The sequence below is a fragment of the Nocardioides euryhalodurans genome (assembly GCF_004564375.1).
GTDB classification, from domain to species: Bacteria; Actinomycetota; Actinomycetes; order Propionibacteriales; family Nocardioidaceae; genus Nocardioides; species Nocardioides euryhalodurans.
This window is the reverse complement of the sequence record NZ_CP038267.1, coordinates 2,897,016-2,953,033: the sequence shown is the minus strand read 5'-3', so window position 1 is coordinate 2,953,033 and position 56,018 is coordinate 2,897,016. Positions and strand designations below refer to the sequence as shown.

53 protein-coding genes, 4 tRNA genes and 1 pseudogene (1 of these 58 only partly in view) are annotated in these 56,018 nt (G+C 72.5%); 25 read left to right on the top strand and 33 right to left on the bottom strand.

Features of this window, described 5'->3' with window-relative positions; translation table 11 throughout:
* Both EXE57_RS14135 and EXE57_RS14130 read left to right on the top strand, forming a co-directional pair.
* On the top strand, nt 1-556 hold the 3' portion of the coding sequence (locus EXE57_RS14135) for a response regulator (RefSeq protein ID WP_135078532.1). It extends 119 nt beyond the left edge of the window; only the last 556 of its 675 coding nucleotides appear in the window; the start codon falls outside the window, past its left edge; its stop codon occupies nt 554-556.
* A 200-nt stretch (nt 557-756) separates the two neighbouring features.
* Entirely contained in the window at nt 757-1,143 is a 387-nt protein-coding gene (locus EXE57_RS14130; protein WP_135078530.1) for a hypothetical protein, read from the top strand.
* Nucleotides 1,144-1,237: 94 nt separating this feature from the next.
* Here the strand turns inward: EXE57_RS14130 and EXE57_RS14125 are convergent, their stop codons facing one another.
* A complete protein-coding gene (locus EXE57_RS14125; protein ID WP_135078528.1) occupies nt 1,238-1,759 on the bottom strand; it encodes a GNAT family N-acetyltransferase in 522 nt (173 codons plus the stop codon).
* Between the two features lie 51 nt (nt 1,760-1,810).
* The gene (locus EXE57_RS14120; RefSeq protein ID WP_135078526.1) at nt 1,811-3,292 is read right to left on the bottom strand and encodes an NAD(P)/FAD-dependent oxidoreductase; all 1,482 of its coding nucleotides are present in this window, start codon (nt 3,290-3,292) and stop codon (nt 1,811-1,813) included.
* A gap of 154 nt (nt 3,293-3,446) precedes the next feature.
* On the opposite strand from EXE57_RS14120, the gene EXE57_RS14115 reads away from it, so the two are divergent.
* On the top strand, nt 3,447-4,370 hold the full coding sequence (locus tag EXE57_RS14115; protein ID WP_135078524.1) for an ATP-binding protein: 924 nt from the start codon (nt 3,447-3,449) through the stop codon (nt 4,368-4,370).
* Here the strand turns inward: EXE57_RS14115 and EXE57_RS14110 are convergent.
* From EXE57_RS14110 to EXE57_RS14100, 4 genes are all read right to left on the bottom strand, one after another.
* Complete coding sequence (locus tag EXE57_RS14110) at nt 4,361-4,714, bottom strand: metallopeptidase family protein (RefSeq protein ID WP_135078522.1); 354 nt, start codon at nt 4,712-4,714, stop codon at nt 4,361-4,363. The genes EXE57_RS14115 and EXE57_RS14110 overlap by 10 nt on opposite strands.
* A 70-nt stretch (nt 4,715-4,784) precedes the next feature.
* Nucleotides 4,785-4,861: transfer RNA gene (locus EXE57_RS14105), tRNA-Asp, on the bottom strand.
* Between the two features lie 77 nt (nt 4,862-4,938).
* Nucleotides 4,939-5,016, bottom strand: a tRNA-Glu gene (locus EXE57_RS19810).
* Between the two features lie 23 nt (nt 5,017-5,039).
* A tRNA-Glu gene (locus EXE57_RS14100) sits at nt 5,040-5,115 on the bottom strand.
* 132 nt (nt 5,116-5,247) lie between these two features.
* Between EXE57_RS14100 and EXE57_RS14095 the strand changes: the two genes are divergently transcribed.
* From EXE57_RS14095 to EXE57_RS14085, 3 genes are all read left to right on the top strand, one after another.
* Nucleotides 5,248-5,324, top strand: a tRNA-Phe gene (locus EXE57_RS14095).
* Between the two features lie 96 nt (nt 5,325-5,420).
* On the top strand, nt 5,421-8,222 hold the full coding sequence (locus EXE57_RS14090) for an ATP-binding protein (protein WP_167305913.1): 2,802 nt from the start codon (nt 5,421-5,423) through the stop codon (nt 8,220-8,222).
* 121 nt (nt 8,223-8,343) lie between these two features.
* Nucleotides 8,344-9,426: a Glu/Leu/Phe/Val family dehydrogenase gene (locus EXE57_RS14085; RefSeq protein WP_135078518.1), complete on the top strand. Its 1,083-nt coding sequence runs from the start codon at nt 8,344-8,346 to the stop codon at nt 9,424-9,426.
* Between the two features lie 128 nt (nt 9,427-9,554).
* Here EXE57_RS14085 and EXE57_RS14080 read toward each other — a convergent pair whose 3' ends face one another.
* From EXE57_RS14080 to purF, 3 genes are all read right to left on the bottom strand, one after another.
* Nucleotides 9,555-9,743, bottom strand: coding sequence for a DUF3073 domain-containing protein (locus EXE57_RS14080; protein WP_135078516.1), 189 nt, complete (start codon nt 9,741-9,743; stop codon nt 9,555-9,557).
* Nucleotides 9,744-9,913: 170 nt separating this feature from the next.
* Complete coding sequence (purM, locus tag EXE57_RS14075) at nt 9,914-10,978, bottom strand: phosphoribosylformylglycinamidine cyclo-ligase (RefSeq protein WP_135078514.1); 1,065 nt, start codon at nt 10,976-10,978, stop codon at nt 9,914-9,916.
* A gap of 13 nt (nt 10,979-10,991) precedes the next feature.
* On the bottom strand, nt 10,992-12,521 hold the full coding sequence (gene purF / locus EXE57_RS14070) for an amidophosphoribosyltransferase (protein WP_135078512.1): 1,530 nt from the start codon (nt 12,519-12,521) through the stop codon (nt 10,992-10,994).
* 127 nt (nt 12,522-12,648) lie between these two features.
* Between purF and EXE57_RS14065 the strand changes: the two genes are divergently transcribed.
* On the top strand, nt 12,649-14,445 hold the full coding sequence (locus EXE57_RS14065) for a sensor histidine kinase (RefSeq protein ID WP_167305912.1): 1,797 nt from the start codon (nt 12,649-12,651) through the stop codon (nt 14,443-14,445).
* A gap of 30 nt (nt 14,446-14,475) precedes the next feature.
* Here the strand turns inward: EXE57_RS14065 and EXE57_RS14060 are convergent, their stop codons facing one another.
* Complete coding sequence (locus EXE57_RS14060; protein WP_135078508.1) at nt 14,476-15,837, bottom strand: dipeptidase; 1,362 nt, start codon at nt 15,835-15,837, stop codon at nt 14,476-14,478.
* Nucleotides 15,838-15,942: 105 nt separating this feature from the next.
* On the opposite strand from EXE57_RS14060, the gene rocD reads away from it, so the two are divergent.
* Complete coding sequence (gene rocD / locus EXE57_RS14055) at nt 15,943-17,172, top strand: ornithine--oxo-acid transaminase (protein ID WP_135078506.1); 1,230 nt, start codon at nt 15,943-15,945, stop codon at nt 17,170-17,172.
* Between the two features lie 72 nt (nt 17,173-17,244).
* Here the strand turns inward: rocD and EXE57_RS14050 are convergent, their stop codons facing one another.
* Complete coding sequence (locus EXE57_RS14050; RefSeq protein WP_135078504.1) at nt 17,245-18,156, bottom strand: 2-hydroxyacid dehydrogenase; 912 nt, start codon at nt 18,154-18,156, stop codon at nt 17,245-17,247.
* On the bottom strand, nt 18,153-18,506 hold the full coding sequence (locus tag EXE57_RS14045; RefSeq protein WP_135078502.1) for a sterol carrier family protein: 354 nt from the start codon (nt 18,504-18,506) through the stop codon (nt 18,153-18,155). The genes EXE57_RS14050 and EXE57_RS14045 overlap by 4 nt, the downstream gene beginning before the upstream one ends.
* 157 nt (nt 18,507-18,663) lie before the next feature.
* Between EXE57_RS14045 and EXE57_RS14040 the strand changes: the two genes are divergently transcribed.
* Nucleotides 18,664-20,214, top strand: a complete 1,551-nt coding sequence (locus tag EXE57_RS14040; protein WP_135078500.1) for a M20/M25/M40 family metallo-hydrolase — start codon at nt 18,664-18,666, stop codon at nt 20,212-20,214.
* Between the two features lie 67 nt (nt 20,215-20,281).
* Here EXE57_RS14040 and EXE57_RS14035 read toward each other — a convergent pair whose 3' ends face one another.
* Nucleotides 20,282-20,848, bottom strand: a complete 567-nt coding sequence (locus EXE57_RS14035; protein WP_135078498.1) for a helix-turn-helix domain-containing protein — start codon at nt 20,846-20,848, stop codon at nt 20,282-20,284.
* Between the two features lie 77 nt (nt 20,849-20,925).
* Between EXE57_RS14035 and EXE57_RS14030 the strand changes: the two genes are divergently transcribed.
* Nucleotides 20,926-22,293 (top strand): MFS transporter, encoded by a 1,368-nt coding sequence (locus tag EXE57_RS14030; protein WP_208542858.1) that lies wholly within the window; start codon nt 20,926-20,928, stop codon nt 22,291-22,293.
* On the opposite strand, the pseudogene EXE57_RS20230 reads toward EXE57_RS14030, so the two are convergent.
* Both EXE57_RS20230 and purL read right to left on the bottom strand, forming a co-directional pair.
* A pseudogene (locus EXE57_RS20230) lies at nt 22,282-22,878 on the bottom strand (alpha/beta hydrolase family protein); the annotation flags it as partial. The gene EXE57_RS14030 and the pseudogene EXE57_RS20230 sit on opposite strands and share 12 nt — an antisense overlap.
* A gap of 90 nt (nt 22,879-22,968) precedes the next feature.
* Nucleotides 22,969-25,218: a phosphoribosylformylglycinamidine synthase subunit PurL gene (gene purL, locus EXE57_RS14020; protein ID WP_135078494.1), complete on the bottom strand. Its 2,250-nt coding sequence runs from the start codon at nt 25,216-25,218 to the stop codon at nt 22,969-22,971.
* A 175-nt stretch (nt 25,219-25,393) separates the two neighbouring features.
* Here purL and EXE57_RS14015 point away from each other — a divergent pair, with 175 nt between their 5' ends.
* On the top strand, nt 25,394-26,743 hold the full coding sequence (locus EXE57_RS14015; RefSeq protein ID WP_135078492.1) for a glycoside hydrolase domain-containing protein: 1,350 nt from the start codon (nt 25,394-25,396) through the stop codon (nt 26,741-26,743).
* A 112-nt stretch (nt 26,744-26,855) separates the two neighbouring features.
* On the opposite strand, the gene purQ is transcribed toward EXE57_RS14015, so the two are convergent.
* The 6 genes from purQ to EXE57_RS13985 form a co-directional block, all read right to left on the bottom strand.
* Nucleotides 26,856-27,524 (bottom strand): phosphoribosylformylglycinamidine synthase subunit PurQ, encoded by a 669-nt coding sequence (gene purQ, locus EXE57_RS14010; RefSeq protein WP_135078490.1) that lies wholly within the window; start codon nt 27,522-27,524, stop codon nt 26,856-26,858.
* Complete coding sequence (gene purS, locus EXE57_RS14005; RefSeq protein WP_135078488.1) at nt 27,521-27,772, bottom strand: phosphoribosylformylglycinamidine synthase subunit PurS; 252 nt, start codon at nt 27,770-27,772, stop codon at nt 27,521-27,523. Before purS ends, purQ begins: the two co-directional genes overlap by 4 nt.
* A 204-nt stretch (nt 27,773-27,976) precedes the next feature.
* Nucleotides 27,977-28,165: a hypothetical protein gene (locus EXE57_RS14000; protein WP_135078486.1), complete on the bottom strand. Its 189-nt coding sequence runs from the start codon at nt 28,163-28,165 to the stop codon at nt 27,977-27,979.
* Nucleotides 28,165-29,739, bottom strand: coding sequence for a long-chain-fatty-acid--CoA ligase (locus tag EXE57_RS13995; RefSeq protein ID WP_135078484.1), 1,575 nt, complete (start codon nt 29,737-29,739; stop codon nt 28,165-28,167). Before EXE57_RS13995 ends, EXE57_RS14000 begins: the two co-directional genes overlap by 1 nt.
* Before the next feature lie 46 nt (nt 29,740-29,785).
* On the bottom strand, nt 29,786-30,343 hold the full coding sequence (locus tag EXE57_RS13990; protein WP_135078482.1) for an SRPBCC family protein: 558 nt from the start codon (nt 30,341-30,343) through the stop codon (nt 29,786-29,788).
* Nucleotides 30,232-31,086 carry a phosphoribosylaminoimidazolesuccinocarboxamide synthase gene (locus EXE57_RS13985; protein ID WP_244246843.1) on the bottom strand — a complete coding sequence of 285 codons (855 nt, stop codon included), beginning with the start codon at nt 31,084-31,086 and terminating at the stop codon, nt 30,232-30,234. The genes EXE57_RS13990 and EXE57_RS13985 overlap by 112 nt, the downstream gene beginning before the upstream one ends.
* Before the next feature lie 70 nt (nt 31,087-31,156).
* Between EXE57_RS13985 and EXE57_RS13980 the strand changes: the two genes are divergently transcribed.
* Nucleotides 31,157-32,146: a sulfotransferase family protein gene (locus EXE57_RS13980; RefSeq protein WP_244246842.1), complete on the top strand. Its 990-nt coding sequence runs from the start codon at nt 31,157-31,159 to the stop codon at nt 32,144-32,146.
* Here EXE57_RS13980 and EXE57_RS13975 read toward each other — a convergent pair.
* Complete coding sequence (locus EXE57_RS13975; protein ID WP_135078478.1) at nt 32,089-32,979, bottom strand: hypothetical protein; 891 nt, start codon at nt 32,977-32,979, stop codon at nt 32,089-32,091. The two genes, EXE57_RS13980 and EXE57_RS13975, sit on opposite strands and share 58 nt — an antisense overlap.
* A 23-nt stretch (nt 32,980-33,002) precedes the next feature.
* Nucleotides 33,003-33,455 carry an SRPBCC family protein gene (locus EXE57_RS13970; protein WP_135078476.1) on the bottom strand — a complete coding sequence of 151 codons (453 nt, stop codon included), beginning with the start codon at nt 33,453-33,455 and terminating at the stop codon, nt 33,003-33,005.
* Between the two features lie 29 nt (nt 33,456-33,484).
* Here EXE57_RS13970 and EXE57_RS13965 point away from each other — a divergent pair, with 29 nt between their 5' ends.
* The 3 genes from EXE57_RS13965 (at nt 33,485) to EXE57_RS13955 (ending at nt 35,995) form a co-directional block, all read left to right on the top strand.
* Nucleotides 33,485-34,891 (top strand): MFS transporter, encoded by a 1,407-nt coding sequence (locus EXE57_RS13965; RefSeq protein WP_135078474.1) that lies wholly within the window; start codon nt 33,485-33,487, stop codon nt 34,889-34,891.
* Between the two features lie 335 nt (nt 34,892-35,226).
* Nucleotides 35,227-35,763, top strand: coding sequence for a hypothetical protein (locus EXE57_RS13960; protein WP_135078472.1), 537 nt, complete (start codon nt 35,227-35,229; stop codon nt 35,761-35,763).
* Between the two features lie 10 nt (nt 35,764-35,773).
* Nucleotides 35,774-35,995 (top strand): hypothetical protein, encoded by a 222-nt coding sequence (locus EXE57_RS13955; protein WP_135078470.1) that lies wholly within the window; start codon nt 35,774-35,776, stop codon nt 35,993-35,995.
* Here EXE57_RS13955 and purB read toward each other — a convergent pair.
* Complete coding sequence (gene purB, locus EXE57_RS13950) at nt 35,992-37,410, bottom strand: adenylosuccinate lyase (protein ID WP_135078468.1); 1,419 nt, start codon at nt 37,408-37,410, stop codon at nt 35,992-35,994. The two genes, EXE57_RS13955 and purB, sit on opposite strands and share 4 nt — an antisense overlap.
* The gene (purD, locus tag EXE57_RS13945; RefSeq protein ID WP_135078466.1) at nt 37,407-38,660 is read right to left on the bottom strand and encodes a phosphoribosylamine--glycine ligase; all 1,254 of its coding nucleotides are present in this window, start codon (nt 38,658-38,660) and stop codon (nt 37,407-37,409) included. Before purD ends, purB begins: the two co-directional genes overlap by 4 nt.
* Before the next feature lie 256 nt (nt 38,661-38,916).
* Here purD and EXE57_RS13940 point away from each other — a divergent pair, with 256 nt between their 5' ends.
* The 5 genes from EXE57_RS13940 to EXE57_RS13920 all read left to right on the top strand — a co-directional run bounded on the left by EXE57_RS13940 (nt 38,917) and on the right by EXE57_RS13920 (nt 44,497).
* Complete coding sequence (locus EXE57_RS13940) at nt 38,917-40,185, top strand: ABC transporter substrate-binding protein (RefSeq protein WP_244246841.1); 1,269 nt, start codon at nt 38,917-38,919, stop codon at nt 40,183-40,185.
* 61 nt (nt 40,186-40,246) lie between these two features.
* Complete coding sequence (locus tag EXE57_RS13935) at nt 40,247-41,224, top strand: carbohydrate ABC transporter permease (RefSeq protein WP_244246840.1); 978 nt, start codon at nt 40,247-40,249, stop codon at nt 41,222-41,224.
* A complete protein-coding gene (locus EXE57_RS13930) occupies nt 41,221-42,039 on the top strand; it encodes a carbohydrate ABC transporter permease (protein WP_135078462.1) in 819 nt (272 codons plus the stop codon). The genes EXE57_RS13935 and EXE57_RS13930 overlap by 4 nt, the downstream gene beginning before the upstream one ends.
* Complete coding sequence (locus tag EXE57_RS13925) at nt 42,036-43,460, top strand: GH1 family beta-glucosidase (RefSeq protein ID WP_135078460.1); 1,425 nt, start codon at nt 42,036-42,038, stop codon at nt 43,458-43,460. The genes EXE57_RS13930 and EXE57_RS13925 overlap by 4 nt, the downstream gene beginning before the upstream one ends.
* A gap of 5 nt (nt 43,461-43,465) precedes the next feature.
* Nucleotides 43,466-44,497, top strand: coding sequence for a LacI family DNA-binding transcriptional regulator (locus tag EXE57_RS13920; protein ID WP_208542857.1), 1,032 nt, complete (start codon nt 43,466-43,468; stop codon nt 44,495-44,497).
* Between the two features lie 27 nt (nt 44,498-44,524).
* Here EXE57_RS13920 and EXE57_RS13915 read toward each other — a convergent pair whose 3' ends face one another.
* Nucleotides 44,525-45,817 (bottom strand): adenylosuccinate synthase, encoded by a 1,293-nt coding sequence (locus EXE57_RS13915; RefSeq protein WP_135078456.1) that lies wholly within the window; start codon nt 45,815-45,817, stop codon nt 44,525-44,527.
* A 148-nt stretch (nt 45,818-45,965) separates the two neighbouring features.
* Between EXE57_RS13915 and EXE57_RS13910 the strand changes: the two genes are divergently transcribed.
* Complete coding sequence (locus tag EXE57_RS13910; RefSeq protein WP_135078454.1) at nt 45,966-46,889, top strand: diacylglycerol/lipid kinase family protein; 924 nt, start codon at nt 45,966-45,968, stop codon at nt 46,887-46,889.
* On the opposite strand, the gene EXE57_RS13905 is transcribed toward EXE57_RS13910, so the two are convergent.
* On the bottom strand, nt 46,886-47,854 hold the full coding sequence (locus EXE57_RS13905; protein WP_135078452.1) for a helix-turn-helix transcriptional regulator: 969 nt from the start codon (nt 47,852-47,854) through the stop codon (nt 46,886-46,888). The two genes, EXE57_RS13910 and EXE57_RS13905, sit on opposite strands and share 4 nt — an antisense overlap.
* Before the next feature lie 269 nt (nt 47,855-48,123).
* Between EXE57_RS13905 and lysS the strand changes: the two genes are divergently transcribed.
* A complete protein-coding gene (lysS, locus tag EXE57_RS13900; RefSeq protein WP_135078450.1) occupies nt 48,124-49,815 on the top strand; it encodes a lysine--tRNA ligase in 1,692 nt (563 codons plus the stop codon).
* Nucleotides 49,816-49,943: 128 nt separating this feature from the next.
* On the opposite strand, the gene EXE57_RS13895 is transcribed toward lysS, so the two are convergent.
* Nucleotides 49,944-50,972, bottom strand: coding sequence for a type IV toxin-antitoxin system AbiEi family antitoxin domain-containing protein (locus tag EXE57_RS13895; protein ID WP_135078448.1), 1,029 nt, complete (start codon nt 50,970-50,972; stop codon nt 49,944-49,946).
* 190 nt (nt 50,973-51,162) lie between these two features.
* Nucleotides 51,163-51,579: a DUF3151 domain-containing protein gene (locus EXE57_RS13890; protein ID WP_135078446.1), complete on the bottom strand. Its 417-nt coding sequence runs from the start codon at nt 51,577-51,579 to the stop codon at nt 51,163-51,165.
* A gap of 29 nt (nt 51,580-51,608) precedes the next feature.
* On the opposite strand from EXE57_RS13890, the gene pyrE reads away from it, so the two are divergent.
* Nucleotides 51,609-52,136 (top strand): orotate phosphoribosyltransferase, encoded by a 528-nt coding sequence (pyrE, locus tag EXE57_RS13885; RefSeq protein ID WP_135078444.1) that lies wholly within the window; start codon nt 51,609-51,611, stop codon nt 52,134-52,136.
* 3 nt (nt 52,137-52,139) lie between these two features.
* On the opposite strand, the gene EXE57_RS13880 is transcribed toward pyrE, so the two are convergent.
* A complete protein-coding gene (locus tag EXE57_RS13880; RefSeq protein ID WP_244246839.1) occupies nt 52,140-52,889 on the bottom strand; it encodes a DedA family protein in 750 nt (249 codons plus the stop codon).
* A 37-nt stretch (nt 52,890-52,926) separates the two neighbouring features.
* Between EXE57_RS13880 and EXE57_RS13875 the strand changes: the two genes are divergently transcribed.
* Nucleotides 52,927-53,574 carry a maleylpyruvate isomerase N-terminal domain-containing protein gene (locus EXE57_RS13875; protein WP_135078442.1) on the top strand — a complete coding sequence of 216 codons (648 nt, stop codon included), beginning with the start codon at nt 52,927-52,929 and terminating at the stop codon, nt 53,572-53,574.
* A gap of 1 nt (nt 53,575) precedes the next feature.
* Nucleotides 53,576-54,271 (top strand): RNA methyltransferase, encoded by a 696-nt coding sequence (locus tag EXE57_RS13870; protein ID WP_167305910.1) that lies wholly within the window; start codon nt 53,576-53,578, stop codon nt 54,269-54,271.
* A 6-nt stretch (nt 54,272-54,277) separates the two neighbouring features.
* Here the strand turns inward: EXE57_RS13870 and EXE57_RS13865 are convergent, their stop codons facing one another.
* The 3 genes from EXE57_RS13865 to EXE57_RS13855 are packed head-to-tail and all read right to left on the bottom strand — an operon-like array spanning nt 54,278 to nt 55,993.
* Nucleotides 54,278-54,640, bottom strand: coding sequence for a hypothetical protein (locus tag EXE57_RS13865; RefSeq protein WP_135078440.1), 363 nt, complete (start codon nt 54,638-54,640; stop codon nt 54,278-54,280).
* 34 nt (nt 54,641-54,674) lie between these two features.
* Nucleotides 54,675-55,172 (bottom strand): SigE family RNA polymerase sigma factor, encoded by a 498-nt coding sequence (locus EXE57_RS13860; RefSeq protein ID WP_135078438.1) that lies wholly within the window; start codon nt 55,170-55,172, stop codon nt 54,675-54,677.
* The gene (locus EXE57_RS13855) at nt 55,169-55,993 is read right to left on the bottom strand and encodes a hypothetical protein (protein ID WP_135078436.1); all 825 of its coding nucleotides are present in this window, start codon (nt 55,991-55,993) and stop codon (nt 55,169-55,171) included. Before EXE57_RS13855 ends, EXE57_RS13860 begins: the two co-directional genes overlap by 4 nt.
* Between the last annotated feature and the right edge of the window lie 25 nt (nt 55,994-56,018).

Sequence of the window (56,018 nt, the reverse complement as noted above, 5' to 3'; positions counted from 1 at the left end):
GGTCGGCGACGGCTCCGAGCTCCTCTCCGTCACGCGCGAACTCGAGCCCGACCTCGTGGTCGTGGACATCCGGATGCCACCGGACCACGGGACCGAGGGCCTGGAGGCCGCTCGCACCATCCGCGAGGAGCTTCCCGACGTCGCGATCTTGGTGCTGTCCGCCCACGTGGAGGTCGAGCACGCCATGACCTTGCTGGCCTCCGGTCGCGGGATCGGCTACCTGCTCAAGAGCCGCGTCCTCGACGTCGACGAGTTCCTCGACAATGTCGGTCGGGTCGCGCTCGGAGGCTCGGTCGTCGACCCGGCGCTCGTGCAGGAGCTCGTCGGCGCCCAGCGACGGAACGATCCCCTGGCGGTGCTGAGCGAGCGTGAGCGCGAGGTCCTGGCGCTGATGGCCGAGGGCCGCTCGAACGGTGGGATCGCGCAGCAGCTGTGGGTCGCGGAAGGAACCGTCGAGAAGCACGTCGGGAGCATCCTGACGAAGCTGGACCTCCCCGGCTCCAGCAGCGACCACCGCCGCGTCCTGGCCGTGATCACGTTCCTCGAGGCCCGCTGAAGCGCTGCCCGGGAGGAACTGCGGCGTGTCGACACGCCCTGGAATGGTCCCGGCCCGCGGGTTACACGGCTGCCGCAGGTAGGGCTAGCCGGGGGTCGAGTGGGGCGCCTGCCGGGACGCGACACGCCGAGGGCCTCACGAGAATCGATGACACGGCACACCGACCGGCGGCCGCTCTCACGATGACACAGGAGAACCTCATGTTTTCAGCAAACAGAAGCTCCACCACTCGGCGGAGCCTGGGTCGCGAAGGCCACATCCTCTGGCTGATCGTCCTCGTCTCGTTCCTGCTGTCCACCTTCTCGGCGTGCGCACCTACTGACACCTCATCCGAGGAGCGTCGACCGGAGCGCACGTCCCTCGTCGAGCTCGACGCGAACGAGACCGACGAGCGGGAGAACCAGCGCGAGGATCGGGAGCGGGACGAGAACGAGCGGGACGAGCGGGAGAACCAGCGCGACGAGCGGGAGCGGGACGAGCGGGAGAACGAGCGCGACGAGCGGGAGCGGGACGAGGACGAGCGGGGCGAGCACGAGGCCGATGAGCACGAGGCCGACGAGCTCGAGGCCGACGAGAACGGGGCGTAGACGGTGCCGACAACGGTGGTCACGCCGCCGGAGGACCGGCAGGCCACCGCCCTGCGCGGGGCGACCGGGCAGCCCTCGTCCACGCGCTCGACCCTCAGTCGAGGTCGAACCAGTAGCGACGCTTGACGTCGCGGGTGTCCTCGTAGCTTGCGCCGGCGCTCTCGATGGTGCGGCGGGAGGCGAGGTTGTCCTCGTCGCAGGTGATCAGGACCCGGTGGAGGCCGATGGCGCGAGCCTGGTCGAGGCCGAGCGCGAGGGCGCGGCCGGCATGGCCCTCGCCGCGTCGGGAGGGGCGCACGCTGTAGCCGAGGTGACCGCCGTAGTCGTGGAGCCAGTCGTTGAGCGCGTGGCGGACGGCGAGGTAGCCGAGGAACTCCTCGCCCTCGACGATCCAGTAGTAGCTGCACGGGACGATCCCGTCGGGCAGCTCGGTGGCGGGGTCGGACTGCGCCAGCAACCGCTCGACCTCGGTCGCCAGCGCGTCCCGACCCAGATCACGGGTGTCGAGGTCCCAGAGCCCTCCGCCGTGCATCGTGGTGCCGTCCTCCCCGAACTCGCGCACCGCGCTCGCCCACGAGGGGTGGTGGCGGAGGTCGGGTCGCACGAGCCCGGTCATGGGCTCATCGTGCTGTGGACGCGGCGACCCCGCCACCGAGTTTCGTGCTGGTCAGCGCTGCTCGGCCGGCACCCCGCGCACGCCCTCGTCGGTGAGCCGCGACTCCTCGGCGGCCTGCGCCTCGAGCTCGGCCCGACGGGTCTTCTCGATCATGTCCCGCGCCTCGTCGTAGGCACCCGGACGAGAGACGAGGTCGGCGGCGCCGCCCTGCAGCCGCGCGAGCGCGGACCTGCCGAAGATCTGCTGCTCGGTGCTCGTGCGCTCCGACCGGCCGCGGCCGAGGAACGAGACGAACCAGTGGAGCAGTGCGGTGATCCGGTTCTTGAAGCCGGTGATGTACACGAGGTGGACCGCCAGCCACATCAGCCACGCGATGACGCCGGTCAGCCGCAGCCTGCCCACCATGGCGACGGCGCGGAAGCGGCTGATGATCGCCATCGAGCCCTTGTCGAAGTACTTGAACGGCGGCTGCGGGGCCTTGCCGCTGAGCCGGCCGTCGATCTCCTTGGCGGCGTACTTGGCGCCCTGGATCGCCACCTGAGCGACCCCCGGCAGGTTGTCGAGCGAGATCATGTCGCCGACCACGAACACCTCGGGGTGACCCGGCAGCGTCAGGTCGGGGTTGACCGCGATCCGGCCGGCACGGTCCAGCGGCGCGCCGGTCTGCTCGGACAGCGTCCGGCCCAGCGGGCTGGCCTGCACGCCCGCGGCCCAGATCTTGGTGACGGCATGGATCGTCTCGACCCGTCCGTCCTTGAACTTCATCTGGATGCCGCGCTCGTCGACGTCGGTCACCATCGCCCCGAGGATCACCTCGACGCCGAGCTTCTCGAGCTCCTGCTTGGTCTTCTCGCCGAGCCGGTGCCCGAAGGGCGGCAGCACCTGCGGCGCGGCGTCGAGCAGGATCACCCTGGCGTGGTGGGTCTGGATCGCCCGGAAGTCCTTGCGGAGCGTACGGCGCGAGAGCTCGGCGATCTGGCCGGCCATCTCGACGCCGGTCGGCCCGGCGCCCACCACGACGAAGGTCAGGTTGTGGTCGACGTCGTCGCCGCGGCTGGCACCGAGCTCGGCCATCTCGAAGGCGCCGAAGATCCGCCCCCGCAGCTCGAGGGCGTCGTCGATGCTCTTCATGCCGGGCGCGAACTCGGAGAAGTGGTCGTTGCCGAAGTAGGACTGGGTGGCGCCCGCGGCCACGAGCAGCGAGTCGTACGGCGTGACCGTGGGCCGGCCGAGGACGGTGGAGGTGACCTCGCGCCTCTCCAGGTCGATCGCGGTGACCTCGCCGAGCAGCACCTGGGCGTTCTTCTGACCACTCAGGATCTCGCGCGTCGGGGGCGCGATCTCGCCCTCGGACAGGATGCCGGTCGCGACCTGGTAGAGCAGGGGCTGGAAGAGGTGGTGGGTCGTCTTGGCGATCATGGTCACCTCGACGTCGGAGCGGCGCAGCGCCTTCGCGCCGAACAGCCCCCCGAAGCCGGAGCCGATCACCACGACCCGGTGCGGCCGGGTTCCGGTGTCCTTCGTGGTCTCCATGACTCCATTGTCCCGCGTCGGGCGCCGGAGCCGGAATCCTGCCCACATGGCCTTCCTCACCCTCCGGGACGCCAACGTGTCGTAGGTTTGGCCCATGTCGCGCACACGGACGGGTCCCGGCGTCCCCACCGAGGAGTGACGTGAGGGGGAGACTGTGTCGCTGAACAGGCCCGCGCTCTCCGTGGTCCCCGTGCCCCACAGCGTGCACCGGGCCCGGCGGTGGGTGATCGAGACGATCACCGACATCGGTCGCCCCGAGCTCGTCGAGACCGCCGAGCTGGGCGTCTCCGAGCTGGTCACCAACGCGGTGCTGCACGCCACCGACCCGATCTCCGTCCGCGTGCGTGGCACGCTGGCGCACCCGCGCGTCGAGGTCCGCGACGGCTCGACCGACCCGCCGGTGATGCCCCACCTGCTGGCCGACCAGGCCCTGCCGCCCGACGACGAGACGCTGCTGCTCACCTTCGGCCGGGGCCTGGACATCGTCGCCCGCTGCGCGGAGGCGTGGGGGGCCGACATCGAGGACAGCGGGAAGGTCATGTGGTTCGTCCCCGCGACCAACGCGCGCGAGCAGGGGGTCACCGGGGCGGTGACCGGGCTGCCCGAGCCGCCCAAGCGGTCCGAGCGCGACACCATCCACGTCCGGTTGCTCGGCGCGCCGATCCGGGCCCTGGCGGAGTTCGAGACCCACTACCGCGAGCTGCGTCGGGAGGTACGCCTCCTCGCGCTCGCCCACGAGGACAAGTACCCCCTCGCCAAGTCCCTGGCCGACCTCTTCGGCTCGCTGCAGCGCGAGGTCCAGGACGGGCTCGACGCCGACGAGGTCCGCCGGGCCCGCGCCGAGGGTCGCGAGGCCGTCGACCTGGACGTGCCGGTCTCCGCGGACGAGGCCGAGACGATGGGCCGCTTCGTGGAGCTGCTCGACTTCGCCGACGAGTTCTGCCGGCAGCAGCAGCTGCTCTCGCTGGCGCGGACCGAGTCGCAAGTCCACTTCCAGACCTGGTTCTTCAGCGAGTTCACCCGGCAGGGGTCGGGTCACGCCCCCCGTCGGTGGGGCGGGGCGGTCGCTCAGGCGTAGCCGAGCGCGTGGAGCCGGTCGTCGTCGATGCCGAAGTGGTGGGCCACCTCGTGCACCAGGGTGATCCGGACCTCCTCGGCCAGCTGCGCCTCGTCGTCGCAGAAGTCGAGCAGCGGGTGCCGGAAGACGAAGATGCGGTCGGGCAGCACCATGCCGGGCTCGCCGCCGCGCTCGGTGAGCGCGACCCCGTCGTAGAGGCCGAGCAGGTCGGGGTCGTCGGCCGGCGGGTCGTCCTCCACCAGCACCACGACGTTGCGGATGAGCGAGGCGAGCTCGTCGGGGATCTCGTCGAGCGCGGCGTCGACCAGCCGCTCGAACTCCTCGCGACCCATCTCGACCGGCATGGGGCCAGCCTAGGAGCCGGCGGAAATGCACTCCGCCTGCAGACCGGTCGATCTGCAGGCGGTGTGGTGGTGGCGACCCCGACGGGACTCGAACCCGCGGCCTCCGCCGTGACAGGGCGGCGCGCTAACCAACTGCGCTACGGGGCCTTGCATTGGTGAAGCGGTGGAACTCTAACCCACGTCCGGCACCGGTTCCCAATCGGGGAGGTGGTGCGGAGCGGGAGCACCCCCAACGGGATTCGAACCCGTGCTACCGCCGTGAAAGGGCGGGGTCCCGGACAGCCCGCCCGCTAGGCGATGGCCCCATCGTCCGACCGCGCATTGTTGGCACCCCCAACGGGATTCGAACCCGTGCTACCGCCGTGAAAGGGCGGGGTCCTGGGCCGCTAGACGATGGGGGCAGGACTGCCCGCACAGCATAGGGCGAGCGCTCCGGGGCCGACCAATCCCGCCCCTCCCGAATAGGAGCCCCCACGACGTCTCCGGTATGGTCTCCCTCGCTGTCGGCGGCACCCTCGGGCGCCCCAACGCACGGCCAGGTAGCTCAGTTGGTACGAGCGATCGACTGAAAATCGATAGGTCGGCGGTTCGACCCCGCCCCTGGCCACCACGCACGTCGGGCCGCACCCCTCGGGTGCGGCCCTTCGTCGTCCGCTTGCCCCCCAGAACGCTGCGACATCCGCCCCGGCACGCCATGATGGAGCCCATGATCTCGGACCCGAAGCTGTTCCGGTACCTGGTGGAAGCCAGCACCGACGGCATCTGGTTGCTCGACGGCGAGGGCCGCACGCTCTGGTCGAACACCTGCATGGCCGACCTGCTGGGGCGCACGCCCGAGGAGATGGCCACGCTCACGGCCTACGACGTCCACGACGAGGTCGGCAAGGTGCAGTTCGCCGAGCACATGGCGCGCGCCCGCGCGGGCGACCCCGGGCACGACGACATGGAGACGATGTACCTCCGCCCGGACGGGGAGCCGATCTGGCTGCTCGCCAGCTGGCGACCGGTCCACGACGACGCCGGCGATCTGGTCGGCTACCTCCACCGCTACACCGACTTCACCGAGCGCCGCGAGCTGATCGACGCGCTGCGCGACCGCGAGAAGCGGCTCGCGGAGGCGCAGGCGATCGCCCAGATCGGCAGCTGGGAGTGGGACGTGGTCACCGACACGGTGACGTGGTCCGACGAGCTCTACCGCATCTACCGGTTGACGCCGGAGCAGTTCGCCTCGACCTACGAGGGGTTCCTCGACTACATCCACCCCGAGGACCGCCACGCGGTGCAGACCGCGGTGGACAGCATCTTCGACGGTGCCGACGAGTTCGAGTGGCACGCCCGGATCGTCCGGACCGACGGCGCCGTGCGCTGGCTGCGCGGGCTAGGCCGTGCCGAGCGCGACGCCTCCGGCAAGGCGGTCCGGATGGCCGGGACCGACCAGGACATCACCGAGAAGGTCGTCGCCGACCACGAGCTCGCCGAGGCCACCCGGCGTACGGCACTGCTGCGGCAGGTCGCCGTCGTGGCGAACCAGTCGATGAGCCTGGTCGAGACGCTCCTCCGCACCGCCGAGGCGGTGAGCAGCACCCCGGGGTGGGACGCCCTGGTCGCCTACCTGCCCGAGCACGACGACAGCGCCCTGGTGCCGCTGGTCCTCGTCCCCGGCGAGCCGCCGCTCGGCATCGAGCCCGACCCCGGCCTGGCCGCCGTCTGCTACCGCCGCGGCGAGATCACCGTCCGGCAGGTCCGCGGCCACGAGGACACCCACAGCCTGGTCGCGATCCCGGTCCGGCACGCCGAGGGCGTGGCGTGCGTGGTGGAGGTGCTGGCCGACGAGGCGCCGCCCGACATGCACTCCCAGGACCTCCTCGACCAGATCTCCACGATGCTCGGCCGCGTCGCCGAGCGCGAGCGCGCGGCTGCGGAGCTCGCGGAGGCCCGCGACCAGGCGATGGAGGCGTCGCGGATGAAGTCGCGATTCCTCGCCACCATGAGCCACGAGATCCGTACGCCGATGAACGGCGTCATCGGGCTCACCGACCTGCTGCTGCGGACCGACCTCGACGAGGACCAGCGGTCGCTGACCGACGCTCTCCACGGGGCCGGCCTGACGCTGCGCGCGATCATCAACGACATCCTCGACCTGTCCAAGATCGAGGCCGGCAAGCTCGAGCTCGAGCACGTCGACTTCAGCGTCCGGGCGACCCTCGACCAGACCGTCCGGCTGCTGGCCGGACCGGCCGCCGACAAGGGCCTCGCGCTGGTCGTCGAGGTGGCGCCGGAGGTGCCGGACTACCTGCGGGGCGACTCGACCCGGCTCGGCCAGGTCATCGCCAACCTCGGCTCCAACGCGGTCAAGTTCACCGACTCCGGCGAGGTCCGGATCGAGGTCGGGCTCGCCTCCCACCACGCCGACGCGATCGAGCTCGAGGTCGCTGTGAGCGACACCGGACCCGGCATCGCCCCCGACGCGCAGCAGCGGCTCTTCGACGCCTTCACCCAGGCCGACCCCTCCACGACGAGGCGGCACGGCGGCACCGGTCTGGGTCTCACCATCGCCCGGCAGCTGGTGGGTGCCCTCGGGGGGCGGCTCACCCTGGAGAGCCAGCTGGGCCGCGGCAGCACCTTCCGCTTCACCGCCGACCTCGACCCCGCCATCGGCACCGTCCACGACCCGCAGCGGCCCACCGAGGGCCGCCGTCCGGCCGACGCGCCCCGCGCGCGGGTGCTCGTGGTCGAGGACAACCAGGTCAACCAGATGGTCGCCGTCGGCATGCTCGAGAACGGCGGCTTCGACGCCGCGGTGGCGGGTGACGGGGTCGAGGCGGTCGCCGCGCTCGCGGGCGACCACGGCTTCGCCGCGGTGTTGATGGACTGCCGGATGCCGCGGATGGACGGCTTCGCCGCCACCCGGGCGATCCGGACGCAGGAGCGGCCCGGGCACCGGATCCCGATCATCGCCATGACCGCGTCCGCCCTGGAGGGCGAGCGGGAGCGCTGCCTGGACGCCGGCATGGACGACTTCCTCACCAAGCCCGTCGACTTGGCCCGGCTCGAGCGGGTGCTCCACCAGTGGATCAGCGGCCACGGCGAGTCGCCGGCGACCGACGTACGACGCGAGGGGACCGGCGTGGACGAGGGACCCGAGCTGGCCGGACCCGACGTCGTCGACGTCGAGCGGATCGAGATGCTCCACGAGATGGTCAAGGACGGCGAGAGCCTCTTCCAGCGCAGCTCGGGCAACTTCATCGCCCACGCGCGCGACCACCTCGGCGCGATCAGGGCGGCCGTCCACGAGCGCGACGCCGAGGCGCTGCTCGCCTCGGCCCACAAGCTCAAGGGCAGCGCGCTCAACCTCGGCCTGCCGCGCGTCGGTGCGGCCGCCTACGACCTCGAGGAGCGGGGGCGCCTGGACAAGCTCGAGGGCTCCGACGCGGCGTACGCCACGCTCGTGCAGGAGATGGAGATCGCGCTGATGGCGCTGGCCGACGCCCGCGCCGCGCGGGCCTGAGCCGACTTCTGACCACGCGGCGACGCGACTACGCTGGCCGCACCGGCTCGCGCCACCCCTGCGGCCCGGCAGCCGGCCACCCACCCGCGTGGCTCCGTGACACAGAAAGTGGTCTCCCCAGATGCCCAGCACCCCCGTCGACGTCTTCGAGGTCGGGTCCGCCCACGAACAGGTGGTCTTCGCCAACGACCCCGCCTCCGGACTGCGCGCGATCATCGCGATCCACTCCACGGCCCTCGGCCCGGCCCTCGGCGGCACCCGCTTCTACCCGTACGCCTCCACCGACGACGCCGTCCGCGACGTGCTCAACCTCTCGCGCGGCATGACCTACAAGGCGGCGCTGGCCGGGCTCGACCTCGGCGGCGGCAAGGCCGTCATCATCGGCGACCCGGCCACGCTGAAGTCCGAGGCGCTGCTGCGCGCGTACGGCCGCTTCGTGCAGTCGCTCAACGGCCGCTACTTCACGGCCTGCGACGTGGGGACCTACTCCGAGGACATGGACCACGTCGCCCGCGAGTGCGACTTCGTCACCGGGCGCACCGTCGCCCACGGCGGGGCCGGCGACAGCTCGGTGCTCACCGCGTACGGCGTCTTCCAGGGGATGCGCGCGGCCTCGGAGACGCTGTGGGGCGAGCCCACGCTGGCCGGCCGGACCGTCGGCGTGGCCGGGGTCGGCAAGGTCGGCCACCACCTCGTCCGCCACCTGATCGAGGACGGCGCGGCCGTGGTCGTCACGGACCCGCACCAGCCGTCGGTCGAGCGCGTGACCACCGAGTTCCCGCAGGTGCGCGTCGTGGCCGACACCGACGCCCTGGTGGCGACCGAGCTCGACGTGTACGCCCCGTGCGCGCTCGGCAGCGCCCTCACCGACGAGGTCGTGGAGACCCTGTCGGCGCGGATCGTCTGCGGCGCCGCCAACAACCAGCTCGCCCACCCGGGCATCGAGAAGGTGCTCGAGGAGCAGGGAATCCTCTACGCGCCCGACTACTGCGTCAACAGCGGCGGGCTGATCCAGGTGGCCGACGAGCTCGAGGGCTTCTCCTTCGAGCGCGCCCAGCAGCGCGCGAGCGGCATCTTCGACACCACCCGCGCCGTCTTCGCGCTGGCCCGACGCGAGCAGGTCCCTCCGGCGGTCGCCGCCGACCGGCTCGCGGAGCAGCGGATGCGCGACGTGGACCGGCTGCGCGGCATCCACCTGCGCTGAGGCGACCCACGAGGCAGGACCTCGGGAGAGGTCCTGCCCACGGTTCCGGGGTCTCGAGGCTGGGCGCCGGCGCGCCTCGCACCTCGACCTCCGAGGGTGGCGCTACGCGTCGGCCTCAGAGAGGGGAGCTAGTCCCGATCGCCCTCGGCGTAGCCCGACCACTGGTCGGGCTCGTCGGGCTCCTCGGCCCGCTCCGGCGGACGATCCTCCTCGCCGTGGAGCTCACGCGCCAGCGCACCGAAGTCCGTCTCGTGAGTGCGGTACTTCAGGTCGCGTGCGACCTTCGTCTGCTTAGCCTTCGCTCGGCCGCGCCCCATAGGGTCAGCCCCCTCGCACACTGGGCCGGGTCGCCGGTGGGCCTCACCGTGACTCCGGTCTGATCGGTCTGGTTTGTCGTGGCCCTAACGCTACCCGGTGGGTGGGTGTTCCCGCACACCCACGCCGGAGACAGTGACGCGTTCGACACGATTCGGCCCCGGCCGGGCGGTCACCAGCCCGCGTGGGCGCCCGTCAGCCGGACCTCGCCGGACCCGTCGCCGACGACCTCGCCGGCCGCCCAGGCCCGGACGCCGTGGCCGGCGAGCACCGCCACGGCCCGGTCGGCATCCTCCGGAGCGACCAGCGCGACCATGCCGACACCGCAGTTGAGGGTCTGCTCGAGGTCGGCGTCCGGCACGTGCCCGACCCGGCGGACCAGGTCGAAGACCGGCTGCGGCGTCCAGGTGGTGCGGTCGATCCTGGCGTCGAGCTCGACCGGCATCACGCGGGCCAGGTTGGCGGCCAGTCCACCGCCGGTGATGTGCGACATGGCGTGGGTGGCGGTCTCCGCGGCCAGCGCCAGGCAGGCCTTGGCGTAGATCCGGGTCGGCTCGAGCAGCTCCTCGCCGAGGGTGCGGCCGAGCTCGTCGACGTGGCGGTCCAGCGACCAGCCCGCCTGCTCGAGCAGCACGTGGCGGACGAGGGAGTAACCGTTGGAGTGCAGGCCGCTCGCCTCCATCGCGACCACGACGTCGCCGGGGCGGACGCGTCCCGGGCCGAGCAGCCGGTCGGCCTCGACCACACCCGTGGTCGAGCCCGCGAGGTCGTACTCGTCGGGACCGAGCAGGCCCGGGTGCTCCGCGGTCTCGCCGCCGATCAGCGCGCATCCGGCCGCGACGCAGGCCTCGGCGATGCCCTTGACGATCGCGGCGATCCGCTCGGGGACCACCCGGCCGGTGGCGATGTAGTCGGTGAGGAAGAGCGGCTCTGCGCCGCAGACGACCAGGTCGTCGACGAGCATCCCGACCAGGTCGAAGCCGATCGTGTCGTGCCGGTCGAGCGCCTGGGCGATGGCGACCTTGGTACCGACGCCGTCGGCCGAGGAGGCGAGCAGCGGCCGGTCGTACGCCTTGAGCGCCGAGGCGTCGAAGAGCCCGGCGAAGCCGCCGATCCCGCCGATCATCTCCGGGCGTCGGGCCTTCTCGACCCAGCCCTTCATCAGCTCGACCGCCTTGTCGCCGGCCTCGATCGAGACTCCGGCCGCGGCGTAGGCGTTCCCCGACTGGTCGGTCACGGGCTCTCCTCCATCAGGGGTTGTTGAGGACCGGCAGCGACTCCGAGGAGATCGACGCCTCGAGCAGGTGCTTGCCGAGCAGCCGCTCGTCGGGGAGCGGGATCGGGTACTCGCCGGTGAAGCAGGCCTTGCAGAGCCGGTCCTCCGGCTGGCCGGTCGCCTCGACCATGCCCTCGAGCGAGATGTAGCCGAGCGAGTCGGCCCCGACGCTCGCCGCGATCTCGTCGACGTCGAGGCCGTTGGCGATCAGCTCGGCGCGGGTGGCGAAGTCGATGCCGTAGAAGCACGGCCACTTCACGGGCGGGCTGGAGATCCGGACGTGGACCTCGAGCGCCCCGGCCTCGCGCAGCATCCGGACCTGCGCGCGCTGGGTGTTGCCCCGGACGATCGAGTCGTCCACGACGACGATCTTCTTGCCGCGGATCATGTGGGGCAGGGCGTTCAGCTTGAGCCGGATGCCGAGCTGGCGCAGCGACTGGCTGGGCTGGATGAAGGTACGGCCGACGTAGGCGTTCTTGACGAAGCCCTGGCCGAAGGGGATCCCGCTCTCCTCGGCGTAGCCGGCCGCGGCAGGCGTGCCCGACTCGGGCACCGGCATCACCAGGTCGGCATCGACCGGGAACTCGCGCGCGAGGCGGCGACCCATCTCGACCCTCGCCTCGTGGACGCTGCGCCCGCTGATCGTCGCGTCGGGGCGGGCGAGGTAGACGTACTCGAACACGCAGCCCTTCGGCTCCGGCTCGGCGAAGTGGTGGCTGCGCAGCCCCTCGGAGTCGATGACGACCAGCTCGCCGGGCTCGACCTCGCGGACCACGCTGGCGCCGATCGTGGCGAGCGCGGAGTCCTCGGAGGCGACGACCCAGCCACGCTCGAGGCGACCCAGGACCAGCGGCCGGATGCCCTGCGGGTCGCGGGCGGCGTAGAGGGTGTCCTCGTTCATCCACACCATGGAGAACGCGCCCCGCAGCGTCGGCAGGACCTCGAGCGCCCGCTGCTCGAGCGAGGTGTCGGGGTGGTGGGCCAGCAGCGCCGTGACCAGGCCCGTGTCGTTGGTGGACGCCTCGAGGTCGCGGGCGTGGATGTCGAGCTCGTCGCTGGCGGGCGGCAGCTCCGCGACCATCTCGACGAGCTCGTGGGTGTTGATCAGGTTGCCGTTGTGGCCCAGGGCGATCGAGCCGTCGGCGGTGGGCCGGAAGGTCGGCTGCGCGTTCTTCCAGACGCTGGCGCCGGTCGTGGAGTAGCGGCAGTGACCGATCGCCAGGTGCCCCTTGAGGGAGGCGAGGGTGGTCTCGTCGAAGACCTGCGAGACCAGCCCCATGTCCTTGTAGACCAGGATCTGGCGACCGTTGCTGACCGCGATCCCGGCGGCCTCCTGGCCGCGGTGCTGCAGCGCGTACAGGCCGAAGTAGGTGAGCTTGGCGACGTCCTCGCCGGGCGCCCAGACCCCGAAGACGCCGCACTCGTCCTGCGGGCCGCGTTCTTGGGGGTCGAGATCGTCGCTCAGGCTGCCGTCACCGGGACGGCTCCAGCTGTCTCGGAGCACGGTGGGGAGTCTACAAGCGACCGCGGCCGATCACGGGATCGGGCGACTTCTCCCAGGTCGCGGACAGCGGCGCACCTCCACCCGTAGCATGCGTCGCGGGGGGACTCTCAGGAGCAGGGGAAGCCACGTGAGTCGACAAGTGATCAACCCGGCAGCCGTGGGGGACTCGGCACCGGACCAGGAGTTCCGCGCGCCCCTACAGCTGATCGCCGAGGGCGTGCGGGAGATCGTGGGGTTCCGCTACGCCAGCATCAGCGTCGTACGGACGGCTCGCGACGGTACCGAGGAGCTCGAGGTCATCGCCGACGCCGGCGACGACGACAGCTCCGAGATCATCATCGGGCGGCGTACGGCCCTGGCCGACCTGCTCGCAGAGATCGAGCAGGCCGAGGTCTGGGGCCAGTTCCGGTTCCTGCCTGCCGAGATGCTGACCTCGGACAGCGTCGCCGACACCTACGGCTGGGTCGTGCCCGACATGGAGGTGATCGACGCTCCGGACGCGTGGCACCCCATGGACCTGCTCGTCGCGCTGCTCCACGACGACCAGGGCGTGCTGCGCGGCACGCTGGCGATCGACGTCCCCGAGAACGGCCGCCGGCCCGGACCCGAGCAGCGCCGGCTGCTCGAGCGGTTCGCGGTGCAGGCCGCCCGCAGCGTGGTGACCACGCTGGAGCGCGAGCAGCTGACCGAGCAGGTGCGGCTCGCCGACACCGCCCGGAACGTCGTACGCCGCGCCAGCGCCCAGCGGGGGCTCACCCGGATCCTCGCCGACTGCCAGGAGGGCCTCGTCGAGGGGTTCCGCTCGCAGGGTTCCTGGATCCAGACCTTCGACGAGGACGGCACCGGCTCCGGCGCCATCTACTCCTCCAACGGTGCGGTCATCGAGCTGCCCGAGGAGCTGGTCGAGCTCGCCGAGCTCGCCGCCCGCGCCGCGTGGTCGGACCAGACGACCGTGGTCGTGGCCGGCGACCAGCCCGCCCCCGACCTGATCAGCCCCGACGACCAGCGCCGGATCGTGGGCTTCCTCGACACCATCGGGGTCACCTCGTTGCTCTTCGTGCCCCTCGGAGCCGGGTCCGAGTGCCTCGGCAACCTCGTGCTCACCCGCGAGCCCGGGGCGCCCGACTGGACCGAGCTGGACCGTACGGCCGCGCTGGACATCGGCCACGACCTCGGCCGGGTGATCCTCAACGCCCGTACGTTCGAGCGCGAGCACCAGCTGGTGGTCGAGCTGCGCGCGCTCGACACCTACAAGGGACAGCTGATCGCGACCGTCTCCCACGAGCTGAAGAACCCGATCGCGGCGATCGCCGGCTACCTCGAGCTGCTCGAGGCGGCGCCCGAGCTGAGCCCCGCGTCCCGGACCGCCGTCGACGCCATGGGCCGGGGCACGACGCGCCTGGGCCGGGTCGTCAACGACCTGCTGCTGCTCTCCAAGGTCGGCGACCCCGACCACGCCATCATCCCCGCCCCGGTCGACCTGCGTCGGGTCGTCGTCGAGGTGGTGGACCTGATCGCGGTGCAGGCACGGCAGAAGCAGATCACGCTCACGACCGACCTGCCCGACGAGGACGTCGCCGCCTGCGGTGACACGTGGGAGCTCGACCGGGTCGTCACCAACCTGCTCAGCAACGCGGTGAAGTACACCCCGTCTGGCCGGACCGTCGGTGTCCGGCTGTGGCGCGAGGGGGACGAGGTCCGCGTCGCCGTCACCGACGAGGGCCTCGGCATCTCCCCCGCCGACCTCGACCACCTCTACGACGAGTTCTTCCGCTCGACCAACCCCGAGGCGGTGCGCGAGCCGGGCACCGGGCTCGGCCTGGCGATCGTGAAGCGGATCGTCGACCGTCACCGCGGCCGGATCGAGGTCGAGTCCGAGCTCGGCGTCGGCAGCACGTTCACGGTCAGCGTCCCGGCCCACTGACCGAGGGGCACATCTGCTCAGCGGGGCGCGTCACCGCCCGGGTCGTCCTCCGAGGTTGCCGAGGAGCAGCGCCTCGGCGAGCACGACCCGCTCGAACTCGGCGAGGTGGAGCCCCTCGTTGGCGCCGTGAGCGCGGGTGTCGGGGTCCTCCACGCCGGTCACGAGGACCGACGCCTGCGGGAAGGTCTCGAGGAACTCCGCGATGAACGGGATCGACCCACCGACACCCATGTCCACCGGCTCGGTGCCGTCCCAGGCCTCGGTGAAGGCGTCGCGCGCGGCGTCGTAGGCCGGGCCGGTCGCGTCGATCGCGGTCGCCTCGCCGGTGTCGACGACGCTGACCGTCAGGTCGGCACCCCACGCGACGTGCTGCTCGAGGTGACGGCGCAGGCACTCGAGCGCGTTCGCGGTGGTGTCGCCCGGGGCGATGCGGAGGCTGATCTTGGCGCGGGCGGCCGCGGTGAGGGTGTTGCTGGCCCCGTCGACCTTCGGGGCGTCGACGCCGGTGATGGTGAGGGCCGGCTTGGTCCAGAGCCGCTCCACGGTCGAGCCGTCGCCGATCCAGTGGACGCCGGGCAGCGCCCCGGACTCGGCGCGCAGCCGCTCCTCGGGGTAGTCGACGTCGGCCGCGGGACCGCTCACGAGTCCCTCGACGGCCACGTTGCCGGTGTCGTCGTGCAGGGTCGCGATCAGCCGGCTGAGCGTCATCAGGGCGTCGGGGACCAGGCCACCCCACATCCCGGAGTGGACGGCGTGGGTGAGGGTCCGGACCTCGACGTCGACCCGGACCAGGCCGCGCAGGCTGGTGGTCAGGGCAGGCACGCCGATGTCCCAGTTGCCGGAGTCGGCGATCACGATCACGTCGGCCGCGAGCCGTTCGTGGTGCTCGCGCAGGAGGGGGACGAGGGTGTCGGAGCCGACCTCCTCCTCACCCTCGACGAAGAGCGTGACGCCGACCGGGAGGTCGTCGCCGTAGATCCGCAGCGCAGCCAGGTGGGCCACGATGCCGGCCTTGTCGTCGGCCGCGCCGCGGCCGTACAGCCGACCGTCGCGCTCGGTCGGCTCGAAGGGCGCGGAGTCCCACTCGGCGTGGTCGTTCTCGGGCTGGACGTCGTGGTGGGCGTAGAGCAGCACGGTGGGCGATCCCGCCGGGCCTGCCTTGTGGGCGATCACGGCCGGGGCACCGCCCTCGGCGCTGACGATCTCCGTCGCGCAGCCCTCGGCCTCGAAGAGCGCGCGGACCGCCTCGGCGCTCCGCTGCACCTCCCCGGCACGCGCCGGGTCGGCGCTGACGGACTCGATCCGGACCAGGTCCTCGAGGTCTCGACGGATGCCCGGCAGCACCTCGGCCACCCGGGCGCGCAGCTGCTCGGCGTCGTACGGCGGGGTCATGGGCGTCAACGTACCGGAGCGTGATCGAGGGGCCCCGGGACCCCATTTCCCAGATTGTCAGACAATAACTTGGCGGTCCGGGGGTCGGGGGTCCATCATGGCGACATGACCGAGTCGATCACCCGTCACCAGAACGCGACCGCGGCCCACATCGAGCTCACCGAGGGGTACGCGGCCCACAACTACCACCCGCTGCGCGTGGTGCTCACCTCGGGCGAGGGCGCGTGGGTGACCGATGTCGAGGGGCGCCGCTACCTCGACTGCCTCGCCGGCTACAGCGCGCTCAACTTCGGCCACGGCCACCCCCGGCTGCTCGCCCGCGCCCACGAGCAGCTCGACAAGCTCACGCTGACGTCGCGCGCCTTCTACAACGACCAGCTCGGCCCGTTCGCCCGCGACCTCGCGGCGCTGACCGGCAAGGAGATGGTGCTGCCCATGAACTCCGGCGCGGAGGCCGTCGAGACCGCGATCAAGGTCGCCCGCAAGTGGGGCTACCTGGTCAAGGGGGTCCACGAGAGCCGCGCCAACATCGTGGCGATGGAGGGCAACTTCCACGGCCGGACCACCACCATCGTGTCGTTCTCGACCGACTCGGTGGCGACCCAGCACTACGCGCCGTACACCCCGGGCTTCCGGCTGGTGCCGTACGGCGACATCGAGGCGCTGCGGGCCGCTGTCGACCAGGACACCGTCGCGGTGCTGCTCGAGCCGATCCAGGGCGAGGGCGGCGTGATCATCCCGCCGCACGGCTTCCTGCGCGACGTCCGCACGCTCTGCAACAGCGAGAACGTCCTGATGCTGGCCGACGAGATCCAGTCCGGCCTGGCCCGGACCGGCCGGACCTTCGCGTGCGACCACGAGGACGTCGTGCCCGACATGTACGTCCTCGGCAAGGCGCTGGGCGGCGGGCTCTACCCCGTCTCCGCCGTCGCGGCCAACGGCGACGTGCTGGAGGTCATCACCCCGGGCTCGCACGGGTCCACGTTCGGCGGCAACCCGCTGGCGGCGGCGATCGGCCACGAGGTCGTGAGCATGCTGGAGACCGGCGAGTTCCAGGCGCGGGCCGAGAAGCTCGGCGCCCACCTCGCTGCCGGGCTCGAGCCGATGGTCGGAAACGGCTTCGAGGCGGTCCGGGTGCGCGGCCTGTGGGCCGGCATCGACATCGACCCCGGCCTGGCCACCGGCCGCGAGGTCACCGAGTCGCTGCTCGAGGACGGCATCCTCGCCAAGGAGGCGCACGGCCAGACCGTCCGGCTCGCCCCGCCGCTGGTGGCGAGCGAGGAGGACCTCGACCTGCTCGTCGCGTCGTTCGCGAAGATCGTCTCGCGTGGCTGAGCGGCTGCTCGCGAGATAGTGCGTCACGGAACGGTCGTCGATCGGGCGACCCGAGGACCAGTCCGTGACGGACTATCCGCGGTCGGGGCCCGCGACCACGTTCCGGAGCGGATGGCCGGCGAGGTACCGGCCGAGCTGTTCGCGCACCAGCGCGGACATGCGCGGCAGCATCGCCGTGGTGCCGCCCGCGACGTGGGGGGTGACCAGCACGTCGGGTGCGTCCCACAGCGGGTGACCGTCGGGGAGCGGTTCGGGGTCGGTCACGTCCAGCGCGAAGGACAGCCTGCCCGCCTCGGCGATCACCGCGTCGGTGTCGACGACTCCCCCGCGCGCGACGTTCACGACGAGGGCACCGTCGGGGAGCGCGGCCAGGAAGTCCGCACCCACGAACCCCTGCGTGCGCTCGCTGAGCGGGAGCAGCACGACCACGGCGTGCATCGTCGGCAGCAGGCCCGGAAGCTCCTCCACCGGGTGCACCGGGCCGACCAGGTCGTCCTCACGGGCGCGGGTGGCGACCGCGGTCACCCGCGCACCGTGGGCGAGCAGCCGATGGGTGAGGGCACGACCGATCGAGCCGTAGCCCAGGACCATCACGCGTGAGTCGGCGAGGGAGCGCATCCCGGGGCGCAGCTGCTGCCAGGTGCCGTGACCACGCACGGCCTCGGGGATCCGGCGCCACACCGCCAGCAGCAGGCCGACGGCGTGCTCGGCCGTGGCGTCGTCGTGGACGCCGGCGGCGTTGCAGAGGGTGACCCCGTCCGGCAGCAGCTCGAGCTGCCCGTCGAAGCCCGCGAGCTGGGTCTGGACCACCCTGAGCGCCGGCAGCTCCCCGAGCCGGTGCATCGTGCGAAGGTCACGGTAGTCGGGGACGCACATCTCGATCCGCGGGTCGGGGTCGGCCACCCCGTCCCAGAGGACGGCCTCCACCCCCGACACCTCGCCGACGGCGTCGCGGAGCTCTGCGTTGGGGAACGAGACGATCACGGGGCCTCCAGGAGCGGCAGGTGGGCGGACAGGTCGGTGCGCTCGCCCGAGGCACGGACGCGACCGGCGGCGACCGCGTCCCCCCAGGCCAGCTCCCCCGTGGCCAGCGCGAGCCAGGTCGCGGGATCGGTCTCGACGACGGCCGGAGGGGTGCCCCGGGTGTGCCGGATGCCGGCGACCACCTGGGCCGCGGCGTACGGCGGGACCCGGATCTCGACCGAGCGACCGGGCGCACGCTCGGAGAGCACGGCGAGGAAGTGCTTGGTCAGCAGCCGCTCGTCCGCGGGCGTACGACGGTCGAGGGCGGTCGCCACCTCGGCCGGGTCGGCTCGTCGCAGTCGGGCAGGCACGCGACGAGCCTAGAACGGCGGGAGGGCTCCCGGCGCGTCGCTCGCTGTGCGGGAGGTCACAGGGGCCTAGGTTCTGCTGCTACCGACCCGACCCGGGTCGGACACTGCTCGGAGTCTTCGGAGGACCCCTGTGAATCGGAACCACACTCGCGCGCGCTTGACCAGCGGCGCAGCTCTCCTCGGCACGGCCGCGCTGATCGCGGCCGCCGCCACCGTCGTCCCGGCCTCGGCCGACGACGACGCAGCCGGACGCCCCACCGCACGCCACGAGGCCAACGGCTCCGTCCGCGGCGTGATGGACCACCTGATCGAGCTCGAGGAGATCGGCGACCGCCACGGCGGTCGCGCCAGCGGGACGCCCGGCTACGAGGCCAGCCGCGACTACGTCGTCAAGCGACTCTCCCGCGCGGGCTACCGGCCGCAGGTGCAGGAGTTCGACTTCCCGTTCTTCCAGCAGCTCGGTCCCTCGAGCTTCGAGGTGACCGCCCCCACCCCGCGCACCTTCGAGGAGGGCGTCGACTTCTCCACCCTCGAGTACAGCGGCGCCGGCGACATCACCGCACCCGTCGAGGGCGTCGACCTGGCGCTCGTCACCCCTGCCGACTCCACCAGCGGCTGCGAGGACGCCGACTTCGCGGGCTTCACCGCCGGCAACATCGCGCTCGTCCAGCGCGGCGTCTGCACGTTCGGCGAGAAGGCGACCAACGCCCTCGAGGCCGGCGCCGTGGCCGTCATCGTGATGAACCAGGGCAACACTCCCGAGCGTTCCGTGCTGCTCGAGAACGTCACCCTCGGCGGCCCGGTGGGCCTCCCGGTCATCGGCGTGAGCTTCGCCGACGGCCAGGCGCTCGACGCCGACGGCACGATCGCGCACGTCGTGACCGACACCCAGTCCGAGATCGCCACCACCTGGAACGTCACCGCCGAGACCCGCGGCTCGCGCCAGAACGTCGTCATGGCCGGTGCCCACCTCGACAGCGTCGTCGGCGGCAACGGCATCAACGACAACGGTTCCGGCAGCGCCGCGCTGCTCGAGACCGCCGAGGCGGTCGCCGACATGAAGCGCACCCCCAACAACAAGGTCCGCTTCGCCTGGTGGGGCGCCGAGGAGAACGGCCTGCTCGGCTCGGAGCACTACGTCGCCGAGATGGCGGAGAACCAGCCCGGCAAGTTCCAGAACATCGCGCTCTACCTCAACTTCGACATGGTGGGCTCGCCGAACTACATGCTCGGCGTGTACGACGGCAACAACGACGCCTTCCCGCCGGAGGAGTCCGCGACCGCTCCCGAGGGCTCGGCCGCGATCGAGAAGATGTACGCCCGGTTCTTCGACAAGATCGGCACCGGCTCGGTCGAGACGGCCTTCAGCGGCCGCAGCGACTACGGCCCGTTCATCGCCCTCAACGTCCCGGCCGGCGGCCTGTTCACCGGTGCGGAGGGCGTGAAGTCCGAGGAGGAGGCCGAGCTGTTCGGCGGCACCGCCGGCGAGGCGTACGACTCCTGCTACCACCAGGCGTGCGACGACCTCGGCAACGTCAGCCGGGCCGCGCTGAAGGCCAACACCGCCGCGATCATGCACTCGGTGACCAAGTACGCCCGGTCGACCCGCACGGTCAACGGCGACCGGACCGGTCACGAGGTGCCGCCGGCGCCTGCCCGGTCGAAGGCCACCGACCACCACCACGGCGCGCCGAAGGCCGCCCGCTGATCGAGGTCTGACCACGACGCCCCCGGGAGTGCACGCCGCTCCCGGGGGCGTCGCACGTCCCGACCCGTCAGTCGGAGGCGCTGCCACCGGGGTGGGGCTGGAGCACTGCGAGGAACGAGTAGGTCCGCCGCTCGGGGTCGCGGCCGCGGGTGCGCCTGGTCCACGCGTCCATCAGCGCCGCGAGCTCCGCCGAGAGCTCGCGCGCCTCGTCCTTGCTCAGCCGCACCGTCACGTCGCTGATCGAGCGGTGGTCGTCCGGCGCGCGCTCGCCCGCGTAGGCCGCGTCGACCAGCTCGTGCGCCCAGGCCGACGCCTGCGACCGGAAGACCGCGGCCGCGGCCCGGCCACCGGGCTGCTTCTCCAGCTCGCCAAGGTCCAGGGTCACCCCCGACTCGTCGACCAGCCGCCACACGCGATCGCGACGGTCGCGACCCTCGCCGACCGCCTCCTCGACCAGGCCGTACTTGGCGAGCTGGCGCAGGTGGAAGGACGCCTGGTTGGCCGGGACGCCGAGCTCGCGCGACAGGTCGGCGGCGCGCAGCGGCCCCTGTGCACTCAGCTCCCCCATGATCCGGTTGCGCAGTGGGTGGGCGATGGCACGCAGGACCGTCGGGTCGTGGATCGGGCGGGACATGCCGCCCACCCTATCCGCAGCACTAGTTGCGCAAGAGTACTTGCGCAAGTAGTGGTGCGGATCTACGGTTGGGTGCCATGAGCAGCTTCCGGTCCCTCGCCCGCAACCGAGACTTCACCCGGTTGTGGGTGGGCGAGGCGGTCAGCCAGCTCGGCACCGGCGCGAGCCTGTTCGTCTTCCCCCTGCTCGGGTACGCCCTGACCGGCTCCGCCCTGATGGCCGGGCTGCCGGTCGCGGCGTACACCCTCGGCATCGCGCTGGTCCTGCTTCCGGCCGGCGTGGTCGCCGACCAGGTCGACCGGCGCACGCTGCTGCTGGCGGCCAGCGCCGTCGGCCTGGTGCTGTCGGGGTCGCTGGCGGTGGCCGGGCTCGCCGGCGCCCTGACCCTGCCGCACCTGGTGGTCGTGGCCCTGGGCACCGGCGCGGTGGCCGGCTTCTACATGCCCACCGAGCTCTCCGCCGTCCGCAGCGTCGTCACCCGCGAGGAGCTGCCGACCGCGATCAGCCAGAACCAGGCTCGCCACCACGTCGCGGCCCTGCTCGGCGGGCCGCTCGGCGGCCTGCTCTACGCCGTCGGCCGGCCGATGCCCTTCCTGGTCGACGCGGTGACCTTCGCGATCTCGTTCGTGACCGTCGCGCGCGTCGAGACCGACCTCTCACCGGTCCCCAGGGAGCGGGCCCGTCCGACCCGCGAGCTCGTCGAGGGCCTGCGCTACCTGCTCGCGCGGCCCTACTTCCGGGCGACGGCCGCCTTCTCGGCCGCGTGCAACCTGGTCGTGAACGCAGTCTTCTTCGTCGCCGTCGTGCGGCTGGTCGAGCAGGGCGTCCCGTCGACGACGATCGGGGTGGTCGAGGCGCTGGCCGGTGCCGGCGGCGTGATCGGGGCGCTGATCGCGCCCTTCGTCATCGACCGGGTACGCACCGGACACCTCACGATGGCCGTCGCCTGGGTCTGGGTCCCGCTGCTGGTCCCGCTGGTCTTCTGGTCCTCGCCCTGGCTGGTGGGGTCGATGCTGTTCGTCGGGCTGCTGCTCAACCCGGCAGGCAATGCCGGCGCCCAGTCCTACCGCGTCGCCATCACCCCCGACGCGCTGCAGGGACGGATCGCGTCGTCGTCCCAGTTCCTCGGCTTCACCACGATCCCGTTCGCGCCGCTGCTCGGCGGCTGGCTGCTCGAGACGTTCGGCGGGGAGGCCGCGACCGTCGGGCTGCTCGTCGCGGCGGCGCTGGCGGCGCTGGTCCCGACCCTGTCCCGCTCGGTGCGTTCGGTGCCGCGGCCGCGCGACTGGCCGGGCTCCGCGGCGTCAGCCGAGCCCGTCGAGCAGGTCGAGCTGCACGCGCCAGGAGTCGGAACCGGGATCGATGACGACGAAGTGGTCGCCGTCGACCTCGGTGAGGGTCGCGTCGGCGCCGGCCGCGGTCGCCGCGTCGACGTACCGCTGTGACTGCTCGAGGGGGACGATGTCGTCGTCGCGGCCGTGGACGCACCGGACGGGGACGTCGAGCGGCACCTGCTGGGCGGGGTCGTACGCCGCGTCGCCGGGCCCGGCCGGGTGGCCGAGCAGGGCCGCCACGGCGCCCCCACCGAGCGACTGCTCGTCGGCCCGCACCAGGTCGAGCACCCCGGCCTGCGAGACGACGCCGGTGACCGGCACCCGAGCGTCCCGGCGGCCGGCGGCCCAGGTGGCGAGGTGGCCGCCCGCGGAGTGGCCGAGCGTCAGCACGACCGAGGTGTCGAGTCCGTCGACCCCGGCCAGGCGGTCGATCCCGGCGGCGACGTCGTCGAAGGTCTGGGGGGTCCCGCCGCCGTTCCCCACGCGCCGGTACTCCAGGTTCCACGCGGCCCAGCCCTCCTCGACCAGGCTGGCGGCGAGCGGACGACCCAGCGACAGGTCGTACGCCGACTTCCAGAAGCCACCGTGGACCACGACCACCACCCCGCGGGGCGTCCCCCCGGGGAGCGTCAGCTCGCCGAGCTGGCTGGGGTCCTCCCCGTAGCGGAGGGTGCGGGTGCCGGAGGGCGGGCTCATGGCGTCATCCTCGCCGCAGCCGGCGAGCAGGGTCGCCGCCGACACCCCGAGCAGGGCACGGCGTCCGAGTCTCGGGGACGGCGGCACGCCCTAGTGACCGAGCGCCTCGGGCAGCGTGGCGGTCCAGGCGTCCCGCAGCTCCTCGACCGTGATCCCGAGCTGACCCTCGACGACCAGGGCGTCGCCACCGGTGGTCCCGATCCGCGTGGCCGGGACACCCAGCGCCTCGGCCATCGTCAGCAGCTGTTGCAGTGCGTCGGGGGCGACGGTGACGACCGCGCGGGCGGCCGACTCGGAGAAGAGCGCGACGAAGGCGTCGCCCTCGAGCTCGACGTGGGCGCCGATCCCTGCCTGCAGGACCGACTCGGCCAGCGCCTGCGCCAGCCCGCCGTCGGAGAGGTCGTGGGCGGAGCTCAGCTGCCCGGCGCGGCCGGCGTCGGTGAGCAGCGTGGCGAGGACCTTCTCCGCGCGCAGGTCGACCTGGGGCGGGAGTCCCCCGAGGTGTCCGTGCACCACGTGCGCCCACTCCGAGCCCGACAGCTCCGCGCGGGTCTCGCCCAGCAGCACGATCTCGTGGCCGGCCTCGCGGAAGCCGGTCGGCGTCCGACGGGTGACGTCCTCGATCACGCCCAGCACTGCCACGACCGGCGTCGGCAGGATCGCGGTGGTGCCGGTCTGGTTGTAGAGGCTGACGTTGCCGCCGGTCACCGGGATGCCGAGCTCGACGCAGGCGTCCTTGAGTCCCCGGCACGCCTCGGCGAACTGCCACATCACGGCGGGGTCCTCGGGCGAGCCGAAGTTGAGGCAGTCGCTGACCGCGAGCGGCCGGGCACCACCGGTCGCGACGTTGCGGTAGCTCTCGACGAGGGCGAGCTGCGCCCCGGCGTACGGGTCGAGGCGCGCGAAGCGGCCGTTGCAGTCGGTCGCGACGGCGACCCCGAGGTTGGTCTCCTCGTCGACGCGGACCATGCCGCTGTCGCTCGGTTGCGCGAGCACGGTGTTGCCGCGGACGTAGCGGTCGTACTGGTCGGTGATCCACGACTTGTCGCAGAGGTTCGGGCTGGCGAGGAGGCGCAGCAGCGTCGCGCGCAGCTCGTCGCCGCCGCTGGGTCGCGGCAGGTCCTCGGCCCGGTCGGCCTGGAGCGCGTCCTGGCTCTCCGGGCGCTCGAAGGGGCGGTGGTACGTCGGTCCGTCGTGGGCCACCGAGCGCGGCGGGACGTCGACGACCTGCTCGCCGTGCCAGTCGATCTGCAGCCGGCCGGTGTCGGTGACCTCACCGATGTCGGTCGCCTCGACGTCCCACTTGGCGCAGATCTCGAGGAACCGTGCGACGTCGGCGGGCTCGACGACCGCCATCATCCGCTCCTGCGACTCGCTCATGAGGATCTCCTCGGGAGCGAGCGTGGAGTCGCGCAGCGGGACCAGGTCGAGGTCGACGTGCATGCCGCCGTCGCCGGCGCTGGCGAGCTCGGAGGTCGCGCACGACAGGCCGGCGCCGCCGAGGTCCTGGATGCCCGTCACGACGCCGGCCGCGAACAGCTCGAGGGTGCACTCGATGAGCAGCTTCTCCATGAACGGGTCGCCGACCTGGACGCTGGGCCGCTTGGCCGGCCCGCCCTCGTCGAAGGTCTCGCTGGCGAGCACCGAGACGCCGCCGATACCGTCGCCGCCGGTGCGCGCGCCGTAGAGGATCACCCGGTTGCCCGTGCCGGCCGCCTTGGCGAGGTGGAGGTCCTCGTGGCGCAGCACCCCGACGCACAGGGCGTTGACCAGCGGGTTGCCGACGTAGGACTCGTCGAAGACGGCCTCGCCGCCGATGTTGGGTAGGCCGAGGCAGTTGCCGTAGCCACCGACACCGGCCACGATCCCGGGAAGCACCCGGTGGGTGTCGTCGGCGTCGAGCGGCCCGAAGCGCAGCGGGTCCATGACCGCGACCGGTCGGGCCCCCATCGCGAGGATGTCGCGGACGATGCCGCCGACCCCCGTGGCCGCACCCTGGTAGGGCTCGACGTAGGACGGGTGGTTGTGGCTCTCGATCTTGAAGGTGACCGCGTAGCCCTGGCCGATGTCGATGACGCCGGCGTTCTCGCCGATGCCGGCCAGCATCTTGCCGACCGGCGTCTCCTGCGGGATCTCACCGAACTGCTTGAGGTGGACCTTCGAGGACTTGTAGGAGCAGTGCTCGCTCCACATCACCGAGTACATCGCCAGCTCGCTGCTGGTCGGCCGCCGGCCGAGGATCTCGCGGATCCGCGCGTACTCGTCGGACTTGAGCCCGAGCTCGGCCCACGGCTGCTCGTGGTCGGCGTCCTGGGCGGCGTGGGAGACGGTGTCGAGCACGGCGACAATCTACCGGCGGCGTGCCCTGCGGCTGCCGGCCGGTCCGCCCGGCGACCGGTCGCACACACGGGCCTGCGAGAACTACTGCTGTGTAGTTCGCCGAAACCCCTGTGGCGGGTGTGACTGGTGGGTTTACGGTGACGTGTCTTCCCCCGACCGCTGGAGCGCTGCAGCCATGACGACCCTCCCCCGCCGACGCCGGATCCGGCGCACCCTCGGCACCGCCGTCGCCGTCGCCGCGACCGTCGCCGCCACCCTCACGACCAGCCCCCCGGCGTACGCCGCCAACCCGGTGACGCCGGGCAACTTCACCGGCCACGGCTTCGACCAGTGCCTCGCGCCCTCCCAGTCGGCGATGGACGCGTGGCTGCGGAGCTCGCCGTTCCTGGCGGCCGGGATCTACATCGCCGGCGACAGCCGCGGCTGTCGCAGCCAGCCCAACCTGACGCCGAAGTGGGTCGGCACCCAGCTGCGCAAGGGCTGGCGGCTGCTGCCGATCACCCTCGGCCCGCAGGCGTCCTGCCACCCGAGCTTCCCGCGCTACAGCGACGACAAGGTGATCAGCCCGCGGCCGGGCGCCAACAACGGCTACCCGCGGGCCCGCAAGCAGGCGCGCCACTGGGCCAACGAGAGCGTCGCCGAGGCGAAGCGGCTCGGCATCGTCAAGCGCAGCACGCTCTGGTACGACCTCGAGGGCTTCGACCTGGGCAACACCCGCTGCCGCGAGTCCGCGCTGGCGTTCCTCTCGGCGTGGACGACGCGGCTGCACGCGCTCGACTACGTCTCGGGCGTCTACTCCAGCGCCGGGTCCGGCATCAAGATGCTCGACGACGCCCGGGTCAACCGCCCCGACAAGTTCACGCTCCCGGACCGGATCTGGATCGCGCGGTGGGACGGTCGCGCCAACACCAGCACCGACTACATCCGCGACGACGGCTGGCGGCCGGGTGGCCGGATGAAGCAGTACCGCGGCGGCCACCAGGAGACCTGGGGCGGCGTGACGATCAACATCGACAGCAACTGGCTCGACCTGGGCCGCGGGTCGTGGACCCGGCCGGTCGCGCACTGCGGCGGCGTCGACGTCGACCACCGCGACTACCCCGCCCTGGCGCCGGGCACGTCCGACACGGCGCGGGTGAAGGCACTGCAGTGCCTGCTCAAGGAGGCCGGTGCCTACCGCGGCCGGCTCCACGGGGACTACAACCCCCGGACCCGGGCGGCCGCCGGACGCTGGCAGGCCGACCACGGCTTCGCCACCTCGACGACCTGGACCCGCCGGCACTGGATGGGCCTGATCGCGGCCGGTTCGCGGCCGGTGCTCAAGGTCGGCTCCGCCAGTGACGACGTACGCCGGCTACAGCGCGCAATCAACGCCGCCACGGTCGGCAGGGGCGTCCGGGTCACCGGCCGCTTCACCACCCCGACCCGCAACGCCCTCAAGGCGTGGCAGGGACGGGTCGGCCACACCGCGAACGGCATCGCGATCGCCCGGACGTGGACGGCGCTGCGTCGCGGGACCCGCTGACCCTGCGGCGTGGGGCCGGGGTTGGTCCGCGTGTCTCGGGGTTCGTGCCCGTTGCCTGCGGCACGAACCCGTGGTTCATCAGGCCGACCGGGTAACGCCGGCGGCCGAGCGCTCAGGCGAAGGCGTCCACCACGAGCGAGGTGAAGAAGCCCAGCCCGTCGACGCCGGACCCGGTGAGCTCCTCGACGGCGTGCTCGGGGTGGGGCATCAGGCCGACGACGTTGCCCCGCTCGTTGGTGACCCCGGCGATGTCGCGCAGCGAGCCGTTGGGGTTGTCGTCGAGGTAGCGGGCGACGACCCGACCCTCGCCCTCCAGCCGGTCGAGGGTGGGCTGGTCGGCGACGTACCCGCCCTCTCCGTTCTTCAGCACGATCGTGATCTCGGCGCCCTCGGCGTAGGACGAGGTCCAGGGGGTGCGGTTGTTCTCGATCCGCAGCCGCTGGTCGCGACAGACGAACTTGCGGTGGTCGTTGCGGATCAGCGCACCCGGCAGCAGGTGGGACTCGCACAGGATCTGGAAGCCGTTGCAGATGCCGAGCACCGGCAACCCGCGGCCGGCCGCCTCGACGACCTCGGCCATCACCGGCGAGAACCGGCTGATCGCACCGCAACGGAGGTAGTCGCCGTAGGAGAAGCCGCCCGGCAGCACCACCGCGTCGACCTGGCGCAGGTCGTGGTCGCCGTGCCAGAGCGGGACCGCGTCGTGGCCGCCGATCCGGACCGCGCGCTGCGCGTCGGCGTCGTCGAGGGAGCCGGGGAAGGTGACGACCCCGACCCTCATGCGTCGTCCTCGACGCGGACGGAGTAGTTCTCGATCACGGGGTTGGAGAGCAGCGTCTCGGCCATCTCGCGCACCGAGGCGAGGACGTCCTCGCTGGCCTCACCCTCGACCTCCAGCTCGAACCGCTTGCCCTGGCGTACGTCGGTCACCCCGGTGAACCCCAGTCGGGGCAGGGCGCCGTGCACCGCCTTGCCCTGCGGGTCGAGGATCTCGGGCTTGGGCATGACGTCGACGACGACACGGGCCACGGCTGCACTCCTTGGGGGCGGGGAATCCGCCCCGAGTCTAGCCGCGGCCCGACACCCGGGAGCCCCGGGCCGGCGCCGCCGTCCGCTCCCCCGTCGACCCCCGCGCGACGGACGGCGACAAGCTCGGCTCCGGGATGGGGTCCACGGTCTCGCCGGGCGCCGTCCCGGTCAAGGACTGGTCTGGTCTGGTCACGACGGGCCAGGTCAGCGACGGCGCTGCAGCACCGCGACGATCAGCCCGATGCCGAGGCCGGCGACGGCCGGACCGATGATCGCCCAGGTGCTCGACCCGGACATCGCGCTGCCGCCGACGTACCCGAGGCCCTGCGCGGTCCAGAGCGCGCCGAGCAGGACCATGACGACGCCGACGACGACGGCCGCCTGTCGACCCATCAGGACAGCTCGCGCTTGAGGATCTTGCCGGTGGCGGTCATGGGGAGCTGGTCGACGAACTCGACGATGCGGGGGTACTTGTAGCCCGCCATCTCCTCCTTCGCCCAGGCCACGAGGTCGGCCTCGGTCACGTCGTCGTGGTCCTTCTCTTTGATGACGACGGCCTTGACCTCCTCGCCGTGGCTCTCGTGGGGCACGCCGATGACGGCGGCCAGCGAGACGGCCGGGTGGGTCATCAGCACCTCCTCGACCTCGCGCGGGTACACGTTGAAGCCGCCGCGGATGATCATGTCCTTGGACCGGTCGACGATGTAGTACCAGCCGTCCTCGTCCTTGCGGGCGAGGTCGCCGGAGCGGAACCAGTCGTCGCGGATCGCCTCGGCGGTCGCGTCGGGCCGGTCGTGGTAGCCCTTCATCACGTTCGGGCCCTTGATCGCGATCTCGCCCACCGCGTCCGGCCCGTCGGGCACGTCCGACCAGTCCGCGGGGTCGATGAGCTTCATCTCCACGCCCGGGATCGGCCGGCCGATCGAGCCGACCCGTACCTCCTCGCCGTACGGCGAGAAGCTCGCGACCGGCGAGGTCTCGGACAGGCCGTAGCCCTCGAGGATGGTGACGCCGAAGCGGCGCTGGAAGTCCTTGTGCACCTCGACGGGCAGCGCGGAGCCACCGGCCGCGGCGACCCGCAGGTTGGCGGCGAGCTCCTTGACGTCGACCCCGGAGTCGTCGAGGGCGCCGAGCAGGCCCCAGTACATCGTCGGGACGCCCGCGAAGAAGGTCACCTTCTCCGCAGCCATCGTCCGCAGCGCGGGCTCGGCCTCGAAGCGCGGCAGCATCACGACGGTGCCGCCGTAGGCGAAGCCGCCGTTCATGATCACGGTCTGCCCGAAGGAGTGGAACAGCGGGAGCACGCAGAGATAGGTGTCGGGGTGGTCCGCGTCTGCACCGAAGAGGGACTCACCCGTGAGGGCGTTGGAGTGCATGTTGCGGTGCCGGAGCTCCGCACCCTTCGGCTGACCGGTGGTGCCGGAGGTGTAGAGGATGACGGCCGTGTCGTCCTCGTCGGTGGCGACGGTGTCGAAGGTCGGCGGCTGCCCGCCCATGCCGGCCCCGAGCGTCTCGGTGCCCTCGATCGGCGAGGCCGCCGTCGGGTCGACGGTGATGACGAAGAAGTGCTCGCAGGCTCCCCCCTCCGACCGGACCTGCGCGAACCCGTCGTGGCCCGCCTTCCCGATCGGGAGCTCGGCGGTCCCCTCGAAGCAGAAGTACGCCTTCGCGCCGGAGTCGGCCAGGTGGTAGGCGACCTCGCGTCCCTTGAGCAGCACGTTGAGCGGGACCACGGTCGCGCCGGCCTTGAGGATCCCGTAGTAGACGATCGGGAAGTAGGGCAGGTTCGGGCAGCTCAGCGCCACCTTGTCGCCGGGCTGGATGCCGCGCTCGACCAGGAGGTTCGCGACCTGGTTGGCCGCGCCGTTCACCTCCGTGTAGGTGAGGCGGGAGCCGCCGAGCACGACGGCTTCGCGGTCGCCGTACGTCCGGGCTGCGTCTTCGAGGAGGGAGGCGAGGTTCAGCATGACCCGACCCTAGTGACCCACGGGTAGCCGCGACAGGGGCGCGGCGTCAGGGCGTACGCCGGCCGCGGCCGAGGATGTCGCCGACCCGGCGGAGGTCGTGGCCGATCGCCGGCCCGGCGAGCCGTCCCGCGACGGCGACCGGGGCCGCCCACGGACCCGACCCGCTCAACGTGCCGTCGGCCCGGACCCGGCACCCCGTGGTCGTCCGGTCGAAGCGCATCGTCAGCTCCGCCCGGATCCCCAGCCAGCGTCCCGACTCGGCCCACACGCTGTCGGGCTCGAGGCGGGTGATCTCCATGGCCGGCCGGACCCCGGCCATGGTGTTGTCGCGCCAGCGCATGCCGGCGTACGGCTCGCTGGCGGTACGGTCGCGGAGCGTGACCGACAGCAGCGAGGACTGCCACTCCGGCCGGTTGCGCGGGTCGGCGAGGTACGCGAACACGACCTCCCGCGGCAGCGCGAGGTCGGCGGCGCCGGAGAACGCGACGGTGGTCAGAACGTCTCCCCGGTCAGCAGCTCGTAGGCCTCGACGTAGCGCCGTCGGGTCCGCTCGACGACCTCGGGCGGCAGCGGCGGGGGCGGCTCGCCCGAGGCGCGGTCCCACCCGGACTCCGGGGAGAGCAGCCAGTTGCGGACGATCTGCTTGTCGTACGACGGCTGCGGGCGACCCGGCTCCCACTGGTCGGCGGGCCAGAAGCGGGACGAGTCCGGCGTGAGCACCTCGTCGCCGAGCACGATCGTGCGGTCTTCGCGCCGACCGAACTCGAGCTTGGTGTCGGCCAGGATGATGCCCCGCTCGCGGGCGACCGCCTCGGCGCGGGCGTACACCGCGAGCGTCAGCCGGCGCAGCTCCGCGGCGCTCGCGTCGCCGACGGTGTCGACCACCGCGGCGTACGAGACGTTCTCGTCGTGCTCGCCGAGATCGGCCTTGGTGGCCGGCGTGAAGATCGGCTCGGGCAGCCGGCTGCCGTCGACCAGGCCCCCGGGCAGCGCGATCCCGCAGACCTCCCCGGTGCGGTCGTAGTCGAGCAGCCCCGATCCGGTGAGGTAGCCACGCGCCACGCACTCGACCGGGAACATCTCGAGCCGCTCGCAGACGACCGCGCGGCCGCGGACCTCCTCGGGGACGTCGGTCGACAGCACGTGGTGCGGGACCAGGTCGGCGAGCTGGTCGAACCACCACAGCGACATCCGGGTGAGCACCTCTCCCTTGTCGGGGATCTCGGTGTCGAGGACGAAGTCGAAGGCGCTGATGCGGTCGCTCGCGACCATCAGCAGCCGGCTGTCGGGCAGGGCGTAGAGGTCACGCACCTTGCCGGAGTGGAGGTGCTGGAGGCCGCCGGTCACGCTGTCGATCCTAGGGGTCGACGCCCAGCCCCTCTTTCTCTAGTTACCAGACTGACATACACTTGAATCTGTGGACCCGACGTTCCTGATCATCGGCGCCCCCAAGGCGGGCACCACCGCCCTGCACGCGGCCCTGAGCTCGCACCCGGACGTGTTCATGAGCACGCCGAAGGAGCCGAAGTACTGGCTGTGCGACGACGCCCCGCCACCCGCCTGGCGCGGGCCGGGCGACGCCCACTCGCAGCAGGAGTGGGTCTGGCTCCGGGAGGACTACCAGCGACTCTTCGACGGCGCCGGCGGCTTCCGCGCCCGCGGCGAGAGCACCCCCTTCTACCTGTGGAGCCGCGGGGCGCACCGGCGGATCGCGGAGGGACTGCCCGACGTACGCCTGATCGCGGTGGTGCGCGACCCGATCGACCGCGCCTACAGCAACTGGATGCACCTGTGGTCCGACGGCCTCGAGCCGGTCGGCGACTTCGAGGAGGCGCTGGCCCTGCAGGACGAGCGGATCGCCCGGGGCTGGGCGCCCTTCTGGCGCTACCGCGACCTGGGCCACTACGGCGCCCAGCTCCAGCACCTCCGGCGCTACGTCGACCCGTCCCGGATCCTGGTGATGCGCTACCGGACGATCGTCGACGAGCCGCGCGCCGCCGTGGACCGGGCCTGCCACTTCCTCGGGATCCGGCAGGGCCAGGTGGCCACGATCCCCGAGGACAACGCGCGCAGCTACGTCGAGCCCGGCTGGCGACCGAGGGTGATCGGCCCCGTGGTCCGAGCCGGCGCGTGGGCGGGGTCGTTCGCGCCGCCGGACGTGTGGCGCCGCGCCAGCGCACCGTTGGTGGCCCAGCTCGCCGGGACCAACGGCGCGACCCGACCCGACCTCTCGGCCGAGGCCCGGCTGCGGCTGATCCCCTCGTTCGCCGACGACGTCGCCCTGCTGACCGAGCTCACGGGCGAGGACTTCTCCGACTGGCTGTCCCCGCACAGCCGCGGCGCCTACCGTCAGCGGACGCAGGTCACCAGGTCGTGGGCCCCGTCGGGGCGGGCCGCCTCCAGGTAGAAGCGGGTGCGCCCGTCGCGCAGCCGGACCGCGGTCGCGTAGCGGAAGGCGCCGTCGGAGTGGGGTGACGCGATCGGGCGCACCGCCGGGTCGGCGACCAGCCGGTCGCCCTCCCAGCGCGCCAGGCCGGTCGTCTCGTACCAGTTGGACGCCGCGTCGGCCCGGCCGTCGTAGAGCACCTCGAGCGAGCCGGCGTCGAGCACCGCGGTGACCCGTGCGCCCCGCTCGTCCCACTCCCCCGGCCGACCGCGCAGCACCTCGCCGAGGTCGTGCCACGTCAGCCCGTCCTCCCCCACGAGCAGCCGGGTGGTCATCCGGTCCTCGTCGCCGGGCACCGTCAGCGGGTGGCAGCACAGCCACATCCGCCAACCCTCGGCGTCATGGGTGACCACCGGGTCCTTCACGGCCATCCGGTCGTCGCCCGGCAGCACCCGGCGCTGCCTCCCGGTGGGCAGCCCCTCCGGGGTGTCGGCGGTGAGGCTGTCGACCCACCAGTGCTTGGAGCCGGGGGTCGCACAGGAGAGGTAGAGCCTCCAGCCACCCCCCGGCAGGGGCACCAGCACCGGCCGCTCGAACGACTCGCTGCCGAAGGCGTCGCGGTCGACCTCGGCAACCTGCTGGAACCGGATCCCGTCGTCGGACCGGGCCACCACCACGCTCACCCCTCGCCCGTCGGCGAGCGGGCGGCGTACGCGGTAGGCCAGCCAGAACACGTCGTCGTGCAGCACGACGGACGCGGCTCCCGACCAGTTCCCGGGCCCGGCGTCGGGCGCCGGGACGACGACCTCGCAGTCGTCGTACGACGGCAGGGAGCTCACGGAAGCAGTGGTCATGACCCGATCATAGTCGAGTGACTCTATCGAGTATTCGGCTCGGCCTCGAGCAGCGCCTTCAACCGGGCCAGGTCCTTGGTGGTGGCCCGGCGCATCGCCCGCTCCATCACCGGCGCGGCCATCCCCGCGAAGCCGGACGGTTTGCCCCGGTTGCGCAACGTCATCCGGGTGGCCCCCTCGCCCACCGGCTCCCAGGTGTAGGTGGTCTCCATCGGGAACGGGCCGTCGGCGGTCCGCATCACGAGCCGCTCGCCGGGCACGAGGTCGACCACCTCGTAGGTGTAGGCGAGCCGCCGCCCGAGGAAGCGGGCGACGAAGTCCATCCGCGAACCGACGGCGACCGGCGGCTCGGACAGCCAGGTCACCTCGCGGATGTTGACGTACCAGGTGGGCGCGTTGCCCGGGTCGCCGGCGTACGCCGCCACCTCGGCCACCGGGCGGCGGATCTCGGTCTCCACCTGCACGTCGACGCTCACGTCTCCAGCGTAGTGAGAGGCTGGCGCCGATGACCGAGCACGTACCCGACCCCCGGCGGTGGCGGATCCTCGCGGTGACCCTGCTGGTGGGGTTCATGTCGCTGCTCGACGTGACGATCGTCAACGTCGCGATCCCGTCGATCCGCTCGGCCCTGGACACCTCGGCGGCCACGGTGCAGTGGGTCGTGTCCGGCTACGCGCTCGCCTTCGGCATGACCCTGGTCGCCGGCGGCCGGCTCGGCGACGCGTACGGCCGGCGCCGGCTGATGACGATCGGGCTGATCGGCTTCGTCCTCGCGAGCGCAGCAGTCGGGCTCGCGACCGGGCCGTGGTCGATCGTCCTCGCCCGCCTCGTCCAGGGCGCGAGCGCCGGACTGCTGACGCCCCAGAACTCCGGCCTCATCCAGCAGCTCTTCCGCGGCCCGGAGCGAGGCCGGGCGTTCGGGATGTTCGGCTTCACCGTGGCGATGGCCTCGGCCAGCGGGCCGCTGATCGGCGGCGCGCTGATTGCGCTGCTGGGCGACGAGGACGGCTGGCGGGCGCTCTTCCTGGTCAACGTCCCGATCGGGCTGGTGGCGCTGGTGCTGATCCTGCGCCTGGTGCCCGACAACGACCCGCCGGAGCCGGGCGAGGTCCGGGACAACCGGATCGACGTCCCCGGAGCCCTGCTGCTCGGCGCGACCGTGCTGGCCGTGCTCTACCCCCTGGTCAGTCTCGAGGGCGGCGCCGGTGCGCCGCTGGCGGTCCTGCTCGCGGCACCGCCGCTGGCGTGGGCGTTCGTCCGCTGGGAGCGGCACACCGTGGCCGGCGGGCACCCGCCGCTGCTCGACGTCTCGCTGCTGCGGAGCCTGCCCGGCTACGCGAACGGGCTGGCGGTGGGCACCCTCTACTTCACCGGCTTCACCGGCATCTTCCTCGTGCTCTCGGTCCACCTGCAGGAGGGCGTCGGTCTCACGCCGCTCGCGACTGCGCTGCTGCTGACGCCGTTCGCGATCGGGGCGGCGACGACCTCGCCCCTCGCAGGCCGGCTCGTCAGCAGGATCGGCCGCCGGGTCACGCTGCTTGCCCTCACCGTGATGATGTCGGGGACCGCGCTGTCGGCCTGGCTGGTGACCCAGGACCGCGGCGACCTGTGGTGGACGCTGGCGCCGGCCATGTTCCTCGCCGGCGTGGGCGGCGGCGGCGTGATCTCACCCAACTTCACCCTCACCCTCGCCGAGGTCCCACCGCGGATGGGCGGCGCGGCCGGCGGCGCCCTGCAGACCGGGCAACGGATCGGCTCCGCCCTCGGCGCGGCCCTGCTGATGACCGTCTACCAGGCCACGCTCCAGGTCGCCTCGGCCCCGGTCGCCGCCCGGGCCGCCCTCGTCGCGGCCCTGCTGGTGCTGTCCGTCGCGCTCGCGGCCGCCGTACGGTCCTGGCGCCGCGGCGACTAGTGGACAGTCCGCCGCCCGATGCGTCATGTGCGCACTCCGGGAGGCGTATCCGGCGGCGGACTGTCCCCATCCACAGGGATCGAGGGTCGGCAGTTGTCCACAGGCCCAGGGCGAACGGTTCCCGGAGCGGTCGTTCGCTGGCGAGCCGGCTGCGATGGACCCGGACCTCTGGACCCCGCGCTGCTCACGGCCGAGCGACCTGGTGCGCCCGTCACGCATCGACCCGACCGGGCTGACCGGTCCGACGCGGCACCAGACCCCCCCCCCCCCCCCGCGGACGGTGGCGTGCGACCTCGACCGGCTGGCACGTCCCGGTCGACGTCGACTCCACGGTGGTGGAGCAACGCATCCTCGAGCAGTTCCTGCGCGTACGTCGCGACGGGGCCGTGACCGCCTGGGCGTCGCTGCGGTGGCGTGGGGCGGCCTGGTTCGACGGGAGCGCCGGCGCCGGCACCCTGCTGCCCGTGCCAATGCTCAGGAACAGCGGCGCCCGGGCCCTCGAGGACGGCCGGGCGACGATCAGCCGAGCCCAGCTCGCACCGCACGAACGCGAGTTCGTCCACGGCGTGTGGTGCACGTCGGCCCTCCGGGCGACCTTCGACGAGGTCGCACGCCGGGGGCGGCTCCGGCCCGCCGTGGCCGCGATCTGCATGGCCCTCGCTGCCGGCGTCACTGCCCTGGACGCGGTCCGACGTTACGCGGCGACGCGCCCTGCCTGGGAGGGGATACCGCTCTACCGCGAGACGGTCGCTCTCAGCAACGAGTGCTTCCGCTCCGGTCCCGAGGTGTTCCTCCACCTACGCTGGCGGCTCGACGCCGGGTTCCCCGAACCCCTCGTCAACCCGCCGGTGTTCGACTCGACGGCCGGCTGATCGGCGTGACGTGGCGCGTGGCGACCGGTTCCGCACCGCCGGTCTCGAGTCCTTCACCGTCGTCGCCGGCGACCTCGCCGACGAGGAGCTGGTCGTCAACCGGATGCGCACCGCACGTCATCGTGCGCTCTTCCTCCCCGCGTCGGAGCGCCGGTGGATGCTGACCCCGCCGCCGTGGTGGCGTCCACCTGTCTGGCTCCCGGAGCGATACTCCGCCAACGGCGCGGCCTAGAGAATGGCACCCGGCACGTACGACGCAGCCGCGGGGTGACGGGCGACCACGTCGGCCACCGACCGGCAGACCGCTTGGGTCTGAGCGACTGCGGCTCCAGTGAAGGTGATCGGCTCGGCGACGAGGGCATCGATCTGCTCGCGCCCGAGGCCCAGCCGGCCGTCGGCGGCGAGCTTGTCGAGCACGTCGTTCTCGGCCTGTCCCTCGCGCATCGCCAGGGCGGTGCCGACGGCCGCCTCCTTGATCGCCTCGTGACCGGCCTCGCGGCCGACGCCGTTGCGGACCGCCGCCATCAGCACCTTGGTGGTGGCGAGGAACGGGAGGTAGCGGTCGAGCTCGCGCTGGATCACGGCCGGGAAGGCCCCGAACTCGTCGAGCACGGTGAGGAAGGTCTGGAACAGCCCGTCGGCCGCGAAGAACGCGTCGGGCAGCGCCACCCGGCGTACGACGGAGCAGGAGACGTCGCCCTCGTTCCACTGGTCCCCGGCGAGCTCCCCGACCATCGAGAGGTAGCCGCGGGTGACCACGGCCAGGCCGTTGACCCGCTCGCAGGAACGGGTGTTCATCTTGTGCGGCATCGCGCTGGACCCGACCTGGCCCTCGACGAAGCCCTCGGTGACGAGCTCGTTGCCGGCCATCAGCCGGATCGTGGTGGCGAGGTTGGACGGCGCCGCGACCAGCTGCACGACGGCGGACAGCACGTCGAAGTCGAGGCTGCGGGGATAGACCTGCCCGACGCTGGTGAGCACCCGGCGGAACCCGAGGTGGGAAGCCACCCGCTCCTCGAGCTCGTGGTAGCGGTCGAGATCACCGTCGAGCAGGTCGAGCATGTCCTGGGAGGTGCCCATCGGACCCTTGATCCCGCGCAGCGGGTAACGGACCAGCAGCTCCTCGACCCGCTCGAGGCCGACGAGCAGCTCGTCGGCGACGGTCGCGAAGCGCTTGCCGAGCGTCGTCGCCTGTGCGGCGACGTTGTGCGACCGCCCGGCCATCACGGTCGTCTCGTGCTCGGCCGCCAGCCGGGCCAGCCGGGCCAGCGTGGCGACGGCCCGGTCACGCAGCAGCTCGAGGCTCTGCCGGACCTGCAGCTGCTCGACGTTCTCGGTGAGGTCGCGCGAGGTCATGCCCTTGTGGATGTGCTCGTGGCCGGCGAGCGCCGCGAACTCCTCGATCCGGGCCTTCACGTCGTGCCGGGTGATCCGCTCCCGACCGGCGATCGACTCCAGGTCGACCTTGTCGACGACGTCCTCGTACGCCTCGACGACGCCGTCGGGGACGTCGACGCCGAGGTCGCGCTGGGCCTTGAGCACCGCGATCCAGAGCTGTCGCTCCAGGACGATCTTGTGCTCCGGCGACCAGATCGCGACGAGGTCGTCGGCGGCGTAGCGGGTGGCCAGGACGTTGGGGACGGTCATGCTCCACCTTCGAAGCGGTCGGGGTCCGCGATGTCGCTGCGGTGCTGGGCGCCCTCGAAGTCTACGGCGGCGACGCCGGCGTACGCCGCCTCGCGGGCGGCCGCGACGTCGGTGCCGACCCCGACCACCGCGAGCACCCGTCCCCCGGCGGTGACCAGCTCGCCGTCGCGGTCGGCGGTCCCGGCGTGGATCACGTGAACACCCTCGAGCGAGTCGGCGGCGTCGACGCCGGAGATGACGTCGCCCTTCGATGAGGACTCGGGATACCCGGCGCTCGCCATCACGACCGCCACCGCGGCACCCGGCCGCCACCGTGGCGGCTCGACGTCGGCGAGCGTGCCGGTCGCCGCGGCGTGGAGCAGGGCGCCCAGGGGCGAGTCGAGCAGGGCCAGCAGCGGCTGGGTCTCCGGGTCGCCGAAACGCGCGTTGAACTCGACCACCCGGGTCCCGCGACCGGTCAGCGCGAGGCCGGCGTAGAGCAGCCCCGCGAAGGGCGTCCCGCGTCGCGCCAGCTCGTCCACGGTCGGCTGCAGCACGTCACGCAGCACCTCCTCGACGAGCCCGTCGGGGGCCCAGGGCAGCGGCGTGTAGGCACCCATGCCCCCGGTGTTGGGGCCTTGGTCGCCGTCGCCGATCCGCTTGAAGTCCTGGGCCGGCTGCAGCGGACGGACGGTGACGCCGTCGGTGATCGCGAAGAGCGAGACCTCGGGGCCGTCGAGGTACTCCTCGATCACGACCCGGCCGCACGCCTCCGCGTGCGCGACCGCGGCCTCGCGGTCCTCGGTCACCACCACGCCCTTGCCGGCGGCCAGGCCGTCGTCCTTGACGACGTACGGCGCCCCGAGCGCGTCGAGGGCGGCCTCGGCCTGCTCCCGGGTCTCGCACACGAACGCGCGCGCGGTCGGGACACCGGCAGCCGCCATCACCTCCTTGGCGAACGCCTTGGAGCCCTCCAGGCGGGCGGCCTCGCGACTCGGCCCGAAGCAGGCGATCCCGCGGGCGCGCACCGCGTCGGCAACCCCCGCCACGAGCGGCGCCTCCGGCCCGACGACGACCAGGTCGACCGCCAGCGACTGGGCCAGCGCGGCGACGGCGTCGCCGTCCTCGGCATCGACGTCGTGGAGCGTGGCCACCGCCCGCATCCCCGGGTTGCCGGGCGCGACGTGGACCTCCGTGACGCCGGGGTCACGGGAGAGGGCGCGGGCCAAGGCGTGCTCGCGGCCACCGGGGCCGATCACGAGGGTCTTCACGGGCCTCGATGCTAGTGCCGTGGTCGCGCCGCCTCCCCGGCCGCCCGGCCACAGGACCAACAGGTCCCACAATGTGCCGCCGGATGAAAGCGCTCCCATGCTGATTGCCTAGACGACGGCGCTCAACTCTTGACACCTGCGTGTGACTGCTGTCACGGTGAACGCACATTCGTGGAAGCGCTCTCACACCACATGTCAGGACGCTTCCCTCGGCCGCCGGACCAGCCGGCGACCGGCACGGACCCTGGGAGACACGGTGCGACACTGGCAGAACGGGCGACTGGCCCTGAGCGTCCTGGCGGCGCTCTCACTCGGCGTGATGACAGCCTGCGGCGGCGACGGCGAGGCCTCCGACGCGGACGGCCCGGTGACCATCTCCGTGGCCACCTTCAACGAGTTCGGCTACGAGGAGCTGATCGAGGAGTTCAACGCCTCGCGTGACGACATCCAGATCGAGCAGGTCAAGGTCGGCACCTGGGACGACGCCAAGGCCAACCTCTACACCAAGCTCGCCGCCGGCTCCGGGCTCTCCGACATCGAGGCCATCGAGGGCGACGCCATGCCCGCGATCCTCGCCGAGTCCGACGCCTTCGCCGACCTGACCGACCCCGAGCTCGACGGCCGCTGGCTGGACTGGAAGGCCGAGGCCGGCACCGACGCGGACGGCCGGCTCATCGGCTACGGCACGGACATCGGCCCGGAGGGCATCTGCTACCGCGCCGACCTCTTCGAGAAGGCCGGGCTGCCCACCGACCGAGCCGAGGTGGCCGGCCTGATGGGCACCTGGGACGACTACTTCGCGCTCGGCGAGGACTTCGTCGCCAAGGTGCCCGACACCGCCTGGTACGACTCCTCCGGCGGCGTCGCCCAGGCGATGCTCAACCAGGTGGAGAACCCCTTCGAGACCGACGACAACACGGTCGCGGTGGACAACGCCGACCTCAAGGCCGTCTACGACACGGTCACCGGCAACGTGGAGAAGGGGCTCTCGACCCGCCTCGCCCAGTGGGGCGACGACTGGGTCGCGTCCTTCCAGAACGACGGCTTCGCCACCATGGCGTGCCCCGGCTGGATGCTCGGCGTGGTCGAGGGCAACGCCGAGGGCGTCCAGGGATGGGACTTCGCCGACGTCTTCCCCGGCGGTGGCGGCAACTGGGGCGGCTCCTTCCTGACCGTGCCCGCCCAGGGCGAGAACATCGAGGAGGCGACCGAGGTCGCGGCCTGGCTGACCGCCCCGGAGCAGCAGGCCAAGGCGTTCGCCGCCAAGGGCACCTTCCCCAGCCAGGTCGAGGCGCTGGACTCCCCGGAGGTCAACGAGGCCTCCAACGCGTTCTTCAACGACGCACCCGTGGGCGAGATCCTGGCCAACCGCGCGGAGGCCGTGACGGTCCAGCCGTACAAGGGCCCGAAGTACTCCGACATCCTGCAGGCGTTCCAGGCCGCGCTGCTCCGGGTCGACGACGGGTCGCAGTCCCCCGACGAGTCGTGGGACCAGTTCCTGACCGACGTCGAAGCCCTGGGCTGACCCGGGTCTCACGCGGATGAACCGACGCTCGACGCTCGCGGGCGGGGACACCGGAACACCGGTGTCCCCGTCCCCTGCGGCCCTCCCCGCAGCCGAGCTCACCCCGGTCACCAACCCCCGCCCGCCGTGGCGGCAACGGCTGTCCAGCTGGGACGTCCGGACCGCCCCCTACCTCTACATCGCCCCGTTCTTCGTCCTGTTCGGCCTGGTCGGCCTCTTCCCGCTCGTCTACACGGCCTGGGTGTCGGTCCACGACTGGAGCCTGCTCGGCGGCCAGGGCGAGTACGTCGGTCTCCAGAACTTCCGCGACGTGCTGACCAACCCCTACTTCGCCAAGCAGCTCGTCAACACCGTCAGCATCTTCCTGCTGTCCTCGGTCCCGCAGGTCGTGATCGCCGTCGTCCTCGCCGCGCTGCTCGACAGCAACCTGCGCGGCCGGACCGTGTGGCGGATGAGCATCCTGCTCCCGTTCGTGGTCTCGCCGGTCGCCGTCGCGATCATCTTCGGCAGCCTGTTCGGGGACCGCTACGGCCTGGTCAACCAGCTGCTCGGCGGCATCGGCCTCGACCCGGTGCTCTGGCACGTCGACCGGTTCGCCAGCCACGTCGCCATCGCGACGATGGTCAACTGGCGCTGGACCGGCTACAACGCCCTGATCTTCCTGGCCGCGATGCAGGCCGTCCCCCGCGACCTCTACGAGTCGGCCGCCCTCGACGGCGCCGGCCGCGTGCGCCAGTTCCTCAGCGTCACGCTGCCGATGATCCGGCCGACGATGGTCTTCGTCATCATCACCTCGACGATCGGAGGTCTCCAGGTCTTCGCCGAGCCCCGGCTCTTCGACGAGACCACGGCGCGCAACGGCGGCAGCGACCGGCAGTTCGGCACGATCACGATGCTCATCTACGACTTCGGCTGGCAGCTGCGCGACCTGGGCCGGGCATCCGCGACCGCCTGGATGCTCTTCCTCATCATCTGCGCCTTCGCGCTCCTCAACCTGTTCCTGCTGCGGCGCTTCGGCGTGCTGGGGGGCGAGCGATGACGCGCCGACCCGGCCTCCTGACGTACGGCCTGCTGATCGCGTTCGTGCTCGGCTCGGCGGCGCCGCTCTACTGGTCGTTCCTGCTGGGCTCCCACACCCGCGAGGTGGCGGCGCAGGGCGTGCCACCGCTGCTGCCCGGCGGACACTTCTGGGACAACGCGCAGCGGGCGATCGACACCGTGCCGTTCTGGAAGGCGCTCGGCAACAGCGTCCTGGTGTCCTCGGTGACCGCTGCGTCCGTGGTCGTGCTCTCCACGCTGGCCGGCTACGCCTTCGCCAAGCTCCGCTTCCGGGGCCGCGGGGCGCTGCTCGTGTTCGTGGTGGCGACGATGGCGGTGCCGACCCAGCTGGGCGTGGTGCCGCTGTTCATCCTGATGTCCGAGCTCGGGTGGACCGGCACCATGTGGGCGGTCATCGTTCCGTGGCTGGTCACCGCGTTCGGCGTCTTCTTCATGCGGCAGTACCTGCTCGACGCCGTGCCCGACGAGCTGCTGGAGGCCGCCCGGATGGACGGCTGCTCGCAGATCCGGGTGTTCTGGCACGTGGCCGCACCCGCGGCGCGGCCGGCGGCAGCGATCCTGTGGCTGTTCACCTTCATGCAGGTGTGGACCGACTTCTTCTGGCCGCTGATCGCCCTCCCCCACGAGAACCCGACCATCCAGGTCGCGCTCAACCAGCTGCAGAGCGGGTTCTTCAAGGACTACAGCCTGGTCCTCGCCGGCACGACGCTCGCGACCGTGCCGCTGCTGATCCTGTTCGTCGTCGCCGGACGCCAGCTGGTGTCCGGCATCATGCAAGGAGCCGTCAAGGGATGACCAGCACACTGCCCAGCACCGACCAGGGGGCCTCGGTCACGCTCCCCCCGGACTTCACCTGGGGCGTCGCGACCGCGTCCTACCAGATCGAGGGAGCCGTGGCCGAGGACGGCCGTACGCCCTCGATCTGGGACACCTTCTGCCGGGTCCCGGGCGCCGTCGCGCACGGCGACACCGGCGACGTCGCCTGCGACCACTACCACCGGATGGAGGAGGACGTCGCGACGATGGCGGCCCTCGGGGTCGGCTCCTACCGCTTCTCGGTGGCCTGGCCCCGGGTCCGTCCCGACGCCGGTCCGGTCAACCCGGCCGGCCTCGACTTCTACGACTCGCTGGTCGACACCCTGCTCCGCCACGACATCGCGCCCTGGCTCACCCTCTACCACTGGGACCTGCCGCAGACGCTCGAGGACGCGGGCGGCTGGACGGTCCGCGCGACCGCGGACCGCTTCGTCGAGTACGCCGTGGCGGTGCACGAGCGGCTCGGCGACCGGGTCCCGGTGTGGACCACGCTCAACGAACCCTGGTGCTCGGCGTTCCTCGGCTACACCAACGGCCGGCACGCCCCGGGCCGCCGCGAGGGGGCGGCCGGGCTCCGCGCGGCCCACCACCTGCTGCTCGCCCACGGCCGGGCGACCACCGAGCTCCGCGCTCGGGGAGCGGAGACCCTCGGCATCACGCTCAACCTCACCGTCGCCGACCCGGCCGACCCGGCCGACGCCGCCGACGTGGACGCCGCGCGCCGCATCGACTCCCTGCACAACCGGCTCTTCCTCGACCCGATCACGCGGGCGGCGTACCCCGAGGACCTGCTCGCCGACACCGAGCACCTCGGGTGGACCGACGTGGTCCACGACGGCGACCTCGAGGCGATCGCCGCTCCGATCGACGTGCTGGGCGTCAACTACTACCGCGGCGACCAGGTCTCCGGACACCCGGACGCGGAGCCGGACGAGGGCCAGCCGTCCCCGTTCGTCGGGTCCGAGCACGTCTCCTTCCCCAGCCGCGGCCTGCCGCGGACGGCGATGGACTGGGAGGTGCAGCCCGAGGGCCTGACCCGGCTGCTCGTGCGGCTGCACGACGACCATCCCGGGCTCCCGCTGGTGGTGACCGAGAACGGCGCCGCGTACGACGACAGCCAGGCGCCCGACGGCAGCGTCGACGACCCGGAACGGGTCGCCTACCTGGACTCGCACGTCCGGGCGGTCGCCGCGGCTCGGGACGCGGGCGCCGACGTGCGGGGCTACTTCGCCTGGTCCTTCCTCGACAACTTCGAGTGGGCGGAGGGCTACGCCAAGCGCTTCGGCCTGGTGCACGTCGACTACCCCACGCAGCGCCGTACCCCGAAGGCCAGCGCCCACTGGTACGCCGAGCTGTGTCGTACGGGCCGCCTGCCGCGACCTCCGGAGCCAGTAGCGTGACCGCGGTGAACCCCACGCGTCCTGCCGGCACGGCCTCGCCGACCCTGGACGACGTGGCCCGGGTGGCCGGCGTCAGCCGCGCCACCGCGTCGCGTGCGATCAACGGCGGGGACCGCGTCAGCGACCGGGCCCAGCGGTCGGTCGAGGAGGCGGTCCGGTCCCTGGGCTACGTCCCCAACCGGGCGGCACGGACCCTGGTCACCCGGCGCACCGGCTCGGTGGCGGTCGTGGTCCCGGAGCCCGACGAGCGGGTCTTCAGCGACCCCTTCTTCGCCGGCACCCTGCGGGCCGTGACCCGGGTCCTCGGCGAGCGCGAGGTGCAGCTCGTGCTGCTGCTCGCCCGCCCGGGGGCCGAGGAGACGCGCATGCTCCGCTACCTCTCGCACCGCCACGTCGACGGCGCGCTCGTGGTCTCGCACCACCGCGACGACCGGCTCGCCGAGCAACTGCGGAGCATCGGGCTGCCGTGCGTCTTCGGCGGTCGGCCGTGGAGCGGCAGCGAGCACGTCCCGTACGTCGACGTCGACAACGTGGCCGGCGGGCGCGAGGCGACCGAGCACCTGATCGCACGCGGCTGCCGGCGCATCGGGACCATCGCCGGCCCCTCCGACATGACCGCGGCGACCGACCGTCTCGTCGGCTGGTACACCGCGATGACCGCCGCGGAGCTGCCCACCGACGCCGTGGTCCACGCCGACTTCACCGAGGACGGCGGCCGGCGGGCGGCCGAGGACCTGCTCACGCGTCGTCCCGACCTCGACGGGCTGGTGGTGGCCTCGGACCTGATGGCGCGCGGCGCGCTGGCGGTCGCGGCCGCCCTCGGACGGCAGGTCCCGGAGGACCTCGCCGTGATCGGGTACGACGACCTCGGCGTGGCCGAGTCGACCGACCCGCCGCTCACCACGATGAAGAACCCGATCACCGAGATGGCCGAGCGGGCCACCCGGATGCTGCTCGACCGGATCGACGGCCTCGAGGACGGCGGCGCCTACCGGCTGATCATCCCGTCGACGCTCGTCGTGCGCGACTCGACCTGACGCCGGCGCGAGGGCCCCGGGCCGGGGTCAGGCGGGCGGGACCACCAGCGTCTGCTCGCGTCCCGGGCCGACGCCGACGCCCCAGATCCGGGTGCCGGACATCTCCTCGAGGGTCCGGACGTAGCGCTGCGCGTTGACCGGGAGGTCCTCGAACTCGCGGCAGCCGGAGATGTCCTCCCACCAGCCGTCGAGGTGCTCGTAGACCGGCTTCGCGTGGTGGAACTCGGTCTGCGTCATCGGCATCTCGTCGTGGCGCACCCCGTCGACGTCGTAGGCGACGCACACGGGGACCTTCTCCCAGCTCGACAGCACGTCGAGCTTGGTGAGGAACAGCTCGGTGAGCCCGTTGACCCGCCCGGCGTAGCGGGCGATGACGGCGTCGTACCAGCCGCAGCGCCGGTCGCGGCCGGTCGAGACGCCGACCTCGCCGCCGACCTTCCAGAGCTTCTCGCCGTCGGCGTCGAAGAGCTCGGTCGGGAACGGGCCCGACCCGACGCGGGTGGTGTAGGCCTTGATCACGCCGATCACCCGGTCGACGCGGCTCGGCCCGACCCCGGCCCCCACGCAGACCCCGCCCGCGACCGGGTTGGACGAGGTGACGAAGGGGTAGGTGCCGTGGTCGACGTCGAGCATGGTGGCCTGGGCGCCCTCGAAGAGCACGGTCCGGCCGTCGTCGAGCGCGCGGTTGAGCAGCAGCGAGGTGTCGGCGACCATCGGCCGCAACCGCTCGGCGTACGAGAGGAGCTCCTCGACCACGGCGTCGGCCTCGACGGCCCGACGGTTGTAGACCTTGGTCAGCAGGTGGTTGCGGACGTCGAGCGCCCCCTCCACCTTGGCGGAGAGGATCTTCTCGTCGAAGAGGTCGGCGACGCGGATGCCGAGCCGGTTGACCTTGTCGGCGTACGCCGGCCCGATGCCGCGGCCGGTGGTGCCGATCTTGTTGTGGCCGAGGAACCGCTCTGTCACCTTGTCGATCGTCGAGTGGTAGGACGCGATCACGTGGGCGTTGGCCGAGACGACCAGCCGCTCCTCGACCCCGTCGACGCCCCGGGCCAGCAGGCCGTCGATCTCGCCGAACAGCGCCTCCGGCGAGACCACGACGCCGTTGCCGATCACCGAGGTGGCGCCCGGCGTGAGGATGCCGGAGGGCAGCAGGTGGGTGGCGTACTTCTCGCCGTTGACCACGATCGTGTGGCCGGCGTTGTGGCCGCCGCTGGTGCGGACGACGAAGTCGATGGTGTCGGTGGTGGCGAGGAGGTCGGTCGCCTTGCCCTTGCCCTCGTCACCCCACTGGGCACCCAGGACGATGATGGCCGACATGGCGGGCCACCCTTTCCGCGTCGCGTCGATCAGGACCGTTCGGTAAATCGCGAGAGCCCCGGCAGCCTGACAAGCGCTGCGGGGCCCTTGCGGCCCGAGGCTACCAAAGGCCGTCCGGACCTCCTGACCCGTCGGATAGGGTCCGGTCGTGGAGTCCTACCTGGTCATCACCAACGAGGGCGCCGGCACCGCTGACCAGGAGTCGCTGGACCGTGCCGTCGCCGTGCTGAGCGAGCGTGCGTCCGTCGAGGTGGCCGCGACCTCCAACCCCGGTGAGCTGGACGGTGTGCTCCACCGTGCCGGCTCCCGACGGATCGTGGTGGCGGGAGGCGACGGCAGCCTGCACGCGGTCGTCACCGCGCTGCACCGGCGCCACGAACTCGCTGACGCGGTGCTCGGGCTGATCCCCCTCGGCACCGGCAACGACTTCGCCCGCAGCACCGACATCCCGCTGCACCCCGAGGAGGCGGCCCGGCTGCTGCTCGACGGGGAGGTGCGGCCCGTCGACCTGATCGTGGACGAGCTCGGCGGGGTCGTCGTCAACAACGTCCACGTCGGCGCGGGCGCCCAGGCGAGCCGGCGTGGTGCGCGCTGGAAGGACCGGCTCCACTCGGTCGGGGTCGGCAAGGCCAACCTCGGGAAGCTCGGCTACCCGATCGGCGCGATGCTCGCCGCCTTCATGCCGCCCCGGGTGCGGCTGCGCGTGGAGGTCGACGGCCACGTCGTGGTCGACGTCGACGACCCGGTGCTCATGGTCGCCGTCGGCAACGGCGCGAGCGTCGGCGGCGGCACCGAGCTCACTCCCGAGGCCGATGCCGAGGACGGCCGGGTCGACGTCATGGTCTCGCGGTCGACCGGGCCGCTCGCCAAGTTCGGCTACGTCGCCTCGCTCGCCCGATCCCGCCACCACGAGCGCGACGACGTGCTCTACCTTCGCGGTCACGAGGTGTCGGTGACGGGCGAGTCCTTCTACTGCTCGGCCGACGGCGAGATCTCGGGACCGGAGCGTCGCCGGACCTGGAAGGTCGTGCCCGCGGCGTACTCGATGGTGCTGCCGGCGGACGCCGGCTAGAGCCAGCCCTGCCGGACGGCCTCGACCCCGGCCTGGAAGCGCGAGTCGACGCCGAGCTCGTCCATGATCGAGGCGATCCGGCGGCGTACGGTCCGCAGGCTCACGCCGAGGGTGCGGGCGATCTGCTCGTCCTTGGCGCCCTGCGCGAGGTGGCGCAGCAGCAGCCCGTTGAGGTCGGCGGTGGCCTCGCCCCGCTCGAGGGCCGGTACGGCGACGGCACGCTCCCACAGCGCGTCGAAGTAGGCGATGACGATCTCCACGACACCCGCCTGGCGTACGGCGATCCGCCGCTCGTTGGCGAGGCCGGGCGGGTCGGGCACGAGGACCCGGTTGCCGATGACGGCCAGCCGTGTCGGCACCTCGGGCAGCACCCGGATCTGCTCGCCGATCGCGGCGCGCCCGACCAGCACGGCCGGCGCCTCGCGCAATGCCCGGGCGGGGTAGATCGCCCGGGTCGGCCGGCCGGCCTGGACCGCGGTCGCGACCGCGATCGCCATCTGGGACTCGCTCGGCATCCGCCACTGGTCGGGTCTCAGGAAGAGCAGCTCCCCGGTGGTCTCCGCGATCCAGCCCGCCAGCAGGCCGGGGACGTCGCCGCCGGTGACGATCTCGCCGTCGAGCGGGAACGCGTCGTCGGCGGGGGCGGCGGGTGCGGCGCCGCGCAGCTCGGGGAGCAGCCGGCTCATCTGCTGCAGCTGCTGGCCGCACTCGAGCATCGCCGCGGAGTGCTGCTCCAGCACCGCCGCGACGGCCTCGGGAGGCGTGAGCACCTGCAGCCGGTCCTGGTCGTCGGTGCCGACCACCCCGAGGACCACCAGCGGCGCCAGCTCCTCCAGCAGCTGCTCGGGCGTCCGGAGCAGTCCGGTGGCGAGCTCCTCGACCGGCGTGCCGGAGGACGCCAGCACCTGGCGGTAGAGACGCTCCTGCGCCGAGGTCAGCCCCAGCGCCGCCGCGAACGCGGTCATGTTGGCATGTTAGTGACAGCGGCCGCTTTGGGCCATGGTTACCCGGTTGTTGATGTCAAGATGTTGCCCGCGTGAGTCTCGGACAGCCACTTCGCGGGGGAAGGCGGCTGGACCGGCGGCAAGCTGATCGGGAGATTGCGGCCGCAGCACGCAAGCAGGGCTCCGGAGTCGCCACGGGGGTGGTTCCGGAGCCCTTTGCGGTGCCCCTCCCGCCCGGCGGTAGCGTGGGCGCCCCGACGAGGCACCCACCCCACAGGAGCACCTTTCCCATGGCACGAGGCCAGCAGGGTCCCCCCAGCGACTGGGTCACCCGCGCCGCCGACGACGCGCTGCGGCACGCCCGCGACGGCGAGCAGGTCACCTGCTCGTCCGGGGCGTCCCCGTCCGGGCCCGTCCACCTGGGCAACCTGCGCGAGTTCCTCACGGTGCACTTCGTCGCCGACGAGCTGCGCCGCCGCGGCGTACCCGTCCGGCACCTGCACGTCTGGGACGACTACGACCGCTTCCGCAAGGTCCCCGCCGGGGTCGACCCCAGCTGGGTCGAGCACATCGGGCGACCGCTGAGCGCGGTCCCCGACCCCTGGGACTGCCACCCGTCGTGGGCCGAGCACTTCAAGGAGCCGCTCCGCACCGCGCTGCACGACCTCGGCGTCGACATGGAGGAGGTGTCGCAGACCGAGCGCTACACCGCCGGCCACTACCGCGACCAGGTGCTCCACTCGGTCCGGCACCGGGACGACATCGAAGGTGTCCTCGCCCGCTACCGCACCAAGCAGGCCAGGGTCGCCGAGTCCGACCAGGAGGCCGCGGCGCTCGCCGACTCCGTCGCCGACGAGGAGGAGACCACCGGGGGCTCCGACCTCGCACGCTTCCCCTTCAAGCCGTACTGCCGTGACTGCGGGCGCGACACGGTCACCCTGACGTCGTACGACGACGAGACGACCGACCTGGCCTACACCTGCGAGTGCGGCGGCTCGTTCGTCACCAACCTCGCCACCCAGGACGAGGGCAAGCTCGTCTGGAAGGTCGACTGGCCGATGCGCTGGGCGGTCGAGCACGTCGACTTCGAGCCCGCCGGCATGGACCACGCGACGCCGGGCTCCTCGTTCACCGTGGGCCACGAGCTGGTCGAGTCGGTCTTCGACATGCCGCGGCCGGCGTGGTTCGGCTACGGCTTCGTCGGTTTCGCCGGCGTCCAGAAGATGTCGTCGTCCGCCGGCGGTGCCCCGACCGCGGCCGAGGCGCTGCGGGTGCTGGAGGCTCCGGTGCTGCGCTGGCTCTACGTCCGGCGCAACCCGCGGCAGACCTTCGACATCGACTTCGGGCCCGAGGTGGTGCGGCTCTACGACGAGTGGGACGCCCTGGGCCGCAAGGCCGCGTCGGGCAAGCGCGACGGCGCGGTGCTGGCGCACGAGCGGGCCTCGGCCACCGCGACCGCCGGCGCGCTGCCGACGTCGCCGGTGACCGTGCCGTTCCGGGTGCTGTCGTCGATCGCCGACGTGACCGCCGGATCGGCCGACCAGATCAGCCGGCTGGTCTCCCACGTCGGCTACGAGCACGACTCGGTCTCCGACCTCGAGCCCCGGCTGTCGAAGGCCATGCAGTGGACCGCGGAGTTCGTCCCCGCCGCCGACCGGACGACGGTCCGCGAGGAGCCCGACGCCGCCTCGCTCAGTGCCCTGTCCTCGCAGGAGGCCGAGTGGGTGCAGCTGCTGCTCACCCACCTGCCCGAGGGCGCCGACCTCGAGCTCGACACCGTGACGGCCCTGGTCTACGGCGTCCCCAAGCTCGCCCGCGGCCTGGCCCTCGGCGACGCGCCGACCGACGAGGTGAAGGCGGACCAGAAGGAGTTCTTCCGGCTCCTCTACCACCTGCTCGTCGACGCCGAGCGCGGCCCGCGGCTCCCGACCCTGGTGGTCGCGCTCGGGACGGACAAGGTGCGGTCGCTGCTGGGTGGGTGACGGCTCGGGGTGTGGGACTCGCCGAGGAATCTGAGCAACGGTGGATCCAGTGCGCTCCACACGAGTTGCAGCCCGTGTGAAGTGCAACCCAGCCGCCGTTACCGAGCACGAGTTGACCGTCACTCAGCTCAGCCCACGACTCGGTGGCGCCTCCCGCGCACACGGTCGGCGAACTCCTGCATCTCGGGCGAGAGCTCGGTTCCGTAGCGGGCGGTCGAGGCGGCTTGCTCCCTGACGAGTCGGATCCTCGCGTCGTCACGGCGGTCGCCCCAGAAGTCGGCGTAGACCAGGCGCGTCATCCCGAAGCCGCCTCGGCAGATCTCGTCCTGCCGTCGGCGCTCGTCCCAGAGCATCCGTTCGAGGTCACCGTCGCGGAGGCCTCCTTCCTCGACGGACCGGTACTTCACGCGGCCGTCGAACTCGACCAGGTGGCGACCGATCCTCAGGTCCACCCAGGCCACGCCCCTCGGGGTACGGACCGGGAACTGTGTCTCGATCGGCCCGAGACCCGACTCGTCGGCGAGGTCGCGGGCGAGCGTCTCGCCCACCGACTCCGCGCCGGGGTCGGCGTTGTCCAGCACCTGCTTGACCGTCCTGCTGAACGGCCAACCCTCCATGCGCGCCGCGGCCTCCTGCAGCTGCGCCCGTGACACCCCGCGCTGCATCGCGCCGTCGGCGGCCACGAGACCCGCGAGGTAGCCGTGCTCGCGAGCGAGGTCGGCCACGGTTCGTGGGATGTCGAGCACGCGAAGGCCGTCGACGACGGTCACCTCGTCAGGGGCGAATCGCGCCCCGTGGTGCTCCACTCCGTTCTGGACACGGGTGCCCCGCATGTCGAGCCGGCTGATGTGGACCGCGGATTCCTGAGGACGGAGTAGGGGCAGCTCGTGCGCCAGGGCCGCGGAGTCGTGGCTGGACACGTGGGCGACGGCGATGCAGAGCTCGGCCGCCCGGACCCGCGCCATCGGTCGCGCACGGTGCTCGTCCCACGCAGTCCAGAGCTCGTCCGTCGTGTAGACGCCCCGGCGGACTGCCACCAACCGCCCGGTCCGTACGAGGCGCGCGATGAACCTCGGCTCGATCCCGGCGCGAACGAGATCCGCGGTGGTGGTCAGCCCGCCGGTACGAGCGACCGCTGCCACCACCCGAGACTCCATGCGCACATGCTCGGCGCCACCCGCGCGGTCGCGCAGCCGCGGGCCGCGGGGCTGTGGACAGCGCGGCCGGGCGCCTGCTTGTGGAGAGGTGGCGGCCGCCCCTGGGTGGCTAACGGTGGACCCCGTGCGCTCCACGGGGCTTACAACCCGTGTGGAGCGCAGCTGATCCGCCGTTACCCAGCAAGTCCACCTACGCCGGCAGCAGCTCCGCCGCGGCCTCGGGCGAGGAGTCGGCCAGGAAGGTGGCGCAGCGGTCGGCCTCGTCGAGCTCGCCGATCGCCTGGGCGGTGAGGGCGAGGAGGGCCAGGCAGCGGAGGAAGCCGCGGTTCGGCTCGTGCGACCACGGGACGGGTCCGTGGCCCTTCCAGCCGTTGCGGCGCAGCAGGTCGAGCGAGCGGTGGTAGCCGACGCGCGCATAGGCGTACGTCGTCACCTCGTCCGCTCCCTCCTCGGCGGCGAGCGCGGCCATCGCGGCCCACGCGATCGGCGACGCCGGGTGGCGGCGTACGACGGCGGCGGGGGCGTGCCCCTCGGCCAGCTCGGCGGCGGCCGGGTCCTCGGGCAGGTGGGTGGGAGGCGGTCCGGCCATCAGGTCCATGTGACTCATGCGTCCCAGCCTGCCCTAGGGTCGTCGCCATGAGCGACCCGGACCTCGCGAAGGACATCGACGCCTGCTGCCGCCTCTCGGGCGAGTTCACCCTCCGGTCGGGGCAGGTGTCCCACGAGTACTTCGACAAGTACCTCTTCGAGGCGGACCCCGCCCTGCTGCGCCGGGTCGTCGCCGAGATGCGGAGCCTGGTCCCCGCGGACACGGACCTGCTCGGCGGGCTCGAGATGGGCGGCATCCCGATCGTCGCCGTGCTCAGCGCCGAGACCGGGCTTCCGGCCCTGTTCGTCCGCAAGGAGGCCAAGACCTACGGCACGTGCAAGCTGGCCGAGGGGCCGGACGTCGCCGGCCGCCGGGTGACGCTGGTCGAGGACGTCATCACCACCGGCGGCGCGGTGCGCGACGCCACGGTCAAGCTGCGCGAGTACGGCGCCACCGTCGACGTCGTGGTCTGCGCGATCGACCGCAGCCCGGAGGGCGAGAACCCGCTCGCCGACGTCGGCCTCGAGGTCCGCCCGGTGCTCACGAAGGCGGAGCTGGACGCCGCCCGCGGCTGAGAGTCAGTCGACGTCCTGGCCCATGATGTCGCGGTCCGGCCGGCCGTCGTGGTCGCGGTCCTCGGCCTCGGGGGCGGTGGTCCGCTTGTGCCGCCACCACTCCCAGGCGATCGGCAGCAGCGAGAAGGCGATGATGACGATGATCGCCTTGTCGATGTTCTCGCCGAGCGACGGGAAGGCGGACCCGAGGAAGAAGCCGGCGAGGGTGATGCTGAGGACCCACAGCACGGCACCGACCAGGCTCCAGAGGAAGAACCGGTGGCGCTCCATCCGGGTCACGCCGGCAACCACGGTGACGTAGGTGCGGACGAACGGCACGAAGCGGCCGATCACCAGGGCCTTGTTGCCGTGCCGGTCGAAGAAGACGCGGGTCTGGTCGAAGTACTTCTGCTTGAGGACCCGCCCGTCGCGCTCGTAGAGCGGCGGGCCGAGCTTGCGGCCGATCTCGTAGCCGGCGACGTTGCCGGCGAAGGCCGCGACCGTGAACAGCACCAGCGCCGCCAGCAGGTCGACGGCCGGCGGGCCCGGGAACACGTCGACGCTCTCGCCGGCGATGAAGAGGCCCATCGCGAAGAGCAGGCTGTCGCCGGGGAGGAACGGGAAGAACAGCCCGCACTCGACGAAGATGATCGCCAGGCTCAGCCAGAACAGCGCCTCGCCGAAGCGGTCGAGCAGCCACTCGGGGTCCATCCAGTCCATCCCGAGCAGCAGCGGCGCCAGGTCGGGGAGGGCGTCAACGAGGGCGAGCAGCACGGTGCCGACCCTATCCGGCCGGGGTAGCCTCCCCCGCGTGGCATCGACGATCCCCGACGGCTTCCTGACCTCCGCCCGGCTGGTCGCCGGGCTCCTCACCTCCGAGGAGCTCCGGGAGCGGTGGGACCGGGAGAGCCCGTGCGCCGGGATGACCCTCGGCGGCCTCGCCCACCACCTGGCCGACCAGGTCCGCGTGACCCGCGTCTTCCTCTCCTACCCGCCGTCCGACGCGGAACCGATCGGCCTGCACGAGCACTTCCGGCGCTGCTCCTGGGTCCACGCCCCGCTCGACGCCGAGGAGCACACCGGGCTGCGGGACGAGGCCAACGCCGACGCCGCCGGCGGGTTCGACGCCCTCGGCGCCATGGTGCGCGAGGACCTCGAGGAGCTCCCGGCCGCGATGGCCGCCGCCGCGACGCGTACGCCGGACGCCGTGTTCTTCCAGTGGGAGGGCTGGACCCTGTCGACCCGGGACCTGCTGGTGTCCCGGCTCGTCGAGCTCGTGGTCCACGCCGACGACCTCGCGACCGGCCTCGACCTGCCGACGCCGCAGTTTCCCGACGAGGTCGCGCTGGCGGTGGTCGACGCGCTGGCCGGGATCGCGGTCGTCAAGCACGGCCAGACCGACGTCGTCCGCGCCCTGGCCCGGCCGCAGCGCGCGACCGGCCCCGTCCCGGCCTTCTGAGATGGAGGAGCCCGAGGACGGCGCCGACAGCCGGGCGCCGTACGACCCGATGCCGCACGGGCCCGCCGAGGTCGGGCTCGGTCCGTGGGAGGGCCCGTGGCCGACCGACGAGCGGTACGACGAGGAGCTGCTCCGCGAGGGCGACCGCCGCAACGTCGTCGACCGCTACCGGTACTGGACCGTCGAGGCGATCCGGGCCGACCTCGACACCCGCCGCCACGACTTCCACGTCGCGATCGAGAACTGGCGCCACGACTTCAACATCGGGACGGTCGTCCGGACGGCCAACGCCTTCCTCGCGGCCGAGGTCCACATCGTCGGCAACCGCCGCTGGAACCGCCGCGGGGCGATGGTCACCGACCGCTACCAGCACCTGCGCCACCACGCGACGCCCGAGGACCTCGCCGCCCACCTCCACGAGCAGGGCGTGACGTTGCTGGGCATCGACAACCTCCCCGGCTCGACCCACCTGGAGACCACGACCGTGCCGCGGCAGGTGTGCTTCCTCTTCGGCCAGGAGGGGCCGGGCCTGTCCGAGGCCGCGCGCGAGGCCTGCGACGGGACGCTCTCGATCGCTCAGTTCGGCTCGACGCGCTCTATCAACGCCTCGGCCGCCGCTGCGATCGCGATGCACACCTGGGTGCGGCGGTACGCCGACCTGACGGGCGACGCGGCCTGGCGGGGCGGCTCCGCCTGAGGTGGGTCAGGAGCCGTGGACCAGCCCGCCGACCACGATCAGCAGCGCGCCGACGATGCCGACCAGGGCGACGACGACCGTGGCACGGGCCACGTGGGCGGGCCAGCCGGTCGCCGGGCCCCGCGCCAGGGACGAGACGAGGAGCAGCGCGAGCGCGGACAGCGCCGCACTCCCCAGTCCCATCACGAGGTAGTAGAGCGCGAGGTCGCCGGAGCCACCCGGACCGAGGACCAGCGCCTGCAGCCCCACGGACGGCAGGTTCTGGCCGAAGAGACCCATCACGGCCAGCGCCAGGCCGGAGACCGCGCGCGCCGGTGGGGTGAGGATCCCGCCACCCGCGGTGGCGGTGGACGCCGTCGGCTCGCTCATGCTGTCTCCCCTTGTCGGTCGGTGTGGCGACACGCTAGTCCGGGACGGGAGCCAGCCTCGCCTGCAACGCCGCGAGGCCGCGGTGGGAGTGGCTCTTGACGGTTCCCGTCGAGATCCGCAGGTCGCCCGCGGTCTCCTCCACCGACAGGCCGAGCCAGTGGCGCAGCACGACGACCTTGCGCTGCATCTCGGGCAGGCGTTGCAGCGCCTCGAAGAGCTCGGAGCGCACCTCGACGGGCAGCCCGGTCCGGCCGGGGCCGTCGTGGCCGTCGAGCCCTGACACCTCACGCCGGCGCCAGGGCCGCCGGACCTCGTCGAGGTTGGCGCGCACGATGATCTGCCGGACGTACGCCTCCTCGCGACCGTCGCGGTGCAGCCGCGGCCAGGCGACGTACAGCTTGGTGAGCGCGGTTTGCAGCACGTCCTCGGCGCGGTGCCAGTCGCCGCACACGGCGTACGCGACCCGCCGCAGGTGGGCCTGCCGGGCGGTGACGAACGCGACGTACTCGGCGTCACGGGTCGACGCGGTCATCCCAGCCCCTCGCCCCTGGCGTAGAGCCCGCGAACGTAGGACTGCAGCTCCTCGAACGTCGCGCCGACCACGTCCCCCGGAGGCACCCGGAAGACCTCGAGCACCCCGTCGACGACCCGCCAGGCGACGACGGACACCTCCCGGGAGCCGGCGGCGCTCACCAGGGCCAGGCCGGTCGGCGTGCCCGGCGGGGCGAACGCGTCGCCGAGCCGCGGGTCGTCGGTGCGCTGCAGCACCTGGCTCCCCGGGCTCGCGACGACCGTGCCGTCCTCGGCCAGCCGGAGGGCGTCGCGCCAGCGTCCGTCGCCGGCCAGGGCGGTGGCCTGGGACTCGACGTAGGCGCCGAAGTCCTCCCACTCCTGGCTCGGGAGCGTCGACGACAGGCCGAAGTTCTCCGGCCCACCGGTCAGGATCACCCACTGCCGCTGGCCGCGGAAGGTGAGGTCGAAGGCGTCGGACCTCCGCGGCGGCGCGAAGTCGTAGGGGTTCTCGAGGCGCTCGTGCACCACGACTCCCGGCCGCACCTCGAGCTCGCCGTCCACGTAGCGCACCGGGGTGGCGTCCTCCCACGGCGGCTCGGTGACCTGGGTGGGCGACGGCGTCGGGTCGGTCGCGATCTCCGGCCCGCGCGAGGCCCTGTCCTCCGCGGGCGTCACCGCCCACGCCGTGCCGCCCAGCGCGGCCACGACCGCGAGCGTGCCGACCGCCCCGGCCAGCCGCCGACGTACGAGGGCCCGCCGACCGGCCGCCAGCCGGGCGTCCACGCTCGGCAGGGGCGGTCCCGGCGGCACTGCCCGCTCCAGCTCCTCCATCAGGTTCATGCCCCTGATACGCAGGCCGACCCCG

Coding starts and splice junctions, on each gene's coding strand:
- EXE57_RS13930 (WP_135078462.1), top strand. CDS start 41,221: ATGACGCGCCGACCCGGCCTCCTGACGTACGGCCTGCTGATCGCGTTC.
- EXE57_RS13895 (WP_135078448.1), bottom strand. CDS start 50,972: ATGGAGTCTCGGGTGGTGGCAGCGGTCGCTCGTACCGGCGGGCTGACC.
- EXE57_RS14000 (WP_135078486.1), bottom strand. CDS start 28,165: ATGGGTCGACAGGCGGCCGTCGTCGTCGGCGTCGTCATGGTCCTGCTC.
- EXE57_RS14120 (WP_135078526.1), bottom strand. CDS start 3,292: ATGGAGACCACGAAGGACACCGGAACCCGGCCGCACCGGGTCGTGGTG.
- EXE57_RS13865 (WP_135078440.1), bottom strand. CDS start 54,640: ATGAGCGAGCCGACGGCGTCCACCGCCACCGCGGGTGGCGGGATCCTC.
- EXE57_RS13975 (WP_135078478.1), bottom strand. CDS start 32,979: ATGACCACTGCTTCCGTGAGCTCCCTGCCGTCGTACGACGACTGCGAG.
- EXE57_RS13855 (WP_135078436.1), bottom strand. CDS start 55,993: ATGAACCTGATGGAGGAGCTGGAGCGGGCAGTGCCGCCGGGACCGCCC.
- EXE57_RS13905 (WP_135078452.1), bottom strand. CDS start 47,854: ATGACCGCGTTCGCGGCGGCGCTGGGGCTGACCTCGGCGCAGGAGCGT.
- EXE57_RS13965 (WP_135078474.1), top strand. CDS start 33,485: ATGACCGAGCACGTACCCGACCCCCGGCGGTGGCGGATCCTCGCGGTG.
- EXE57_RS14060 (WP_135078508.1), bottom strand. CDS start 15,837: ATGACCCCGCCGTACGACGCCGAGCAGCTGCGCGCCCGGGTGGCCGAG.
- EXE57_RS14080 (WP_135078516.1), bottom strand. CDS start 9,743: ATGGGGCGCGGCCGAGCGAAGGCTAAGCAGACGAAGGTCGCACGCGAC.
- purQ (WP_135078490.1), bottom strand. CDS start 27,524: ATGAGGGTCGGGGTCGTCACCTTCCCCGGCTCCCTCGACGACGCCGAC.
- EXE57_RS14015 (WP_135078492.1), top strand. CDS start 25,394: ATGACGACCCTCCCCCGCCGACGCCGGATCCGGCGCACCCTCGGCACC.
- EXE57_RS14110 (WP_135078522.1), bottom strand. CDS start 4,714: ATGCCGGTCGAGATGGGTCGCGAGGAGTTCGAGCGGCTGGTCGACGCC.
- EXE57_RS13890 (WP_135078446.1), bottom strand. CDS start 51,579: ATGAGTCACATGGACCTGATGGCCGGACCGCCTCCCACCCACCTGCCC.
- EXE57_RS14085 (WP_135078518.1), top strand. CDS start 8,344: ATGCCCAGCACCCCCGTCGACGTCTTCGAGGTCGGGTCCGCCCACGAA.
- EXE57_RS13925 (WP_135078460.1), top strand. CDS start 42,036: ATGACCAGCACACTGCCCAGCACCGACCAGGGGGCCTCGGTCACGCTC.
- purB (WP_135078468.1), bottom strand. CDS start 37,410: ATGACCGTCCCCAACGTCCTGGCCACCCGCTACGCCGCCGACGACCTC.
- EXE57_RS13915 (WP_135078456.1), bottom strand. CDS start 45,817: ATGTCGGCCATCATCGTCCTGGGTGCCCAGTGGGGTGACGAGGGCAAG.
- rocD (WP_135078506.1), top strand. CDS start 15,943: ATGACCGAGTCGATCACCCGTCACCAGAACGCGACCGCGGCCCACATC.
- EXE57_RS13995 (WP_135078484.1), bottom strand. CDS start 29,739: ATGCTGAACCTCGCCTCCCTCCTCGAAGACGCAGCCCGGACGTACGGC.
- EXE57_RS14125 (WP_135078528.1), bottom strand. CDS start 1,759: ATGACCGGGCTCGTGCGACCCGACCTCCGCCACCACCCCTCGTGGGCG.
- EXE57_RS14030 (WP_208542858.1), top strand. CDS start 20,926: ATGAGCAGCTTCCGGTCCCTCGCCCGCAACCGAGACTTCACCCGGTTG.
- EXE57_RS13870 (WP_167305910.1), top strand. CDS start 53,576: ATGGAGGAGCCCGAGGACGGCGCCGACAGCCGGGCGCCGTACGACCCG.
- pyrE (WP_135078444.1), top strand. CDS start 51,609: ATGAGCGACCCGGACCTCGCGAAGGACATCGACGCCTGCTGCCGCCTC.
- EXE57_RS14090 (WP_167305913.1), top strand. CDS start 5,421: ATGATCTCGGACCCGAAGCTGTTCCGGTACCTGGTGGAAGCCAGCACC.
- EXE57_RS13860 (WP_135078438.1), bottom strand. CDS start 55,172: ATGACCGCGTCGACCCGTGACGCCGAGTACGTCGCGTTCGTCACCGCC.
- EXE57_RS14130 (WP_135078530.1), top strand. CDS start 757: ATGTTTTCAGCAAACAGAAGCTCCACCACTCGGCGGAGCCTGGGTCGC.
- lysS (WP_135078450.1), top strand. CDS start 48,124: ATGGCACGAGGCCAGCAGGGTCCCCCCAGCGACTGGGTCACCCGCGCC.
- EXE57_RS14035 (WP_135078498.1), bottom strand. CDS start 20,848: ATGTCCCGCCCGATCCACGACCCGACGGTCCTGCGTGCCATCGCCCAC.